At 70.4% G+C, this 55837-nt stretch carries 52 protein-coding genes and 3 pseudogenes (1 of these 55 running past the window's edge); 18 read left to right on the forward strand and 37 right to left on the reverse strand.

Annotation, left to right across the window (positions count from 1 at the left end; translation table 11 throughout):
• Nucleotides 1–9: 9 nt before the first annotated feature.
• Nucleotides 10–822 carry a glycoside hydrolase family 25 protein gene (locus tag ACIOMQ_RS23120; RefSeq protein WP_401987601.1) on the reverse strand — a complete coding sequence of 271 codons (813 nt, stop codon included), beginning with the start codon at nt 820–822 and terminating at the stop codon, nt 10–12.
• Nucleotides 823–1080: 258 nt separating this feature from the next.
• On the opposite strand from ACIOMQ_RS23120, the gene ACIOMQ_RS23125 reads away from it, so the two are divergent.
• The gene (locus ACIOMQ_RS23125; RefSeq protein WP_402128116.1) at nt 1081–2079 is read left to right on the forward strand and encodes a peptidoglycan-binding protein; all 999 of its coding nucleotides are present in this window, start codon (nt 1081–1083) and stop codon (nt 2077–2079) included.
• Between the two features lie 48 nt (nt 2080–2127).
• On the opposite strand, the gene mmpA is transcribed toward ACIOMQ_RS23125, so the two are convergent.
• The gene (gene mmpA / locus ACIOMQ_RS23130) at nt 2128–2271 is read right to left on the reverse strand and encodes a morphogenic membrane protein MmpA (protein WP_362196219.1); all 144 of its coding nucleotides are present in this window, start codon (nt 2269–2271) and stop codon (nt 2128–2130) included.
• 49 nt (nt 2272–2320) lie between these two features.
• Nucleotides 2321–2998, reverse strand: a complete 678-nt coding sequence (locus tag ACIOMQ_RS23135; RefSeq protein WP_401265548.1) for an endonuclease V — start codon at nt 2996–2998, stop codon at nt 2321–2323.
• A gap of 292 nt (nt 2999–3290) precedes the next feature.
• Between ACIOMQ_RS23135 and ACIOMQ_RS23140 the strand changes: the two genes are divergently transcribed.
• Nucleotides 3291–3590, forward strand: coding sequence for a YciI family protein (locus ACIOMQ_RS23140; protein WP_362196225.1), 300 nt, complete (start codon nt 3291–3293; stop codon nt 3588–3590).
• On the opposite strand, the gene ACIOMQ_RS23145 is transcribed toward ACIOMQ_RS23140, so the two are convergent.
• Nucleotides 3532–4737 (reverse strand): WD40/YVTN/BNR-like repeat-containing protein, encoded by a 1206-nt coding sequence (locus tag ACIOMQ_RS23145; RefSeq protein WP_402190132.1) that lies wholly within the window; start codon nt 4735–4737, stop codon nt 3532–3534. The two genes, ACIOMQ_RS23140 and ACIOMQ_RS23145, sit on opposite strands and share 59 nt — an antisense overlap.
• Before the next feature lie 184 nt (nt 4738–4921).
• On the opposite strand from ACIOMQ_RS23145, the gene ACIOMQ_RS23150 reads away from it, so the two are divergent.
• Complete coding sequence (locus ACIOMQ_RS23150) at nt 4922–5338, forward strand: SsgA family sporulation/cell division regulator (RefSeq protein WP_362196231.1); 417 nt, start codon at nt 4922–4924, stop codon at nt 5336–5338.
• 93 nt (nt 5339–5431) lie between these two features.
• Here the strand turns inward: ACIOMQ_RS23150 and ACIOMQ_RS23155 are convergent, their stop codons facing one another.
• Nucleotides 5432–5836, reverse strand: a complete 405-nt coding sequence (locus ACIOMQ_RS23155) for an ATP-binding protein (protein WP_362196234.1) — start codon at nt 5834–5836, stop codon at nt 5432–5434.
• Nucleotides 5837–6057: 221 nt separating this feature from the next.
• Here ACIOMQ_RS23155 and ACIOMQ_RS23160 point away from each other — a divergent pair, with 221 nt between their 5' ends.
• The 4 genes from ACIOMQ_RS23160 to ACIOMQ_RS23175 all read left to right on the forward strand — a co-directional run bounded on the left by ACIOMQ_RS23160 (nt 6058) and on the right by ACIOMQ_RS23175 (nt 10778).
• The gene (locus ACIOMQ_RS23160; protein ID WP_362196237.1) at nt 6058–6909 is read left to right on the forward strand and encodes a Scr1 family TA system antitoxin-like transcriptional regulator; all 852 of its coding nucleotides are present in this window, start codon (nt 6058–6060) and stop codon (nt 6907–6909) included.
• A gap of 11 nt (nt 6910–6920) precedes the next feature.
• Entirely contained in the window at nt 6921–7112 is a 192-nt protein-coding gene (locus tag ACIOMQ_RS23165; protein ID WP_362196240.1) for a hypothetical protein, read from the forward strand.
• A 182-nt stretch (nt 7113–7294) separates the two neighbouring features.
• Complete coding sequence (locus ACIOMQ_RS23170) at nt 7295–9589, forward strand: ATP-binding cassette domain-containing protein (RefSeq protein ID WP_402190136.1); 2295 nt, start codon at nt 7295–7297, stop codon at nt 9587–9589.
• 214 nt (nt 9590–9803) lie between these two features.
• The gene (locus tag ACIOMQ_RS23175; RefSeq protein WP_362196246.1) at nt 9804–10778 is read left to right on the forward strand and encodes an acyl-ACP desaturase; all 975 of its coding nucleotides are present in this window, start codon (nt 9804–9806) and stop codon (nt 10776–10778) included.
• A 141-nt stretch (nt 10779–10919) separates the two neighbouring features.
• On the opposite strand, the gene ACIOMQ_RS23180 is transcribed toward ACIOMQ_RS23175, so the two are convergent.
• From ACIOMQ_RS23180 to ACIOMQ_RS23225, 10 genes are all read right to left on the reverse strand, one after another.
• Entirely contained in the window at nt 10920–11420 is a 501-nt protein-coding gene (locus tag ACIOMQ_RS23180; RefSeq protein WP_362196249.1) for a tetratricopeptide repeat protein, read from the reverse strand.
• A gap of 114 nt (nt 11421–11534) precedes the next feature.
• Complete coding sequence (locus ACIOMQ_RS23185) at nt 11535–11789, reverse strand: WhiB family transcriptional regulator (protein ID WP_362196252.1); 255 nt, start codon at nt 11787–11789, stop codon at nt 11535–11537.
• A 73-nt stretch (nt 11790–11862) separates the two neighbouring features.
• Complete coding sequence (locus ACIOMQ_RS23190; protein WP_401942520.1) at nt 11863–12708, reverse strand: VOC family protein; 846 nt, start codon at nt 12706–12708, stop codon at nt 11863–11865.
• A 148-nt stretch (nt 12709–12856) separates the two neighbouring features.
• Complete coding sequence (locus tag ACIOMQ_RS23195) at nt 12857–13930, reverse strand: LLM class flavin-dependent oxidoreductase (RefSeq protein WP_402190138.1); 1074 nt, start codon at nt 13928–13930, stop codon at nt 12857–12859.
• A 4-nt stretch (nt 13931–13934) separates the two neighbouring features.
• A complete protein-coding gene (locus tag ACIOMQ_RS23200; protein WP_401756336.1) occupies nt 13935–14822 on the reverse strand; it encodes an ABC transporter substrate-binding protein in 888 nt (295 codons plus the stop codon).
• Nucleotides 14823–15587, reverse strand: coding sequence for an ABC transporter ATP-binding protein (locus ACIOMQ_RS23205; RefSeq protein ID WP_362196264.1), 765 nt, complete (start codon nt 15585–15587; stop codon nt 14823–14825). It abuts the gene before it with no gap.
• Nucleotides 15584–16414 carry an ABC transporter permease gene (locus ACIOMQ_RS23210; RefSeq protein WP_362196267.1) on the reverse strand — a complete coding sequence of 277 codons (831 nt, stop codon included), beginning with the start codon at nt 16412–16414 and terminating at the stop codon, nt 15584–15586. Before ACIOMQ_RS23210 ends, ACIOMQ_RS23205 begins: the two co-directional genes overlap by 4 nt.
• Complete coding sequence (locus tag ACIOMQ_RS23215) at nt 16411–17427, reverse strand: NrtA/SsuA/CpmA family ABC transporter substrate-binding protein (protein ID WP_402190141.1); 1017 nt, start codon at nt 17425–17427, stop codon at nt 16411–16413. The genes ACIOMQ_RS23210 and ACIOMQ_RS23215 overlap by 4 nt, the downstream gene beginning before the upstream one ends.
• Nucleotides 17424–18470, reverse strand: a complete 1047-nt coding sequence (locus ACIOMQ_RS23220) for an ABC transporter substrate-binding protein (protein WP_362196273.1) — start codon at nt 18468–18470, stop codon at nt 17424–17426. The genes ACIOMQ_RS23215 and ACIOMQ_RS23220 overlap by 4 nt, the downstream gene beginning before the upstream one ends.
• Nucleotides 18471–18621: 151 nt before the next feature.
• Nucleotides 18622–18732, reverse strand: a complete 111-nt coding sequence (locus tag ACIOMQ_RS23225; RefSeq protein WP_362196276.1) for a putative leader peptide — start codon at nt 18730–18732, stop codon at nt 18622–18624.
• Between the two features lie 197 nt (nt 18733–18929).
• Here ACIOMQ_RS23225 and ACIOMQ_RS23230 point away from each other — a divergent pair, with 197 nt between their 5' ends.
• The 3 genes from ACIOMQ_RS23230 to ACIOMQ_RS23240 all read left to right on the forward strand — a co-directional run bounded on the left by ACIOMQ_RS23230 (nt 18930) and on the right by ACIOMQ_RS23240 (nt 22370).
• Entirely contained in the window at nt 18930–19712 is a 783-nt protein-coding gene (locus tag ACIOMQ_RS23230) for an IclR family transcriptional regulator (protein ID WP_401265570.1), read from the forward strand.
• Nucleotides 19713–19809: 97 nt separating this feature from the next.
• Nucleotides 19810–22104 carry a DEAD/DEAH box helicase gene (locus tag ACIOMQ_RS23235; RefSeq protein WP_402190143.1) on the forward strand — a complete coding sequence of 765 codons (2295 nt, stop codon included), beginning with the start codon at nt 19810–19812 and terminating at the stop codon, nt 22102–22104.
• A 188-nt stretch (nt 22105–22292) separates the two neighbouring features.
• Nucleotides 22293–22370 carry a hypothetical protein gene (locus ACIOMQ_RS23240; protein ID WP_362197108.1) on the forward strand — a complete coding sequence of 26 codons (78 nt, stop codon included), beginning with the start codon at nt 22293–22295 and terminating at the stop codon, nt 22368–22370.
• Here ACIOMQ_RS23240 and ACIOMQ_RS23245 read toward each other — a convergent pair.
• A pseudogene (locus tag ACIOMQ_RS23245) lies at nt 22360–23308 on the reverse strand (multicopper oxidase domain-containing protein); the annotation flags it as partial. The gene ACIOMQ_RS23240 and the pseudogene ACIOMQ_RS23245 overlap by 11 nt on opposite strands.
• A gap of 329 nt (nt 23309–23637) precedes the next feature.
• Between ACIOMQ_RS23245 and ACIOMQ_RS23250 the strand changes: the two are divergent.
• Nucleotides 23638–26133, forward strand: a complete 2496-nt coding sequence (locus ACIOMQ_RS23250) for a ThuA domain-containing protein (RefSeq protein WP_402190145.1) — start codon at nt 23638–23640, stop codon at nt 26131–26133.
• A 74-nt stretch (nt 26134–26207) separates the two neighbouring features.
• Complete coding sequence (locus tag ACIOMQ_RS23255; RefSeq protein ID WP_401756416.1) at nt 26208–28361, forward strand: OmpL47-type beta-barrel domain-containing protein; 2154 nt, start codon at nt 26208–26210, stop codon at nt 28359–28361.
• 12 nt (nt 28362–28373) lie between these two features.
• On the opposite strand, the gene ACIOMQ_RS23260 is transcribed toward ACIOMQ_RS23255, so the two are convergent.
• Complete coding sequence (locus tag ACIOMQ_RS23260; protein WP_362196291.1) at nt 28374–29453, reverse strand: ABC transporter permease; 1080 nt, start codon at nt 29451–29453, stop codon at nt 28374–28376.
• Nucleotides 29450–30460, reverse strand: coding sequence for a non-homologous end-joining DNA ligase (gene ligD, locus ACIOMQ_RS23265; protein WP_362197111.1), 1011 nt, complete (start codon nt 30458–30460; stop codon nt 29450–29452). The genes ACIOMQ_RS23260 and ligD overlap by 4 nt, the downstream gene beginning before the upstream one ends.
• A 98-nt stretch (nt 30461–30558) precedes the next feature.
• On the opposite strand from ligD, the gene ACIOMQ_RS23270 reads away from it, so the two are divergent.
• Nucleotides 30559–31626 (forward strand): ATP-dependent DNA ligase, encoded by a 1068-nt coding sequence (locus ACIOMQ_RS23270; protein WP_401987614.1) that lies wholly within the window; start codon nt 30559–30561, stop codon nt 31624–31626.
• Here ACIOMQ_RS23270 and ACIOMQ_RS23275 read toward each other — a convergent pair.
• The 17 genes from ACIOMQ_RS23275 to ACIOMQ_RS23355 all read right to left on the reverse strand — a co-directional run bounded on the left by ACIOMQ_RS23275 (nt 31609) and on the right by ACIOMQ_RS23355 (nt 48792).
• Nucleotides 31609–32823 (reverse strand): lytic murein transglycosylase, encoded by a 1215-nt coding sequence (locus ACIOMQ_RS23275; protein WP_401265585.1) that lies wholly within the window; start codon nt 32821–32823, stop codon nt 31609–31611. The two genes, ACIOMQ_RS23270 and ACIOMQ_RS23275, sit on opposite strands and share 18 nt — an antisense overlap.
• Before the next feature lie 23 nt (nt 32824–32846).
• Nucleotides 32847–33602, reverse strand: a complete 756-nt coding sequence (locus ACIOMQ_RS23280) for a hypothetical protein (protein ID WP_401265588.1) — start codon at nt 33600–33602, stop codon at nt 32847–32849.
• A 41-nt stretch (nt 33603–33643) separates the two neighbouring features.
• Entirely contained in the window at nt 33644–34141 is a 498-nt protein-coding gene (locus ACIOMQ_RS23285) for a nuclear transport factor 2 family protein (protein ID WP_401266039.1), read from the reverse strand.
• Between the two features lie 88 nt (nt 34142–34229).
• Entirely contained in the window at nt 34230–34847 is a 618-nt protein-coding gene (locus tag ACIOMQ_RS23290; RefSeq protein ID WP_401756319.1) for a hypothetical protein, read from the reverse strand.
• The gene (locus ACIOMQ_RS23295; RefSeq protein ID WP_402190149.1) at nt 34844–35365 is read right to left on the reverse strand and encodes a hypothetical protein; all 522 of its coding nucleotides are present in this window, start codon (nt 35363–35365) and stop codon (nt 34844–34846) included. The genes ACIOMQ_RS23290 and ACIOMQ_RS23295 overlap by 4 nt, the downstream gene beginning before the upstream one ends.
• Entirely contained in the window at nt 35362–36624 is a 1263-nt protein-coding gene (locus ACIOMQ_RS23300) for an MCE family protein (RefSeq protein ID WP_402190153.1), read from the reverse strand. Before ACIOMQ_RS23300 ends, ACIOMQ_RS23295 begins: the two co-directional genes overlap by 4 nt.
• Nucleotides 36621–37775 carry an MCE family protein gene (locus ACIOMQ_RS23305; RefSeq protein WP_402190156.1) on the reverse strand — a complete coding sequence of 385 codons (1155 nt, stop codon included), beginning with the start codon at nt 37773–37775 and terminating at the stop codon, nt 36621–36623. The genes ACIOMQ_RS23300 and ACIOMQ_RS23305 overlap by 4 nt, the downstream gene beginning before the upstream one ends.
• The gene (locus ACIOMQ_RS23310) at nt 37772–38890 is read right to left on the reverse strand and encodes an MCE family protein (protein ID WP_362196314.1); all 1119 of its coding nucleotides are present in this window, start codon (nt 38888–38890) and stop codon (nt 37772–37774) included. The genes ACIOMQ_RS23305 and ACIOMQ_RS23310 overlap by 4 nt, the downstream gene beginning before the upstream one ends.
• Nucleotide 38891: 1 nt before the next feature.
• Nucleotides 38892–39911, reverse strand: coding sequence for an MCE family protein (locus tag ACIOMQ_RS23315; RefSeq protein ID WP_401265603.1), 1020 nt, complete (start codon nt 39909–39911; stop codon nt 38892–38894).
• Complete coding sequence (locus tag ACIOMQ_RS23320; protein WP_362196320.1) at nt 39908–40939, reverse strand: MCE family protein; 1032 nt, start codon at nt 40937–40939, stop codon at nt 39908–39910. Before ACIOMQ_RS23320 ends, ACIOMQ_RS23315 begins: the two co-directional genes overlap by 4 nt.
• Nucleotides 40936–42249: an MCE family protein gene (locus tag ACIOMQ_RS23325; RefSeq protein WP_402190158.1), complete on the reverse strand. Its 1314-nt coding sequence runs from the start codon at nt 42247–42249 to the stop codon at nt 40936–40938. Before ACIOMQ_RS23325 ends, ACIOMQ_RS23320 begins: the two co-directional genes overlap by 4 nt.
• Nucleotides 42249–43052: an ABC transporter permease gene (locus ACIOMQ_RS23330; RefSeq protein WP_362196326.1), complete on the reverse strand. Its 804-nt coding sequence runs from the start codon at nt 43050–43052 to the stop codon at nt 42249–42251. Before ACIOMQ_RS23330 ends, ACIOMQ_RS23325 begins: the two co-directional genes overlap by 1 nt.
• A 3-nt stretch (nt 43053–43055) precedes the next feature.
• Nucleotides 43056–43916, reverse strand: a complete 861-nt coding sequence (locus ACIOMQ_RS23335; RefSeq protein WP_362196329.1) for an ABC transporter permease — start codon at nt 43914–43916, stop codon at nt 43056–43058.
• A complete protein-coding gene (locus tag ACIOMQ_RS23340) occupies nt 43913–44908 on the reverse strand; it encodes an ATP-binding cassette domain-containing protein (RefSeq protein WP_362196332.1) in 996 nt (331 codons plus the stop codon). Before ACIOMQ_RS23340 ends, ACIOMQ_RS23335 begins: the two co-directional genes overlap by 4 nt.
• 572 nt (nt 44909–45480) lie before the next feature.
• Entirely contained in the window at nt 45481–46440 is a 960-nt protein-coding gene (locus tag ACIOMQ_RS23345; protein WP_402190160.1) for a hypothetical protein, read from the reverse strand.
• A gap of 99 nt (nt 46441–46539) precedes the next feature.
• Entirely contained in the window at nt 46540–47952 is a 1413-nt protein-coding gene (locus ACIOMQ_RS23350; protein WP_401756305.1) for a DUF6801 domain-containing protein, read from the reverse strand.
• Nucleotides 47953–48144: 192 nt separating this feature from the next.
• Complete coding sequence (locus ACIOMQ_RS23355; protein ID WP_362196341.1) at nt 48145–48792, reverse strand: hypothetical protein; 648 nt, start codon at nt 48790–48792, stop codon at nt 48145–48147.
• A gap of 1011 nt (nt 48793–49803) precedes the next feature.
• Between ACIOMQ_RS23355 and ACIOMQ_RS23360 the strand changes: the two genes are divergently transcribed.
• The 5 genes and pseudogenes from ACIOMQ_RS23360 to ACIOMQ_RS23380 all read left to right on the forward strand — a co-directional run bounded on the left by ACIOMQ_RS23360 (nt 49804) and on the right by ACIOMQ_RS23380 (nt 55050).
• Nucleotides 49804–51018 (forward strand): helix-turn-helix domain-containing protein, encoded by a 1215-nt coding sequence (locus ACIOMQ_RS23360; RefSeq protein ID WP_362196344.1) that lies wholly within the window; start codon nt 49804–49806, stop codon nt 51016–51018.
• 211 nt (nt 51019–51229) lie between these two features.
• The gene (locus tag ACIOMQ_RS23365) at nt 51230–51493 is read left to right on the forward strand and encodes a hypothetical protein (protein ID WP_362196347.1); all 264 of its coding nucleotides are present in this window, start codon (nt 51230–51232) and stop codon (nt 51491–51493) included.
• 43 nt (nt 51494–51536) lie between these two features.
• Nucleotides 51537–51794 (forward strand): annotated as a pseudogene (locus ACIOMQ_RS23370) (acyl-CoA dehydrogenase); the annotation flags it as partial.
• 294 nt (nt 51795–52088) lie between these two features.
• Nucleotides 52089–52916 (forward strand): hypothetical protein, encoded by an 828-nt coding sequence (locus tag ACIOMQ_RS23375; protein WP_401265623.1) that lies wholly within the window; start codon nt 52089–52091, stop codon nt 52914–52916.
• Between the two features lie 58 nt (nt 52917–52974).
• A complete protein-coding gene (locus tag ACIOMQ_RS23380; RefSeq protein ID WP_362196353.1) occupies nt 52975–55050 on the forward strand; it encodes an MDR family MFS transporter in 2076 nt (691 codons plus the stop codon).
• A gap of 23 nt (nt 55051–55073) precedes the next feature.
• Here the strand turns inward: ACIOMQ_RS23380 and ACIOMQ_RS23385 are convergent, their stop codons facing one another.
• Nucleotides 55074–55523 (reverse strand): YchJ family protein, encoded by a 450-nt coding sequence (locus ACIOMQ_RS23385; protein ID WP_402190347.1) that lies wholly within the window; start codon nt 55521–55523, stop codon nt 55074–55076.
• A gap of 33 nt (nt 55524–55556) precedes the next feature.
• Nucleotides 55557–55837, reverse strand: a pseudogene (locus tag ACIOMQ_RS23390) (GlxA family transcriptional regulator) (its annotated part continues 489 nt past the right edge of the window); the annotation flags it as partial.

Here is a 55837-nt window from a genome sequence, read left to right on the forward strand (position 1 = left end):
GGGCTGCCCTCACGGCCGGGCCCCGCCCCTCACCATGGCCCGCAGCTCGGCCTGGCTGCCGCGGAAGACGTTGCGGTCCACCGGTCCCGTGATCCCGGGGTCGGTCCCCGTCCTCGTGTACTGCCAGAAGGTCCAGGAACGCCCGGCGCCGGGCACCTGCTGGGGTTCGTTCGCGTGGCTGCCGTATCGGGCGAGCCACAGCGGATATCCGGCGAACACTCCGCCCTTGCCGCCCAGGCACTCCTTCACGAAGGACGCCCGGGTGTAGACGATCGGGGTGACATCGAAGGCCTTCCGCACCTCACGAAGGAAGATCCGCAGCTGGTCGGAGCGCAGTTCCTTCGGGCAGACCTCCGTGCCTCCCGCGGGAAGCTTCTCCACATCGAGCACCGGTGGCAGCTCGCCCGCCAGATTCCCCTGGTAGCCGGCCGCTCGGGCCGTCGCGACGAAATGCCGTGCCTGCGCCGCCCCGTCGTCCGCGGTCCGGGGGCGGAAGAAGTGGTACGGGGCGCGGAGCAAGGAGGTCTCGGCAGCGGCGGCGTAGTCACGGGCGAACCAGCCGTCCTTGCGGGAGACCCCTTCCGTGGCCTTGAGGAAGGCGAAGCTGTTCGAGGCGGCCACACGGCTCCAGTCGATCGCCGTCCCCTGCTGCTCCCCCTTCGCCTCGTGGTTGTAATGGCTGGTGTCCACACCGCTGACCCCGTACGACGAGGGCGGCGCGGCCTCGACGGTCGGAGCGATCAGCCCCAGCGCGACCAGGGCTGCTCCCACAACGGTGCCGGTCAGGGCCACGCGCACTCGTACGGGTGATGTCTGAGGCATATTCAGGTCCCCTTGTTCCATGGGCGAGAAAGCCGCGGGCGTCCCCGTCCGCCGCGAATACGCAGGCAGGAGCACCCCCCTGGAAGGGGTGGGAGCGGGGTGGGTTCGCGGGGCCCGACGGGCCGGCCGCTCTTCAACTGTGCGGCACGGAACGGGGCTTTCACTACGATCTGCGTCCCGCAGGTCGATGCGCCTATGCACCACCACGATGCACGGTTCTGACCTGCGGCTATGCACACAGCAAGGCAGGGAGGAACAATGACGGACAGCAATGTGGCCGACCACGGGGAGCATCCGGGGCGAGCTCTCGCCGAATTACTGAGGAACTGGTGGGAATCGTCCGCGCGCGACGGCCGCGAGAAACCCACCCAGCAGTCCCTCGCCAAGCGGCTGGGGGTCGACCAGACCACCCTGTCGCGCTATCTGAATCCCGCTCACGCGTCCAACGCTCCACGCAGGATCGTCGAGCAGCTGCATTCGGTACTGCGGGCACCCACCGACGACCTGGTCCGGGCGCGCGCCCTGGCCGACGCCGCGGCCGCGGCCCCACCGGCCAGGAAACGCCCCGCGCCCACGCCATCGCCCGGCCCTACGCCCGCCGCGCCCGGACCGGTGGAGACGGTCACCGGCACGCCCGTGTCCGCCGGCCCGGCCGCGGAGCGCAAACCGGCGACCCGTCTGTGGGACCGTTCCCCCGTCGCGTTCCCCACCCTGGCCGTGTCGGCCTTCCTCCTCCTCGTCCTCGGCGGCCTCGCGTGGTGGATGGTTCCGACCATGGGGCAGAGCGATGCCAAGACCACCGCGCAGGTGTCGGACCGTCCGCCGGAGGGCACCGAGTGGCCGCTGGCGCGCAGGGGCAATGTGCTCTGGAAGGCCCGTACCGTGCAGTATCTGCTCCGGGCGAACGGCTTCGACGTGAAGGTCGACGCCGACTACGGACCGGCCACGGCGGAGGCGGTGAAGAAGTTCCAGGCCGCTCACGGCCTCACGGCCGACGGCAAGGTCGGGAAGGACACCTGGCCCCTGCTGATCGTGGCGGTCGACTCGCGTACGTCGGGGCCCGAGGCCGTCACGGCCGTGCAGTACCTGCTTCACCACGCCGGAGTGCCGACCGACAGCACCGGCGCGTACACCCTTTCGACCATGCGGTCGCTGAAGGAGTTCCAGGCGTCCCGGCATCTGCCCGTGACGGGCGTCGGGGACGAGGCCACCTGGCGCGCCCTGCTCAACGCGCAAGGCCCGGACCAGCACAAGTAGCCGCGGCGGCGGAGCCGCGCGCTCTACCGGGCCGGAGCACCCAGGGGGTCAGAGTGCCCAGGCCACCAGCGTGCAGATCATCGAGACGACCCAGGCCGCTCCCGCCAGAATGCCGAGCGTCATCCCCACCGCAACCCGGCGCTGGGCGAGATAGACGGTTCCTGGTCGCGTGGGCGTTCGATGTTTGGTCATGTGTACCAGTCTGCCCGTCGTGATCGGCGGGCGTCATCCGTACAGGTACTCAGACGGTCGCTTCCCGCAGGGCTCGACGGCAGAGCGCGTCGGCCCTGCGCGTGGTCTCCGGCTGGCGGAAATCGCGGGCCAGCAGCAGGGTGTGGGCGCAGGCGTTGTCCAGGCCGGTCCGGTGTCCGACAGAGACGAAGACCGGCTTGACGCCGTCCTGGGTACGCAGCGCCCGGCCCACCTCCTCCTCGCCGTCGAGCAGCGGAGACCAGTCGCCCCGGTGGGGGCCCGGCTGCTCGTAGGAGAAGGTGAACGGGTTCTTGGCGACACCGATCACCGGGAGCCCGGTGAGCACCCCGAGGTGGCTGGCGAGGCCGAAACGACGCGGGTGGGCCAGGCCGTATCCGTCGCAGATCACCAGTCCGGGATCGACCGGCAGGGACTCCAGCGCGGACAGCACCGTCGGGATCTCCCGGAAGGCGAGGAGACCGGGGACGTACGGGAAGGTGATCCGGCCGGCGGCGGTGGCCTCGGCGACCACGTCGAGCGTCGTCCCGTCCAGGACGACCGCTGCCGCCACGACGACGTCGCGCTCGTCGTCGTAGGCGACGTCGACCCCCGTGACCCGGCCGGTGCCGGGCGTCGGCCCGGGTTCGTCGAGCACCACCCGGGAGCGCAGGGTGTCCTGAACGGCTCGGGCTTCGGCCTCGTCGGCGGGCATCGGGAGTGTTGTCATAGTGCCGTCAAGCCTAAGGGCTGTCCCGTAATCCCTGGTGGATCGGCGTGCGGCGTCGGATGCGGTGCATCGCACGGCGGAGGGACGCCCGAATACTGGATGTATTCGGGCGTTCCGGCAACGCGGCAAGGTGCCGTAGCCGTCGTCGCACGCCCGCCAGGGATTACGGGACAGCCCTTGAGGGCTTTCCCGTAAGCAACGGGTACGACGGCCGGCTCGGCGGCGGGGACGGCCGCGGGACCGTGCGGGCACGGCCCGGGTCCGCTCGGCCCCGTCCCGTAGCCTGGCGATCATGTTCGTACTCGAGTTGACCTACACCGCACCCGTCGAGCGTGTCGACGCGCTGCTGCGGGACCATGTCGCCTGGCTGGACACGCAGTACGCGGCCGGAGTGTTCATCGCCTCGGGCCGCAAGAATCCGCGCGACGGCGGGGTGATCCTCGCCGTCGGGGACGACCGCGCGCAGATCGAGCGGATCGTGGCGGAGGATCCGTTCACGGAACACGGCGTGTGCACCTACCGGGTCACGGAGTTCATCGCGACGAAGACCTCGGACGAACTCGCCCCGTACCGCGAGCAGTTGCCCGGGTAGCGGTCACGCGTACCCGGGCCCACCACCTCGATCGACCGCCCGGCCCGCTCAGAAGCCCGCGCGCCACGCGTCCGTTCTCGCCCGCCGCCCAGCAGCCGCCGTCCGGTGTGCAGTCGACGGTGTCGTACGACCCCGTGTCCACCGTGCGCCAGGTGCGGCCGCCGTCCGTGGTGAGGTCCGTGCCGGTCGGGCCGACCGCGAGCGCGCCCGACCTGCTGTGCGGCAGCCAGGCAACGCCCGAACGATAGGCGGTCGGCGGGTTGGCGGACCGCTGCCAGTTGCGGCCCGCGTCGTCCGTCACCGCCGCGGCGTTCGGCGACGGCAGGCCGGCCCGGTAGTCGCCGCCGACGGCGATGCCGTGGTGCCGGTCGCGGAAGGCCAGACCGAAGACGCCGCGCGCCGGGTCGCCGGCCGGGATCGTCGTAGCGGTCGCGGTCCAGGTCAGCCCGCGGTCGGCGGAGTGCAGCACCCGTGCGGTGGCAGCGCCTCCGGTCGCCAGCCAGACGTCCTTGGGACCCGATGCGACCAGGCACTGGCCGCTGGCGGCGAACCCCGCCTCACCGGCCTGGGCATCCGGCATGCCCGCGGCGGGCAGCACCCGCCAGCTGCGGCCGCCGTCCGCGGTCGACAGGATGCGGTACTTCCCGTCGACGGGATCGCTCATCGCGAGTCCGTGCCGGCTGTCGAAGAAGGTGAGGCAGTCGTAGAAGGCGCGGGCGTCGGTGTTGCGGAACGACTCCGTCCAGGTGCCGCCTCCGTCGTCCGTGCGGAAGACTCTGGACGCCTCGCCCTCCCCGACGGCCAGGGCCACCGCGCGCCGGCCGTCGAATGCCTCGATGTCGCGGAACTCCAGCCCCTCCTGAGCCGCACCGGGAGGTGACACATCGCGCCAGTGGCGGCCGCCGTCAGAGGTGCGCAGCACGGTCCCCTCGGAGCCCGCGACCCAGGCGGTGCGACGGCTGACGGCGGCAAGGCCGCGGAAACGGGCGTCGGTTCCTGTCCCGGTGAGCGTCCAGGCCGGCCGTTCGCCGGGCCGGTGCCGCTCCCCCGGTGCCGCCGCGGCTGCCGGTGTGGCCAGTGTCGCGGTCAGCGCCGCCACACAGAGCCCCCATGACATCAGTCGTCTCATCTTTCCCATGGCTCTCATGGCGCTGGAAGCTAGCCCACCCGTCGCGCTCCGTCCAGGGTGTACCGGCTTGCAGCGGGCACACGATCGGTGCGGCGGCGTGCGGTGATGCACCTCACGCCCCTCCCCGGTGCACGGATGAGGGAGTTCCGTCGTCTCCTTCAGTGCCGGGAACCGTTCGTCTGGCCGAGAAAGGGAGCAGGTCTTGTCCACCGATATCGAGCAGTCCGTGCAGGCCCGCATGGTCGCCTCCGCGCCGCGGATGGAGACCCTTCCTGCCACCCTGCAGTACGACCGGAGGGATCCGTTCGCCGTGCGCATGGCGTTCCCCGCGACGGCGACCCTGGAAGGCACCGATGTGTCCTGGGAGTTCTCCCGCGAACTGCTCGCGGCGGGAGTGGAGGGAGCCGCCGGTGTCGGCGACGTACGTATCAGGCCGTTCGGTTACAACCGTACGGTCCTGGAGTTCCATGCCACCGAGGGAATCGCGATGGTGCATGTCCGCACCGCGGAATTGCGCCGCTTCCTGGAGCGTGCGCAGGAACTGGTGCCGGCCGGCGACGAGCACCGGTTCCTGGATCTCGACCGGAGCCTGACCGATCTGCTCGGCGGGGCCTGCTGACCGGGCGTGGGGCGGGGGCGTTTGTTCGTGGTCGCATCAGGGCCGCGGAGAGACGCGCGGGAGTGTGAGCGTCGCGGGACGGTCCGTGGTGGGTCACCGATGGAGTAAGGCCCAGGTCTTGCAGCCGCCGGACGGGGTGAGCGCGGGGGTCAGCCCCCAGTCCCCGCCGTACGAATCGACCGTGGCCGCCAGCAGCCACATGCTCTCGCTGCGGCGCTCACGGCATTCCTCGGACTTCGCGGCCGAACCGTGCGACGGGTGCTGGTCGTAGAGGATGATGCGCAGCGCGTCGAACTGCCAGTGGACCCGCAGCAGCATTTCCCGGTCCGGGGTGAACCGGTAGGCGGAGGCGACGAGTTCGGAGGCGGCGAGGACGGCCGGTTCACGGAGTTCCGCGAGACCGTGCCGGGTGAGGAGTTCCCCCACGGCACTGCGTGCGAGGCCGGCGCAGAAGGCGCCGCCCGGCAGCGCGAACGAGTAGCTGAGGTTGTCCGCCACCGGCGGGTGGGGTCCGGCTGGTGCGAGAGCCGGGAGACAACGCAGTGCGCCCTTCATCAAGATGCCCACATTTCCGGTATTTGTGTTAACGATCACACATAGGCATGGTCGCCCCGTGTGAGACTTGCGCTACCGACCGTAGCGCACACTGGAGCACAGTGCTACTACTTGTGTGGTTCCGGTCATTTCGCTCAACCTCCACCCTCGGAAGGACATTTGCCGTGCCGCCCAGAAGCACCCCGACCGCCCGGCAGCAGCGTCTCGGGTACGAACTGCGCAAGCTGCGCGAGCAGTCGGGAATGTCGGCACAGCAGGCCGCCGCACTGCTGGGCGTCGACCGCACCCGCATCCCGAACATCGAGTCGGGCCGGTTCGGCATCAGCGCCGAGCGGGTCCGCACCCTTGCCTTCAACTACGGCTGCCCGGACACCGGTCTGGTCGATCTGCTCGCCGAGATGGCTCAGGAGCGGGCCAGGGGCTGGTGGGAGGAGCATCGCGGGCTACTGCTTCCCGGACTCCTCGACATCGCTGAACTGGAGTACCACGCAGCGGAGTTGATAACCTCTACCACCACGCACATCCCCGGTCTGCTGCAGACCGAGGAGCATGCACGCGCGGTTTTCGACACGGCCGATCCGCAGCTGCCCGGGCCCGATCTGCTGGCCCGGCTCTCCCTGCGGCTGCGCCGCCGGGAGGTGCTGAAGCGGGACCGGCCACCGCTGTACGAGTCGTTGATCCACGAGGCGGCCCTGCGCATGCAGTTCGGCGGCCCCAAGGTGGCCAGGGCCCAACTGGACCACATCGTCGACCAGTCCGAGCGGGACCGGATCACGGTCCGGGTGATCCCGTTCACCGCCGGCGGTTTCCCGGGCGCCGGGCAGTCGTTCACCTATGTGGGCGCCGCGGTGCCGCAGCTCGACACCGTGCAGCTCGATTCCTCGCACGGTTCGATGCTGCTGGACTCCGACATGCAACTGCGCCGGTACCGGGGCCTGCTGGATCGGCTGCGCACGCTCGCGCTGCCGGTCGAGGAATCGCGCGGCCTCATCCGATCCATAGCCCAGGACCTCTGAGGAGAGAGACCATGACCGACATCTGCTGGGACGAGGCCTTCTGCAGCGAGGGCGCCAACTGCTTCCGCTTCGGACTCGACGACCAGGGCAAGGCGTACATCGGCTCCACCACGGACACCGGCGCCTACGTCAGCGACTCCATGGAAGCGCTGCGGGCACTGATCTCCGCCGTGAAAGCGGGCGCGGCGGACCATCTGCTCTGACCGTCCGGCCCGGCCGTGCACCGCGCCCCCGTACGCGTCTGCTCCGAGCACGCCGACAGCTCTGAGCGCTCTGCCGACGGGGGCCGGCTCCGGACCGGCCCCGTTCCTCCGCCCGCAGAGGACCCCGGTCTCCCGGAAAATCCAGACAGGGGCTGTCCGGTATCGCGGTTAGCTTCGGGCGCATGGATCGGAAAGCGAACCGGAGCATCGTCATCACCGGGGCACGCGCGAACAATCTGCGCGAGGTCTCCCTCAGCGTCCCCAAGGGGCGGATCACCGTCTTCACCGGAGTCTCCGGGTCGGGCAAGTCGTCGATCGTCTTCGGCACCATCGCCGTGGAATCGCAGCGGCAGCTGAACGAGACCTTCACCTGGTTCATCCGGAACCGGCTGCCGAAGTACGAACGGCCCCCCGTCGACTCCATCGACGACCTCTCGGTGGCGATCGTCGTGGATCAGAAGCCGCTCGGCGGCAACGTCCGTTCCACCGTCGGCACGATGACCGACATCTGGTCGGTGATCCGGGTGCTGTTCTCGCGGTACGGGACGCCGAGCGCGGGCCCGGCGACGGCGTACTCCTTCAACGACCCCGGCGGGATGTGCCCGGAGTGCGACGGTGTGGGGCGCACGGTCCGCCTCGACATCGACCGGGCGATCGACGTCACGAAGTCGCTCAACGAGGGCGCGCTGCTGCTGCCGGGCCTGTCGGTGGGCAGCTGGGAGTGGCAGCTGTACGCCGGATCGGGGCGCTTCGACAACGACAGGCCGCTCGCGGAGTTCACCGAGGAGGAGCTCCACCTCCTCTTGTACGGAGGGGGCTTCACGGTACGGCTGCAGCTGAAGTCGGCCTCGGCCGACATGCGGTTCGAGGGGATCGCCGAACGGTTCACCCGGCTCTACCTGAAACGGGACACCGAGGCGCTCTCCGAGCGGCGGCGCGAGGCCGCCCGGCGGTTCACGACCGAGTCGGTGTGCGCGACCTGCGACGGTGCCCGGCTGAACGCGGCCGCGCTCGCCACCCGGATCGGCGGCCTCTCCGTGGCCGACTACGGGCGGATGGAGGCCGCCGACCTGGTGGACGTCCTGGCCGGGATCGACGATCCGGTGGCCGGTCCGATCGCCTCGGCCGCCCGCGAGCGACTGGAGCGGCTGGTGGGCATCGGCCTCGGCTACCTCAGCCTGGACCGGGAGACCACCACGCTGTCGGGCGGCGAGGGGCAGCGGCTGAAGATGGTCCGGCATCTGGGCAGTTCACTGACCGGCCTGACGTTCGTCTTCGACGAGCCGAGCGTGGGGCTGCATCCGCGCGACGTCAGCAGGCTGAACGATCTCCTGGTACGGCTGCGCGACCGGGGCAACACCGTCATCGTCGTCGAGCACGACCCGGACGTGATCGCCGTCGCGGACCACGTCGTCGACATGGGTCCGAGGGCGGGCGCGGACGGCGGACACGTCGTGTTCGAGGGCCCGGTGGACCGGTTGCGCCGGGCGGACACCCTCACCGGCCGGTGTCTGCGCCGCCGGACACCGCTCAAGGAGGCCGTCCGCTCCCCCACCGGGCGCATGCCGGTGACCGGCGCTGCACTGCACAACCTCAAGGACGTGGACGTGGCGTTTCCCGAGGGTGTGCTGACGGTGGTGACCGGGGTGGCCGGATCCGGCAAGTCCACACTCGTCTCCCGGGTGTTCACCGCGGCGTACCCGGAGGCGGTGGTCATCGACCAGGGGGCGATCACCGCGTCGTCCCGCTCCACCCCCGCCTCGTACATCGGCGCGCTGGACTCCATCCGCAAGACCTTCGCCCGGGAGAACAACGTCGAGCCGGGTCTGTTCAGCTTCAACTCGTCAGGGGCGTGCGGGCATTGCCAGGGGCGTGGGGTCATCCACACGGATCTCGCGTTCATGGACCCGGTGACCACCACCTGCCAGGCGTGCGAGGGGCGGCGCTTCCACGACGACGTGCTGAAGCACCGGGTCGGCGGTGCGTCCATCGTCGACGTCCTGGAGACGACGGCCGCTCGGGCGGCCGGGCTCTTCCACGACCGGGCACTGCTGCGGAAGCTGCACACGCTCGACGAGGTCGGTCTGACCTATCTGACGCTCGGGCAACCGCTCAGCACGCTCTCCGGCGGTGAGCGCCAGCGCATCAAGCTCGCCACACAGCTGCATCGGACGGGGAGTGTGTACGTGCTGGACGAGCCGACGACCGGTCTGCACATGGCGGACACCGGCACGCTCGTCGATCTGCTGGACCGGCTGGTCGACGCGGGCAACAGCGTGATCTGCGTGGAGCACAACCTCGATGTGCTCAAGCGCGCCGACTGGGTGATCGACCTGGGCCCCGAGGGTGGCAGAAACGGCGGCGCGCTGGTCTTCGAGGGGACACCGGCGGCACTGCTCGGTCACCGCACCTCGTTCACGGCCGAGTACCTGCGCCGCGATCTGGGTCCGGGGAGCCGCCCCGACGACGGGTCATGACAGCGTTCTCGGCTCCGTACCGGTGGATCCAAGAAGTGACGAACACCCGGCAGCGGGCCGGACCGGTGCCACCACACCTCCTTCACCTGCGCACATAACGTTACGTAATCGGGCATCCCGGCGGCGGGCTTGGCGGTGGGCTTACCGCCGCTTTAACCTACGGTCTCGTAACCTACGTATCCGTAGGTAATTCTCCCGTCCCCAGGAGTCCCCCGTGACGATCACCGCTCCCCACCTCGGCAGTCCGAAGGCGTGGACCGACGCCCAGCTGCTGTACGCCCTGGAAGAGGTGGTGGAGAAGGAGCTCAACCGCCATCTCAAGGTCGCGAAGGACTGGATGCCCCACGAGTACGTGCCGTTCTCCGACGGGCGGAACTTCCCGGGCGTCTTCGAGGACGGTGAGGCCTGGCAGGCCGACCAGTCCAAGGTCACCGACATCGGCAAGGTCGCGCTGGTCGTGAATCTGCTGACGGAGGACAACCTCCCCAGCTACCACCACGAGATCGCCTCCCTCTTCGGCCGTGACGGCGCCTGGGGCACCTGGGTACACCGCTGGACCGCCGAGGAGGGCCGGCACGGCATCGTGATGCGCGACTACCTGCTCACCTCGCGCGCCGTCGACCCGGACAAGCTGGAGCAGTTCCGGATGGCGCACATGGCGGAGGGCTTCGAGTCCGACAACCGTCACTCGATGCTGCACTCCGTGGCGTATGTCGCCTTCCAGGAGCTGGCCACCCGCGTCTCGCACCGCAACACCGGCCACCAGTCGGGCGACCCGGTCTGCGACCGCATGCTGGCGCGCATCGCGACCGACGAGAACCTGCACATGGTCTTCTACCGCAATCTCCTCGGCGCGGCCTTCGAGCTGGCCCCGGACCTGACGATGCAGGCCGTGCGCGATGTCGTCGTCAACTTCCGGATGCCCGGTCACGGCATGCCGGGCTTCGAGCGGGCCGCCGCGCAGATGGCGATCGGCGAGATCTACAACATGCGCATCCACCACGACGACGTGATCCAGCCCGTGCTGCGCTACCTGAAGGTCCTCGACATCGACGGCCTGGGCCCCGACGGGCTGAAGGCTCAGGAGGAACTGGGCCTGTACATGGGCGGTCTGGACAGCGAGGCGTCGAAGTTCGACGAGAAGCTCGCTGCCCGCAAGGCACGGATGGCGGCGCGCGCCCGCGCCTGAAGCCCGGCCGTCGCCGGCCGCCGGACGGGACACTGCTCCGCAGGCCTGCCCGGCGGCCGGGAGTCCGTCCGGGCCACGGGACGACGGCGCCCCGGGGCCCGTCCGGCGGCCCGCCGCCGGGGCCGGGCGCCCCGCGCCGGGTCACATCGTCGCGTGCAGGTCCTGTGCGTAGTGGTCGATCGCCTTTCGGTACTGCCGCACATGGGGGTCCTCGCTGGTGGCGGCGAGCAGTCTCAGCAACAGCTGCGTGGACTCATGGTGCTCGCCGGTGTTGAAGAGGGCCATGGCGAGAAACGCCCGCAGCGCGCCGTCGTCGGGAAACCGCTCGACGCCGTCGCGCAGGACCTCGACGGCCTTCTCGTACTGCCCGAGCACCCGATGGGTGCTCCCGAGGCCGAGCAGGGCACCCCGGCGGTCCTCCTGAGACAGCCCGGTCCCGCCGAGGCAGCGTTCGTAGAACGGCACGGCCTCGGCCTCCAGACCGAGCACATCATGGGCCCAGGCGGTCTGGTAGGCCACTTCCGCGTCCGCGGGGAAGGCCGCGGAGAGGGCGAGCAGTTGCTGCCGGGCCTCCTCCGGGCGGCCATCGGTGCGCAGCCGCACGGCTGTCGCGAGCAGGGTGTCTCTGTCGTGATCGGTCATGCGGGCATTGTCCCAGGCCGGCGCAGGCCCGTCCGGCTGCGGGGGCGCCGCCCGGCGCCTCGGCGTGCGCCCCGCGCCGGACGGGCCGAAGCGCGTCGCACGGGCAGGAGGTGTTCAGGCCCGCGCGCGACCGGTTCTGCGCAGCCGCTCCCGCTCCTTCTCCGAGAGTCCGCCCCACACGCCGAACCGCTCGTCGTTGGCGAGGGCGTACTCCAGGCAGGCTTCGCGCCCCTCGCAGGCGTTGCAGAGCTGTTTGGCCTCACGGGTGGAGCTGCCGGGGGCGGGAAAGAAGAACTCGGGCCCCGCCTGTGCGCACAGCGCCGTCTCCTGCCAGGCGAGCGCGGGGTCGGCCGCGGTGTTGATCAGCATGGCACCCACAGTGCCCGGTCGCGATAAACGACTGATCAACGCTCCATCAATGCGGCGCGCCGATGACTTCCGGTCAGCTCTGCGGCGGCTGCGTCCCTGTCGGCCGCTCCCTCGACGGCCGCGCTCCCAACGGCCGCGCACTCTTGATCAGGACGAATTCCACGCCGTCCGGATCGGTGACATCGGCGAACCCGCCGACGCCTTGCCTCTCCACCGGCCGCCGCGTCAGCCTGCCGCCCAGCCGCTCCACGTCCGCGACGGCCGCGTCGCAGTCGTCGACCTCGAAGCAGGGCAGCCAGTGCGGTTCGGCAACCGCCCCGGCCGCACGGGCGCTGAGCGGAACCAGACCGCCGAAGCTCACTTCCTCACCGCCGTCCCGGGTCCGGATCACCGTGTACGAACCGCCGCCTCCCGGAAGCGGTGTCAGCCCGGTCTCCCAGCCGAACACGGCGCCGTAGAACGCGGCGGCCGCGGGGACGTCAAGGGTGTGCAGCTCGGCCCAGCACAGGGAGCCCGCGACACCCGCGGCGCCGGGGCCCGGACTCCGCTTCGGCTGCCGGACCCCGAAGAACGCCCCTGCCCGGTCCTTGAAACCGGCCACCGTGCCGAAGTCCAGGACGTCCGTCGGGGCGCACGGGACACTGCCGCCGGCCTGCTCCACGGCCCTCGCCGCGGCGTGGGCGTCCGGCGACCGGAAGTACACCGACCAGGACGGCTTCGCCTGTTCCCCGGTGACCGCCCGCACTCCCCCGGCCGTCTTCCCGTCCAGCGTGAACACCCCGTACCCGCCGGTCTCCGGGCCGCCGGCCCGGTACTCCCAGCCGAGGAGACCGGTGTAGAACGCGATGGCCCCGTCGAGGTCGGGCGTGCCCAGACCGATCCAGTCGGGCGCTCCGGCGACACCACGGGTGGTGAGCATGGCGTGCTCCTTCGGCGAGGCCCGTTCTCCCGGTGCAGGCGTGTCATTCCTGACGCTCCGAGTCTTGCACCGGGCACCGGCGACCGCAGCCCGCACGGTGGGCGGGTGGCGCCGCTGTACGCCGTACGGGGAGGACGTCCGCCGCTTCTCAGCCCTTCGCCCCCAGCGCCGGGAGCACCGTCTCCGCCACCCGGTAGGCCTCTTCCAGCAGTGGATTCCCGGAGAGGATGAAGGTGTCGACGCCCAGGTCCTCGAACTCCTTGAGGCGCTCGACGACCTGGGCCGTCGAGCCGACGACCGCGGTGCCGGGGCCGGGGCGGAAGAGGCTCATGCCCGGCCACATGTTGGGGTACACCTCCAGTTCCCGTGCGCGGGCGGGGACCTTGCCGCCGTGCTGGCGGAACTGCCGCTGCCAGCCCACGCCGTCCGCTCCCGCCCGGTCGCCCAGCTGTCGGGCGTACGTCGCGTCGCTCGTGACGTCGAGGAGCCGGTCGGCTGCCGCCCATGCCTCGTCCTGCGTGTCGCGGACGATGAGGTGGAGGCGCAGCCCGATCCTCAGCGTGCGGCCGTGGGCGGCGGCGCGTGCCCTGACCCTCGCCAGCTTCTCCTTGAGCAGGTGTGGAGGTTCGCCCCAGGTCAGGAAGACGTCGACGTGCTCGGCCGCCATCTCGATACCTGGGTCGGAGGAGCCGCCGAACCAGAGCGGGATGTGCGGTTCCTGGACCGGTTTCAGCTCCCCGAAGGACGCGCCCGCGTTCTTCAGGTCGTAGAAGCGGCCCTTGTGGTCGAAGACTTCGCCCGCGGTCAGCCGCTTGACGATCGACCAGTACTCGGCGCTCAGCTCGTACCGTTCGTCGTGCTCCACGTGGAGTCCGTACTCCTGGAGGGACTTGGTGGAGCCGTTGACGACATTGAAGCGGAGCCGGCCGCCGAAGAGGGTGTCGAAGCTGAGGGCCATCTTGGCGAGCAGGGTGGGCGGGATCAGACCGGGGTGGACGGCCAGCAGGGGCTTGAACGCGGTGCTGGTGGAGGCGGCCAGCGCGCTGCCGAGCGGCCAGACGTCGTACAGGTCGGTGGCCAGCAGCGCACCGCTGTAGCCGAGGCGTTCGACCGCACCGGCGAGCTGGGCGAGGTAGCCGAGATCCACCGGGCGCCGCCCTTCGGGCTCCCAGGGGTAGGCGCCCTCACGCGGGATGATGTACCAGAGGACTTCGGTCGCCATGTCGTCACGCCGCCTTGTCCGCGGCGGCGCCGGCCAGGGCGTGGGCGACGGTGACCGGCCGGTCGATGAAGCCGGTGCGGTGGAAGATGTCGGCCGCTTCCTGCTGCTCGGCGACGAAGGCGTCGGTGACGGGTTCGATCTTCCAGGGCAGGGCGCGCAGCGCGGTCTCCCAGTCGTCGGCGGACCCGCCGAGGTCGGCGGCGGCGATCTCGGCGGCCCGGCGGGGGTGGGCGGCCGCCCAGTCGTCGGCGCGCCGCAGAGCGCGGGTGAGCGCCTCGATGATCTCGGGGCGGCTCTCGGCCAGGTCGCGGCGGGCGAAGAAGACGGATCGGTCGGTGATGACGTCGCCGGTACGGACCAGGGTGCGCAGCCCTCCGGTGCGGCGGGCCGCGGCCAGCTGGGCGCCCTGGGCGACCCAGGCGGCGATGGCGCCGGTGCGGAGCAGTTCCTCGCTGTCGTCGCCGCTGCGGGCGGCGGTGATGTCGTCGGCGTAGGAGAGCCCGGCGTCGTCGAGCGCCTTGGCGATCAGATGGGTCTGCCAGGAGCCGATCGCGAGGTGGACGGTGGTGCCCTTGAGGCCGGCGACGGTACGCACGGGGCTGTCCTCGGGGACGAGGAGCGCGCCGTGTTCGGGGCGCGGGGCGGAGACCGCGGTGTACACGATGTCGTGGCCGGCTGCCTGGGCGGTGACCGGCGGGGTGGAGCCGGTGCCGCCGAAGTCGATGACGCCCCGGCTGAGGAGTTCGCCGGTGCGGACGCCGTTGGTGTACGGGTGGAAGACGACGCTCTCGCCGAGTGGGGCCAGCTCTTCCTGAGCGAGGCCGAGCCGGGAGAGGTGGTACAGGTGGTAGAGGGACGGGTTGCTGCTGTGCACACCGATGGTGATGGTCATTCAGATCACTCCGACTTCGGTACGTTCGGGGGCCGTTGGGGGATGCGAGGGATGCGGGGCCGTCTCGACCCCGAGGTCGTCGAGGAGGCGTCGGCGCAGGGCCGCGAACGCGGGGTCGCCCGGGTCGCGCGGGCGGCCGACGGTGACGGGCTGGTCCGTGATGAGCCGGCCGTCGCGCAGGACGGCGACCCGGTCGGCGAGGCGTATCGCCTCGTCCACGTCATGGGTGACGAGGAGGACGGCGGGCCGGTGGTTGCGGCACAGCTCCCCCACCAGGTCCTGCATCTTCAGTCGGGTCAGGGCGTCGAGTGCGGCGAACGGCTCGTCCAGCAGCAGCAGTTCGGGCTCCCGGACCAGGGCGCGGGCGAGCGCGACCCGTTGGGCCTCGCCGCCGGAGAGGGTGGTGGGCCAGGCGTCGGCGTGCCGCTCCAGACCGACTTCGGCCAGGGCCCGCAGCCCGTGCTCGGAGCGGCTGCGGGGCAGGGCCACCGTCACGTTGGCGAGCACCTTCTTCGACGGTACGAGCCGGGGCTCCTGGAAGACGACGGTGCGGGCGCGGGGGACGAGGACCTCGCCCTCGTCGGCGCCGTCGAGCGCGCCCAGGATGCGCAGCAGGGTCGTCTTGCCGCTTCCGCTGGCGCCGAGCAGGGCGACGAACTCGCCTTGTGCGATGTCGAGTCGGAGGCCGTCGAGCACGGCACGGTCGCCGAAGACGCGGCGCAGTCCCCGTACCCGAACGGCTGTCTGTGTCGTCTCCTGGGTCATCGGGTGGCTCCCTGCGGGGTGCGCCAGGGCATCAGCACGCGTTCCAGCAGCCGTACGACGATGTCGGCGGTGAGTCCGAGCAGTCCGTAGACGAGGATGCAGACGGCGAGGACGTCGGTGCGGGCGTAACTCTGCGCCTGGGACATCAGATAGCCGATCCCTGCCGTGGCGTTGATCTCCTCGGCGGCGATCAGGGCGATCACGCTGAGTGTCATGGAGAGCCGCAGCCCGGCGAGCAGCGACGGCAGGGCTCCGGGCAGCACGACTTCGCGCACGAGGGCGAGCCGGCCCATGCCGAAGCTGCGCATGGCTTCGATGAGTCCGGGGTCGGTGTTGCGCACCCCGCTCGACGTCGAGACGTACATCGGGAAGGTGGTGGCGACGGCGATGAGCAGGATCTTCGCGGTCTCGTTGATCCCGAACCAGACCATGAACAGGGGCACGAGGGAGAGGAACGGGATGGTGCGCAGGGTCTGGAGGGAGGAGTCGAGGAGTTCGTCGCCGAGGCGGGTGAATCCGGTGGTGATGCCGAGGGTCAGCCCGGCGGCGAGCCCGATGAGGAGGCCGAGTCCGGAGCGGGTGAGGGAGGTGGTGAGCGCGTCGGGCAGTTGCCCGTTGCCCCACAACTCCCCGACCGCGCGGAGCACTTCGGTGGGCGAGGCCAGTACGTCTGGGGTGAGGAGTCCGGTGGCGGATGCCGCCCACCACAGGACGAGGAGGGCGACGGGGCCGAGCGCCCGGACGGTGAGGGAGCAGGCCCGGCTGCGTGCCCTGCGCCGCGGGGGGCGTGGCCGGACGAGGCCCGGACGGAGGGTGGCGTCGCTCATTTCAGCTTCTCGATGTCGAGAAGGTGGGCGGCGACGTCGACCTCGGCCGTGGTGACCCGCTGCTCGGCGTAGAAGGCGGCGACGGCCTTGAAACGCTTGATGTCCTCGGGTCCGATGGGGCCGACCGTGCCGCCCTTGCGGGTGAAGTCGATCTGGACCTGCTCGGCTTTCCCGGTGACGGCGGTCGGCCCGGCGTCCGTGAAGACGTTCAGGTAGGCGGCCGGGTTCTGTTTCTCCTTGGCGCTGGCGTCGCGGAGGTACTGGTACAGCGCCTTCACCACCTTCGGGTGCTGCTCGGCGAAGCCGGTGCGTACGGCGTTGAGGCTGTAGTTCTCGGAGCCGATCGCGGCACCGTCGGCGACGAAGTGCGCTGTCCCCGTGCCGATTTCGGCGACGGCGTAGGTGGCCCAGACGGCCCAGGCGTCGACCTTGCCCGCGTTGAAGACGGCGGCCGTCTGGTCGGGCCGCAGATACACCCGCTCGACCTTGTCGGCGGGGATGTTAGCCCGGGCGAGAGCCTTGAGCAGCAGGTACTCGCCGGTGCCGCCCTGGTTGACGGCGACTTTCCTGCCGACCAGATCGGCGACCGATGCGATACCGGAGCCGTTCTTGACGAGGATGCCCTCGCCCGCCGCGTCGGGGTCGACCGCGGTGAAGAACTTGAAGCCGGGGCGCTGGGCGAGCGAGGTGATGCCGGAGGTGAGGGAGCCGGTGGCGATGTCGAGCTGGTCGGCGTTCATCGCCTGGGCGGCGGGGGCGAACGGCCCGGCGCTGCCGGTCCACCGCACCTTGGCGCCGGCCTTCGCGAGCGCCTTGTCGAGGCTGCCGTCCTTCTTGCCGACGGCGAGCACACCGGAGTTGCCGGGGTCGGGGATGCGGATGACCACCGGGGCACCGGAACCGCCGCCGGCGCCGTCGGCCTCGGAGGTGCCGCAGCCGGTCAGGGCGAGGAGTGCGGTGGCCGTGAGGAGCGCGGGGGCGAGGGCCGTGCGCGGGGGCTGGGGAAGGGTCATGGTGTCGGGGTCCTCGTGGCTCGGGAGGCGGGAAGCGGGGAGACGGCGGGGCGGGCGCCGGCGAGTGCGGCGGCGCGGCGCAGCGGCTCGGGGTCGGCCCAGGCCGTGACGTCGACGGGGTCGGGGAGGAAGCCGTGGGCGCGCAGCCCGGCCTCCTGCTCGGCGAGGAGGGCGAGGCGTTCCGCGGAGAGGTCGGGGTGGAGGGTGAGATGGGTGCCCGGCCGGTAGGCCCCGGCGACCCCTTCGGCGCCCGCGCCGGTCTCGGCGCCGAGGATGCGGGCGACCTCGCCGGGCTGTCCGGCGGCCCAGTCGGCGGCCCTGAGCAGGACGGCGAGGAAGCGGTCGACGAGGCCGGGATGGTCGTCGAGGAGGTGCTGGTGGACGGTGATGGGGCGCGGGGTGCCGTTGTTGATGCGGAACCGGCGGCCGGGCAGGTCGTCGATTTCCACGGCGACCTCGGCGCCCGCCCGCCGTGCGGCCTCGACGGCGAGTGCGCCCTTCACATACACGGCGTCGACGTCACCGCGCCGCAGCGCCGCCAGTTCGGCGGCCCACTGGCCCCGGTGTTCCGCGGCGGGTACGTCGACGAGCGTGGCGTCGTCCAGTGCGAGTCCGGCACTGGCGAGGACGCCCTCGAAGCCGCGCAGTGCCATGGCCCGCCAGAAGTCGATGGCGATGTCGTGTGCGGGAACGGCGAGCCGCAGCCCGCGCAGGGCGTCGGCGCCCCGGACGCCGGAGCCGGGCCGGACCAGTACGGTCTGCCGTTCCTCGATCCAGGTGAGACCGATCAGCCGGGTCCGCTCGCCGCGCGAACGGGCCCACAGCGCGGGGACGTTGCCGCCTTCGCGGAAGAGTCCTGGCAGGGCGTGGGTGAAGTGGGCGGCCCGGTCCGCGTCGGGCGCGGCGTCCTGGAGGGAACGCACCGTGATGCCGTCGGGGGCGAACTCTTCGGTGAGCCACTGCCGGTCGGCGGCGATGCCGGTCGCGGTGGGTACGGGACAGCGGGTGAACCAGAGGGTCCGGGGCAGGACGGCAGGCGTCATGGAGTCTTCCCGAGGGGTCGGCGAAGCAGGTGGAGTGGTGGCCCGTGACACGTGTGTCAGAGGTGGGCGCACCGTGTACGGCCCAGAGCTCCCCGGGCCGCGGCGGAAACACGGCGGCAGGCGGGAGGAAGGAGCCGGGAAGGGGAGGGGGTCAGCGACAGGCGGCGCTGGAGACCCGCGCCAGGTCGATGTGACGGCGCAGCGTCAGAGCGAGCAGGACCGGAGCGGTGCGGGCGGGGGTCACGGTTCGGCAGCCGGCCACGGCACTGCTCCCTTCTGCTCGTCGGTGCTGACGTGCAGAGCCTGCCACGGACGCACAGCGACTCACAACTCGCTTCCCATGATGTGGGATTGAGTGTGAATGGAGTGTTTCAGGGCCGTGTTTCCCTGCTTCTCGACTCCCGTAATGTGGCAATCGCCTGGACCGCCATCCCCCTCACGAGCGGAGAGTGACCCGATATGACCGAGGCCGCGACGGTGCGTGCTCCCGGCGGAGCGCAGGCGGTACGGCGCGCCCTGGACGTCCTGCACTGCTTCCATGACAACGGCCCCGATCTCAGCGCCTCCGACCTCGCCCGCCGCCTCGGACTGTCGGTCTCCACGGCACACCGGCTGGCCCGCACCCTGCTCGGCGCGGGCTTCCTGGAGCAGGACGCCCGTACGTCCCGCTACCGGCTCGGCCCCGCCGTGACCGAGCTGGGCCGGCTCTCGTACCACCAGCGCGGTCTGCATCTGGCCGCCCCGGAGCTGACCGACCTGGCCGAGCGCACGGGCGCCACCGCCGACCTGGCGCTGCGCAGCGGCCCCCACGCGGTGATCGTCGCCGGTGGTTCGGTCACTCCGAAGGTGGGGCTGCGCAGGCCGCTGCACTCCACCGCGCTCGGCAAGGTGCTGCTGGCCTGGGCCCGGCCCGGCGAGGGCGGGCCCTCCTCGCTCCCTCCGCTCCCCGCGTTCACCGACCGCACGATCGTCGAACCGGCCGCGCTGGAGGCCGAATTGGCGAAGGTGCGGTCCGACGCGTACGCGCTCAACGACGGCGAGTCGGCGCACGGGGTGCGCACCCTGGCGGTCCCGGTGCTGGACGGCGGCGGGTACGCGCGCTTCGCTCTCGCGGTCCGGGCCACGCCGTCCGTGATCACGGACGCGCGCATCGAGTGGTTCCTCTCGCAGGCCCGCTCCTGCGCGCGGGCGCTGGAGGTCCTGCTGCTCTCCCCGGCGGAACGCCGACCCCCCACGGGCTGAGCCGGAGGCACTGTCCGCGCCGCGTGGCACGATATGAATCGCCCGGGGCAGGCGCCGGGCGGGAGTGCAGCCCGGCTGCACGGACAGAGGGACGTACATGACAGAGGCCGGACCGACGGAGGTCCGGGCGCCCACGGGAAGGGCGGCCCGGGAACTGCTGGCGCAGGCCGAGCGGCTGCTGGAGACGGCGCGCACGGTGCTGACCGATCACGCCCGCGCCGTCGACGCGGTGCACGCCGCGCTGTCGCCGCTGCTCGACTCCCTCATCCGTCGTGAACTGTCGGCCATCCCGGTCTCCAGGCTCAAGGACGTCACCGAGGGCAGACTGCGGCTGGGCGCGGTCGAGCAGGCCGGCTTCACGACCGTGGGTCAGGTCCACGAGGCGAACCGCTACGAGCTCCGCCAGATCCCCGGCGTCGGCGCGCAGACGGCCGACCAGGCACTGGCCGCGGCCGGGCAGATCGCCCACGCGGTACGGGACACGGTCGCGGTCCGGATAGACGTGGACACCCCGGACGAATCCACGACCGCGCTGCTCACCGCCTTGCACCGGCTGGTCGAGGCCGGCCCCGACGTCCGCCGGGCCGTGGACGCGGCGGGCCGGCTCGTCGGTCGCCTCGATCCCCTCGTGGCCGCCGCGGGACCCGCGCGGGGACGGCTGCGCATGCTGTTCGCCCGGCACCGGAGCCGCGCCCAGGCGCTGGAGGCCGTCGCCTCGGTTCAGGCCGCCGTCGCCGAGGCGGCCGCACGCGAGCTTCCCCTGCTGTTCGGGCAGGTGTCGGTCGATCTGCTGCGGGCCCCGGAGTCGGACCTCGCGGCGTGGGTCGACTTCGAGGTGCGGTCCGCCGAGTACTACAGCCTGCTGGCCGAGATGTCGGGCACCGGCCCCGACCGGGACGCGGCGGAGGGGTTCCTGCCCTCCGGGATCGCGGACCGGGTGCGCGGTCTGCGGCTGGACGACGCCCATCTGCGGGTCTCCCTGCGCGGCTACCAGTCGTTCGGCGCACGGTTCGCGCTCGCGCAGAAGCGGGTGATCCTCGGCGACGAGATGGGGCTCGGCAAGACCGTCCAGGCCATCGCCGCGCTCGCGCACCTCTCGGCACGGGGCGAGACGCACTTCCTGGTGGTCTGCCCGGCGAGCGTACTGATCAACTGGGCGCGCGAGGTCCGGGCCCGCTCGACCCTGCGCGCGCTTCCGGTGCACGGGCCGGAGCGGCAGGGCGCCTTCGCAGAGTGGCGCGAGAGCGGCGGGGTCGCGCTCACCACGTTCGACGCCCTGCACACCCTGCCGGCCCCCCGGGACTGCGGCATGAGGCCCGGCATGCTGGTGGTCGACGAGGCCCACTACGTCAAGAACCCCGAGACCCGCCGCTCCCGGGCGGTGTCCGGCTGGACGCAACGCACCGAGCGCGTGCTGTTCCTGACCGGTACGCCGATGGAGAACCGGGTCGAGGAGTTCCGCAGCCTCGTCCGCCATCTCCAGCCCGAACTGGCCCCGTCGATCCACACCACCCACGGGGCGGCCGGATCGCACGCGTTCCGCAGGGCCGTCGCCCCGGCCTACCTGCGACGCAACCAGGCGGATGTGCTGACCGAACTCCCGGCGCTGGTGCAGGTCGACGAGTGGGAGGCGTTCAGCGCGGACGATCTCGACGCCTACCGCGAGGCGGTGGGCGCCGGGCAGTTCATGCGGATGCGCCGGGCCGCGTACGACCGGCCCGCGACGTCCGCGAAGCTCAACCGGCTGCGCGAGCTGGTCTCCGAGGCCGCGGACACCGGTCTCAAGGTCGTCGTGTTCTCGTACTTCCGCGAGGTGCTCCGCACGGTCGAACAGGCCCTGGGGGCGGGCGTGTTCGGCCCGCTCTCCGGAAGCCTCCCGGCCGCCCGCCGCCAGGAGATGATCGACGGGTTCGGTGCCGTCGACGGCCATGCCGTCCTGCTGAGCCAGATCCAGGCGGGCGGTGTCGGGCTGAACATGCAGGCCGCTTCGGTGGTCATCATCTGCGAGCCGCAGATCAAGCCGACGATGGAGCATCAGGCGGTGGCCCGCGCCCATCGGATGGGGCAGATACGGACGGTCCGGGTGCACCGGCTCCTCGCGGCCGACAGCGTCGACGAGCGGATGCTGAACATCCTGGCCCGCAAGGAGCGGCTCTTCGACCTGTACGCACGGCGCAGCGACGTCGCCGAGACGACGCCGGACGCGGTGGATGTGTCGGACGGGGCTCTCGCCCGGCGCATCGTCGAGGAGGAACAGCTGCGCCTCGCGACCGGGGCGGCCGGAGCCGCCGGGGCGGTCGGAGCGGCCGGGGCGGTCGGAGCCGCCGGGGCGGTCGGAGCCGCCGGGGCGGTCGGAGCCGCCGGGGCGGTCGGAGCGGCGCCGGAGACCTGACGGGTCAGGACTTGTGCGCCGCCGGATCGTGGGCTGCCGGGTCCTTCGCCGTACCGCCGGGAGCGCTGTTCCCCGACGCCGTCTTGTCGGGAGCCGCCCCACCCGGAGCCGTCCCACCCGAGGGCGTCTCCCCCGGAGCCGTCTTGCCGGGCGCGGTCTTGTCCGGAGCCGTCTTGCCGGGCGCGGTCTTGTCCGGCGCGGTCTTGTCCGGAGCCGTCTTGTCCGGCGCGGTCTTGTCGTGCGTCATCTTGGCGTTCGGGTCGTAGCCCGGTACGGTGCCGTCGGCCTTGGCGACCAGCAGCAGCCCGGCCATGCCCATGTCGGAATGGCTCTGCACATGGCAGTGGTACATCCAGGCGCCCGCCCCCACGTGTTCACCCGCGATGACCTGGAAGCCGAAGGAGTCCGCGGGACCGACGGTCTTCGTGTCGACGACGCGGCTCGGATCGTCCGGGCCGGTCAGCAGGCCGGTCCGGTTGTCCGCCCAGCGATGACCGTGGATGTGGAACGTGTGGAAGTAGTCGCCGTGCGTGATCATGACCACTTCGAGCCGGTCCCCCACCGTGGCGTGGAAGTCGGGGGCCTGGTGGGCCGCCTTGTTGTTGATCGTCATGTCGTTGAAGACGATCGTGATCGTCTTGTCCGGCAGGATGTCGCCCTTGCGACGGACGATCAACGGGCCGTAGAGGCCCTTCCGGATTCCGCCGGTGCCGTGGTCCGTACCGACGACGTGGTCGTGGTAGTGCCAGTAGCCCGCGCTGCCCTGCTGCCAGGTGCCGTCCGTGCGACGGCCCGCCGGGTGGGTGCGCCAGGTGTAGGTGCGGGTGCCGCCCGGCTCGACGATGCTCTTGTTCAGCCGGGTGCCGTCGCTCGCGATGTCGTAGTCGACGCCGTGGGGGTGCAGGCTGACCGGCACATCCATCGTGTTCTCGAACTCGATGTGCAGGGTGTCGCCCTCATTGATCTCGATGACGGGACCGGGGATCGATGCCTTGCCCTTCTCCAGGCCGTATCCCATCTGACCGTCGGCCAGCTTCTCCGCGTACAGCTTGAGATGGCGGACGATGCCTCCTGCCGGGGCGGTCCTGGGTGGGGGTTCCGCCGAGCTGGCCTCGATCGTACCGAGAGACAACGATGTCACGCCGGTCGCGGCCGCCACCCCGCCGCCCACCAGGAACCGCCGGTTGAAGCTCCTTCTGTCCATGATGAACTCCCCACTGCACTAAGGAATTTACGGAGTTTTGCGAACATGCCCGGATCGCGGGGACTGCCCGGATCACGGGAACTGCCAGGTCGCGGAGACTGCGGGACTGCGGAGATACGGAGGTTACGGCGATCGCGGCGGCTTCAGAGGTTGCCGGGGTTGGCGAGGCGCGGGTGCCCCCCGGACGGCCCACACCGTAGCCGGGGGATCTTCGTTTATCCACACCCAGGACAAAGTTCGTGCCATTGCTGCCATAGCTATTGGCGAGCCGCGAAAAGAGGTCTAGCTTCATCCGCTGTTGCAGTGACCAAAGAGGGGTGGGTGACCACATGCAGCGCACACCACATCACAGGTCCAGATCGCGACGCGGACTCGCGGCGGCCCTGGCGGCCGGCGCACTGACCGCTTCCCTGCTCGGCGGCAACGCCGCCAGCGCCAGGCCCTATCCGGAACCGGGGCCGCGCAGTGTGGCGACAACGTTGTCCCTGCCGTCGCCGCCCGGCGGCGCCGATGTCAAGGTGCTGGTGTTCCACGCCTCCGCCACCGAGGAGTCCCCGACCGTCGACGCCGGGATCGCGGCCATCGAGAAAATCGGGCTCACCGGGCCGGAGGCCGGTCGGTTCAGGACCGTCGCCACCGACGACCCGGCCGTCTTCACCAACGGCAAGCAGCTCGGCAGGTACAACGCCGTCGTCTTCCTGACCGGTGGCGGCGATGTGCTCGACCCCGAGCAGGAGGCCGGCCTGGAGGCGTACATGGAGGCGGGCGGCGGCTTCCTCGGCATCCACGACGCGGCGCGCACCGAGCCGTACTCGGACTGGTTCACCGGTCTGGTCGGGGCCCGTCCGGCGGCCGGCAGCCCGACCGGCGTACAGCGTGCGACGGTCGAGGTCGGGGACCGGCAGCATCCGGCGACCAGGAACCTCCCGCTGGAGTGGAAGCGTCCCGACACCTGGCTGAACTGGACGGAGAATCCGTCCGGTGATGTGCACACCGTGGCCCGCGTCCGGGAGACCACGTACAAGCCCGGCGCGAGTGCCAACGGCTGGGACCATCCGGTCTCCTGGTGCCGCGACTACGACGGCGGCAGGTCCTTCTACACGGCGATGGGCGGTACGGTCGACAGCTTCGCGGAGACCGACTTCCGCGACCATCTGCGCGGCGCGCTGGACTGGACGACGCGGATCTCGCAGGCCGACTGCAAGGCCACGATCGACGCCAACTACCGGGCCGAACGCGTCACCCAGCCCAATCAGCCGGGCCTGAACGACCAGATCGGCGAGCCGCACGGGCTGGTCGTCGCCCCGGACGGACGGGTGCTGTACATCGGGCGCGGCGGCGCCGACAGCAGCAGGCCGGTCGTCACCGACTGGAACGACCCGGACGTCGGCAAGGGTCTGGGACAGATCCACGTCTACGACCCGAAGACGAAGAAGGTGACCCTCGCCGGGGAGCTGACGATCTTCGGCAACAAGGGCGGCGGCGACGAGCTGATCAAGGTCGAGGAGGGGCTGCTCGGCATCGAGCTGGACCCGGACTTCGAGAAGAACGGCTGGGTGTATCTGCACTACACCCCGCACTCGAAGCTGGACCGCGACAAGCAGATGGCGGTACGTCAGGTCTCCCGCTTCACCCTGGACCTGTCCACGAACAAGCTGGATCTGTCCTCGGAGAAGGTGCTGCTGCACTGGCCCGTCCAGGTCCACAGCTGCTGCCACGCGGGCGGCGGAATGGCCTGGGACTCCCAGGGCAATCTGTACATCGCGACCGGTGACAACAACTCCTCCGGTTTCAGCGACGGCTACTCCGGCAACAACCCGGCGCCGAACTACAGGGGCGTCTCGTTCGCCGATGCCCGGCGCACCGCGGGCAACACGAACAACCTCAACGGGAAGATCCTGCGGATCCACCCCGAGGACGACGGCACGTACACACTGCCCGAGGGCAATCTCTTCACCGGCAAGGAGCCGGACGAGGGCGGCGGCAGGACCCGCGGCGAGATCTATGTGATGGGGGTCCGCAATCCGGCCCGCATCTCCATCGACAAGTCGACCGACACCCTGTACGCGGGCTGGGTCGGCCCCGACGCGGGCTCGCCCTCCACCACCTGGGGTCCGGCGAAGTACGACACCTTCGCCGCGATCACCAAGGCGGGCAACCACGGCTGGCCGTACTGCATGGGCAACAAGCAGCCCTACCGGGACCGCAATCTGCCCGACCCGGGCAAGCCGCTCGGCTGGTACGACTGCGACCACCCCAGGAACGAGTCGCCGAACAACGACGGCCTGGTGAACCTGCCGCCCATCACCTCCAACACCATCTGGTACTCCCCGCAGGGCGGTGGCGTGGACTACCCGCGCGACGCCAACGGCATCCCGAGCTACAAGGTGGAGGAGCAGAAGCAGCTGCTGCCGTGGCTCAAGGGCGGCGGTCAGGCCACGATGAACGGCCCGGTCTACCGGTACGACGCGGCGAGCACCAGTGCCGACAAGTGGCCCTCCTACTGGGACGGCAAGTGGTTCGTCGGTGACTTCTACGACGACACCCAGCCGCGGCACGCCGTGCTCACCGACCCGAAGACGGTCGGCAAGGGCGGTCTGCCCACGCACGCCGAGTCCCTGAGGAAGATCATCCCGGTCGGCGCGGACGGCATCCGCAACCTGATGGACTGGAAGTTCGCCCCGGACGGCTCGCTGTACGTCCTGGACTACGGGCGCGGCTTCTTCACCTCCGACTCCAAGTCCGCGCTGTGGCGTGTGACGTACAAGGGCGGCGGTCCGACCCCGGCCGCCGAGGACCTGGCCAGGAAGGCGGCAGTGCGGTGAGACACCGTTCGATCTTCTCGCGGCAGCGGTACCGGCCCGTCCGGTTGTGGCTCGCGCTGCTGGGTTCGTTCCTGATGGTGCTGGGGCTGACCTCGACGGCGGCGTACGGCCGTACGGCGGCTCCGGCCGCCGCGGCGGCCGGCCAGGTCCTCACCTGGACGGCGGGCGACCCCATCGACCACTATCTCTCCGCTCCGAAGACCGCGGTGGCGGGGAAGGCGACCATCGTCTTCGAGAACAGCGCGGCGACCGGCAACACCACGGGGATGCCGCACACCCTGACCTTCAGCGTCTCCGACCCGGAGTTCAACAACGACGTCACGCTGAACATCCTGGCCAACCCGGCCGACGACCAGGGCGGCAGGCACACCGCCGAGGTCACGCTCTCCCCCGGCCGGTACTTCTACCACTGCACCATGCCGGGGCACGAGGCGATGCAGGGCATCCTGACCGTGACGGACGGCGGCGGTACGGACACCACCGCGCCCGAGACCTCGGCGAAGGTCGACGGCGACAAGAACGCCGACGGCGCGTACATCGGCCAGGCGGTGGTCACCGTCTCGGCGACCGACGACGCCTCGGGTGTCGACACCGTCGAGTACGCGGTCGGGGCGGACGGCGCCTGGCAGCCGTACACCACCCCGATCGTGGTGAACGAGGTCGGCGCGCACACGATCCGCTACCGCGCCACCGACAAGGCGGGCAACACGGCGGCCGAGAAATCCGTCGGCTTCGCGGTCGCCGCACCGCCGACGGACGACACGACACCGCCGGAGACCTCGGCGACGGTGTCCGGTGAGAAGGACGGCCAGGGGCGGTACCTGGGGATGGCGACGGTCACCGTGACCGCCTCCGACACCGGGTCCGGCGTCAACACCATCGAGTACGCGGTCGGGGCGGACGGCGCCTGGCAGCCGTACACCGGGCCCGTGATGGTGCACGAGACCGGCACCCACACGGTCCGCTACCGGGCCACCGACAGGGCGGGCAACGCGGCAGCCGAGAAGTCGGTCGGCTTCACCGTCGTCGCACCGCCGACGCAGGACAGGACGCCGCCGGAGACCTCGGCGAGGGTCGAGGGCGACAAGAACTCCGACAACGCCTACCTCACCAGCGCCAAGGTGACCATCACGGCGACCGACACCGAGTCCGGCGTGGACAGGATCGAGTACTCGCTCGACGGCGGCCCGTACCTCGCGTACACCACCACCGTCGTCGTCGACCGCGTCGGCTATCACACCGTCGCCCACCGGGCGACGGACAAGGCCGGCAACACCTCCCTGGCGAAGCAGGTGTCGTTCACCGTCGCCGCGAGCGGCGGCGTACCGGCGCCGAACTGCCCGGAGTTCGACGAGCGGCTCACCGTCATCGTCGGCACGGTCGACACCGGGGTTCCCAACCGCATCACCGGCAACCGCTGCACCATCAATGAGCTCATCGAGGACGAGAAGGACTGGTCGTCGCACGCCCTGTTCCTCAAGCACGTGGACGGCGTCCTCGACAAGCTGCTCACCGCCGGTGTGATCGACGCCCGCGAGCACAAGCAGATCTACCGGGCGGCCAAGCAGTCGGGGATCGGCGGGCCGGGCCAGGACGAGGGCTACAAGAAGCTCTTCGACGGCACGGCGGCGTCCTTCGCCAAGTGGCAGCAGGTGGGCGGCGGCAGGTTCGGGCTCAACGCCGACGGCACCATCACCAGCTCCACCGCGGTGGACGGCATGGGCATGCTCTGGTTCCCGGGCCGGCAGTACGGCGACTTCTCGCTGAAGCTCCAGTGGCGCGACGACGCCCCCGGCACGGGCAACGCCAACAGCGGGGTGTTCGTGCGCTTCCCGAACGTCCACGACAACCCCGAGGAGTCACGACCGGAGTGGGTCGCCATCAAGTACGGGCACGAGGTGCAGATCCTCGACCGCCCGGACGGCGACATGTACAAGACCGGCTCCGTCTACGGCTTCGACCGGATCGGTCTGGCCGGCGCCGGAGTCACTCCCAAGGGCACCTGGAACGACTACGAGATCCGGGTGGTGGACCAGCACTACTCGGTCTACCGCAACGGCGTCCTGCTGAACGAGTTCGACAACAACGGCGGCCAGGTCTTCGAGCCGCCGCGGGGCGACGACCCGGGCACCGACGGCCGGCGGTACGCCTCCGGTTACATCGGGCTCCAGGTCCACAGCACCGCCGACGTGGTCTCGTACCGCGACATCCGGATCAAGGAGCTGTAGCCCGGACCTGCGTCAGGTGGCCGTGGCCGCATGCAGGGGCATGTGGTCACGGCCACCGGGGTGCCGGTGGCGCCACACCCAGAACACCGCGCAGGAGACCAGCGCCCAGCCGGCGAGGACGAGGTACGGGAAGACCCGCTGGTGCCCCGGGTAGTAGACGGCGGCGTGCTGGGCGTTGACCGAGGCGCCCGGCGGGAGCCAGCGGCCGATGAAGCCGAGCACCGACGGCAGCAGCGGCCAGGACACCGCCCCACCGGAGGACGGGTTTCCGAGCATCACCATCAGCCCCCAGGTGGGGATCATCGCCCAGCGCCCGATCAGGGTGTTGAACATGGTGAAGACCATGCCCGTGGTGAACATGGTGAAGGCGAGGATCAACCACGACTGGACGAACGGCAGGTCGACGGAGCCGAGCAGCCAGTCCACCACGGCGGCGATCGCGAACCCGCCGAGCAGGGAGTAGGCGACGGTGAACCCGACCCGCTCCAGGGGTTCCAGCGCCTTGGCGTGCACGCTCAGCTGGATCGCGCCGATGAACCCGACGATCACCGCGGCGAGCGAGATGTAGAAGAGGGCGAGGCCGCGCGGGTCGCCCCGCTGCAGGGGCTTCACGTCCGTGACCTTCACCGGCACGTGGGCCGCCTCCCCCACCTTCAGCGTGGACTCGGCGAGCAACTGGGCGACCGTGGCCCCCGACGCGCTCGCGACGTCCAGGCCGACTCCGCCGTTCTCGGGCCGCAGGACGGCGAAGACCTTCTGCTCCTCCAGCGCGATGCGGGCCCCGGCTTCGGTGGCGTACTCGTGCAGCACCAGCGAGGTGTCGAGCGCACCCTCCAGCCGGTCGAGGAAGACCTTGTCGCCCGCCGTGCCGAGGTGGCCGACCACGGCGGCCGGGATGTTGCGCGGGGTCGGGTTGGCCATCGCGTACGTGTAGGAGCCCGCGAAGAGCCCGGCCGCGGCCGCGATGATGAACAGGAGTACGACGGCTGGCAGATACGGGGAGGCCTTGAACGCCGCCCATCGGTCACCGCGGGCCGGGGGCCGGCCATGTTTCCCGCGGGGGGTGACGGGCTCCAGGTCCGGTGCGCTCATGCATCGCCGTCCTCGGCGTGCCGGGCCCGGCTGGGCTGGACCCGCTTGGGCTCGCCCGGCATCTTCGGGTACTCCGGCGGGTACGGCAGGTCGCCGAGCCCGTGCTCCCGCTCGTCCCGGTCGGCCAGTTCCAGCAGCCCGTCGAGCCGGAAGGCGTGCTCGTCCATGTCCGCGTGGACGTCGCCGGCCTCGGCACAGCGCTTCGGCATCGTCCTGATGTCGAAGTCGCGCGGTTCGGCGTCGTCGATCTCCTCCCAGCGCAGCGGGGCCGAGACCGGGGCGTGCGGGAAGGGGCGTACGGAGTAGGCGGAGGCGATCGTGCGGTCCCGGGCGGTCTGGTTGTAGTCGACGAAGATCCGCTCGCCGCGCTCCTCCTTCCACCAGGCGGTGGTCACCCGGTCCGGCATCCGGCGTTCCAGTTCGCGCCCGGCGGCGATGGCGGCGCGGCGGACCCCGGTGAAGGTCCACCGCGGCTCGATGGGGACGAAGACGTGGATGCCCCGGCCGCCGGAGGTCTTGGGCCAGCCGCGCAGGCCGTGGTCGTCGAGGACGGACCGCAGCTCATGGGCGGCCCGCACCGCGTCGGCGTAGTCCGTTCCCGGCTGCGGGTCGAGGTCGATGCGCAGTTCGTCCGGGTGGTCGGTGTCGCCGGCGCGGACCGGCCAGGGGTGGAAGGTGAGCGTGCCGAGGTTGGCCGCCCAGATGACGGCGGCGAGCTCGGTGGGGCAGATCTCGTCGGCGGAACGGCCGCTGGGGAAGTCGATCCGGGCGGTGGGGATCCAGTCGGGAAGGTTCTTCGGGGCCCGCTTCTGGTAGAAGGACTCTCCGTCGACACCGTCCACGAAGCGCTGGAGGGTGGTCGGCCGGTCGCGCAGGGCGCGTGTGATGCCGGGGCCCACGGCCAGGAAGTACTCGGCCACGTCCCTCTTCGTGTAGCCCTTCTCCGGAAAATAGACCTTGTCCGGACTGGACAGCCGTACGGGCCGTCCGTCGGCTTCCAGCTCCACCGCTGTTCCCGCTGCACCCATGACGGTCACGGTAGGCCGGGTTCACATATGCCGCATATCGGGAGACTTATGTTCACCCATGGGCGACAATCATGGCCATGGATCTGCCGGTGATGCCGCCTGTGAAGCCGATGCTCGCCAAGTCCGTCTCCAAGATCCCGCCCGGTATGCAGTACGAGGCCAAGTGGGACGGCTTCCGCGCGATCGTGCACCGCGACGGCGACGAGGTGGTGATCGGCAGCCGCACCGGGAAGCCGCTCACCCGCTACTTCCCCGAGCTGGTCACCGCCGTCCGCGGCAATCTGCCGCCGCGCTGTGTGATCGACGGTGAGGTCGTCGTCGCCCACGACGGCAGGCTCGACTTCGACCGGCTCAGCGAGCGCATCCACCCCGCCGATTCCCGGGTGCGGCTGCTCGCCGAGCGGACCCCGGCCAGTCTGGTCGCCTTCGACATCCTGGCGGTGGGCGACGATTCGCTGCTCTCCCTCCGGCAGTCCGACCGGCGTGCGGTACTGGAGGCGGCTCTGTCCGGCGCCTCGCCCCCCGTCCACCTCGCACCGGCGACCACCGACCCGGCGCTCGCCCAGCAGTGGTTCGACCACTACGAGGGCGCGGGGCTCGACGGGGTGGTCGCCAAGCCGCTCGATCTGCCGTACCGCCCCGACACCCGGGTGATGTACAAGATCAAGCACGAGCGGACCGCCGACTGCGTGGTGGCGGGGTATCGCCCCCACAAGAGCGGCCCGGTCGTCGGCTCGCTGCTGCTCGGCCTGTACGACTCCGCGGGCGTCCTGCAGCACGTGGGGGTCTGTGCGGCCTTCCCGATGAGACGGCGCCAGGAGCTGGCCGCGGAGCTGGAGCCGCTGCGCATCGGCTTCGCCGGCCATCCGTGGGCGGCGTGGGCGGACGCCGAGGCGCACGAACACGCCCGGCTGCCCGGGACGCCGAGCCGCTGGTCCGGGAAGAAGGACCAGTCGTGGGTGGCGCTGCGTCCGGAACGGGTCTGCGAGGTGGCGTACGACCACATGGAGGGCGACCGGTTCCGGCACACCGCCCAGTTCCGCCGGTGGCGGCCGGACCGCACCCCGGACAGCTGCACGTACGCGCAGCTGGAAGAGGTGGTGCGGTACGACCTGGCCGAGGTGCTGTCAGCCGGCGGGCGCTGAGTCCGAGGGCGTGGGGCACGGCTCCTCGGTCGTGCCCGGTTCGGGCGACGGGGGCTCGGTGGTCCCGGTCGATTCGGTCGGATCCGGTGACGGCGTGTCCGTCGGACAGCCCGGGGCGGGCTCCGAGGTGCCGGGATCGGGGCTCGTGCCGGGGTCCGGGGTGGCCGGGCCGCTGCCGGTCGGATCGGGGGAGCCGGTGCCCGGATCGGTGGGGTCCGGAGAGCCGGTCGGATCCGGGGAGCCGGTCGGTGAGCCGGACGGATCCGGGGAGGCGGAGGGCGAGGGGCTGTGCGAACCGCCGGGCTGCGGGCCCACGATGATGCCGCCGCCCGGAGCGCCGGGACCGCCCACCGGGTGCGTCGGCTTGTTCGGCCCGCCCGCCCCCGGGCTCTTCGGGACGGTGCCCTTGCCGTCGGCCACCGGGTGACTGCCCTTGCGGTAGAACTCCAGCCAGGACAGCACCGTGCGCAGATAGGTGTCCGAGTGGTTGTAGCTGAGGATCGCGCGGTCCAGATCGGCCTTCACCGACAGATCGCGCGGTCCGGCACAGAGGTAGTACCCGGCGGCCAGGGCGGCGTCGTAGATGTTGCCGGGATCGCGGCGGCCGTCGCCGTTGCCGTCCTTGCCCCAGTGGGCCCAGGTGGACGGGATGAACTGCATCGGGCCGACCGCCCGGTCGTATGTCCGGTCACCGTCGTACACGCCCCCGTCGGTGTCGCGGACGGTGGCGAAACCGTCACCGTTGAGCACCGGTCCGAGGATCGGGCTGAGCGTGGTGCCGTGGGCGTCGACCCGTCCCCCGCCGGCCTGGCCGGACTCGACCTTGCCGATCGCGGCGAGCAGTTGCCACGGCAGCCGGCAGCCGGGGTCGGTGCGTCCCAGTGCTGTCTCCGCCTTGCGGTAGGCGGCGAGCACCGTGGCCGGAATGCCCGCCTCGGCCCAGGAGCGGGCGACGGCCGGGCTCTGCTTCACGCCGGCCCTCGGCGGCTCCGGCGACTGCAGCGGCGGCAGTTCGGTGTGGTAGGAGTCGTCGTTGGCCACGTGGGTCCACCTGACCTCGTCGGCCTCGTGGCGCTCCTTCGCGGTCTGTTCCCGGTGGACGAGTCCCGGTGCCTGGGACGCGGTGAGCGCGGCCATCGCGGCGACCGCGGCTGCCGTGCCGCCGAGCCCACGGCGCATGGTGCCGTTGAACCTCATGCGTGCTCCCCTCTCTCCCCGGGTCACCGGGCGAACGTATCGATGCCGGAGATCCGCCAGGTGTCACCGCGGCGAACGGCGTCCACGGCGAACATGGCCGCCGCGTAGGTCGTCTCGTCGGACGTGCCGGTACGGGTGTTGCTCTGGTCGGCGAAGATCAGCAGCCGGGCCCGGTCGCCGTCGAGGAGTTCCACACCGCTGTCCGTGACGGTCGTGGTCAGCACGAGCTTCTGCTTCTGCCCCTGGGCGCGTACCTGGGCGAGCATGTCCTCGTGCTGCTGGACGGCCTTGCCGACCAGGTAACTCTTCGCCGCCCGCTCGGACTTGGCCGGTGAGGCGTAGGTGTAGGAGAACACCGCGCCCACCGCCTCGGAGATCTGCCCCTTCACCTCGCTGGTACGGCTGATGTCGGTCAGGGCCGTGTTCTGCCGGGCCGGGTCGTCGCGCAGGCTCGCGGCCGAACCGAACGCCCAGGCGGCGAAGGCGCCGAGGAGCACGGTGAGGGCGCAGAGGACGGCGGGCAGCCGGACACCCAGGCGGCGCCACGGCTCGCGTCGCCCTTCCGCCTCCTCCTGCTCCCCCTCCCGGTCCTCCCCCGGGCCGGTGTCGTCGGTGACCGCGTCGGCGGTGGTGTCCCGAGCGGCCGCGGTCCCCCCGGGCCCGTCGTGCGAGGGGCCCGGGGGCTCGGGCTTGCGCGGCGGCGCGGTCGTGGTGGCGCGTTCCGCGGCGGCGGTGGCCAGACGGCGCTGACGGTTGACGAGGTGGCGGGTCGTCGACATGTCCGGGGTCCTCTCGGGTGGCGGGGTGGCAGTCGGAGGCGTCAGCCGGCCGTGTTGCCGACGGGTGCCTGGCCGAGGGCGTTGAGCTTCCACCCCTCGGAGGTACGGGTGAGCTGCCCGAGCATCCGGCTCTCCTTCACCGCGGGCTTCCCCTTCGGCGCGGTCACGGTGACCCGCAGCGCCACCATGACGCCGGCCTTGCCGGCCCGGTCGTCGAGTTCGGTCACCGCCCCGGACAGGACCTGGGCCGTGCTGACGGTCTTCGCCTGCTGGATCTGCTTCACGAACGCGTCGCGCCCGTCGACGAGTTGCTTGTGCAGATCACCGGTGGTGGAGTCCTCCCAGCTGTCGAGGCCCTTCTCCAGCTTTCGGTGGTCCAGGGTGTTCATGTTCTGCACGGCCTGCTCGCCGGCGGCCAGCGCGTCGTCGCGGGCCTGCGCGTACGCCGCCGACGCGTCGTGCCCGGCGTCGTACCGGGACACTCCGCCCCAGCCGGCCGCGACGGCTGCCGCGAGCGTCAGCACGACCGCCACCGCCATCAGCGGATTCCTCGTCATCCGTACCCGTGCCATTGCTGTCTCTCTCCCTGCGGCCGATCCGTACTGAACTGGACGAGTGTGGGCTCTGCTATCTGGAGGTGATCTCGACGACGGTCCAGTGGCCGTCCCGCAGTTCGGCCGTGACGGAGAGCTGCGCCGCCGCCGTGGTGGCCGGCCTGCCTTCGCGTTCGTAGACCTGGTCGAGGAAGACGAGAAGGTGGGCGCTGTCTTCCGTCAGCCGGGTCACTCCGGCGCGTACGACATGGGTGGTGAGTGTCAGCTTCTGGTCGGCGGCCTGCTTCTCGACCTGGCCGAACAGAGCCGCGTACTGCTGGAGCGCCCGACCGGCCAGGAGTTGCTTCGCCGCCTCCTTGGTGACACCGGTGGCCTGCGGACTGTAGGAGAAGACCTTGCCGAGCGCGTTGCTGACGTCGCCGGCGACCCGGGTGGTCGCCGCGCTGTCGGTCAGCGCCCGGTTCGAGGCGGCGGGGGTGTCGCGCACCTGCCTGCCCGCGGCGAAGAGTCCGCCGCCGGCCGCGAGAAGCGCCACGGCCAAGGCCGCCGCCACGACGCGGGGCCACCGGCGACCGGACTCGGGCAGGTCCGCGCCGTCCTCGCCCGCGGCGGCGCCGAGCTCCGCCGTGTCCTCGGCGGCCTCCGTGTCCACGTCCGTACTCACGACCGCCGTTCCTCCCCGCTCCTTCATGCGCCGCCCCCGACCCCGATCGCCGTGAGCGCCTTGATCTTCCAGCCGTCCGCGGTCCGGGCGAGCGTGGCCTCGAAGCGTTTGCGTTCGGTGCCGCCCTTTCCGGTGCGCGGGGTGACGTCGACGTCGACGGTCGCGATGAGCTCCGCCGTACCGGTGCGCTCGTCGAGTGCGGTGAGCGCCGCGTCGGTGACCTTGCCGCGTGCGGTGGAACCGGATTTCGCCAGTTCGCCCGCGTCCTTGCGCCGGGTGCGCCGCAACTGGTCGTGCAGCGGCCCGGTCGAGGAATCGAGCCAGGCCCCGAGGCCCGCGTCGACGCTCCGGGCGTCCTTGCCGTCGAGGCTGTTCAGCCGGGCGAGGTGGCGCTTTCCGTCGGCCAGCGCGGCATCCCGGTTCTTCGCGTACGCCAGGTCCTCGTCGCCGCGCGCGTCGGCGTACGACCAGCCGCCGAGTGCGCAGATCACCGCGGCGGCGAGCAGCGCCGCCCAGCCGCTCAGGGTCTTCGTACGGGACGTCATGCGCCGCCTCCCTGTCCGAGTCCCAGCAGGCCGGCCATGCCGCCGGCCGCCGGAGCGGTGTCCCCGGTGACGCCGAGCGCGCCCGGGAGCCGGTCCGCCGAGCCGTGTCCGAGGAGCATCGATCCGGGCTTGGCGGGCTCGGGCACGGCGCCGCCCTTCGGCGCGTTGGCGCTGCCCCGGACGTTGATGCCGGTGCCGGGCGAGGAGGTGCAGCGGGCCTTGGTGTTGGCGGGCGACCCGGCCGAGGTGTCGAGACCGTTGCGGTACACCGTGGAGCCGTATCCGGCGGTGCAGGGCAGGGGTTCGAAGAAGGTGACCGACATGCCGAACCGGGCGCCGTTCTCGTCCACCGCGCTCGATCCCGCGGCCGCCACGGCGGGCAGTCTCACCAGGAGTTCCTCCAGTCCGCGCTGGCGGGTGACGGCGACCTCGGAGGTGGTGAGGAGGTTGGCGACGACGACGCCGAAGCTCGGGTCGAGGTCCCGCAGCAGTCCGCTGATCTGGCCGGTGGCGTCGGGTGTGACCGCGATCAGCCTGCGCAGGTCGGCGTCGGATCCCTTGAGTTCGGCGGCCAGTTGCTCGGCCCCGGAGGCGAAGCCCTTGAGCGCCTCGCCCTGTTCGGCCTGGGTGCGCAGCACGGTCTCGCCGTCGGCCATCAGCCGGGTGTTGACGGGCAGCGCGTCGTCGGCCGCCTGTACGAAGTCGCTCCCGGTGTCCAGGAGGACCTGGAGATCGTCGCCGCGCCCTTCGAAAGCGGTGCCGAACTCGTCGACGACCGTGCGCAGGGATTCCAGATCGACGGAGCTCGCCAGGTCGTTGACGCTGGTGAGGACGTTGGTGACGGGGGCGGGAACGGTGGTGTCGGACTGGTCGATCACGGAGCCGTTCGCCAGGTACGGGCCGTCGGTACGGGTGGGCCGCAGGTCGACGTACTGCTCGCCGACCGCCGAGAGGTTGGCGACGACGGCCTTGAGGCTGTCCGGGATCCTCGGGGCGTCCTTCTCGATGCGCAGTTCGGCCTCGACCCCGTCGTCGGTGAGCTCGATCGGCCCGACCCGGCCCACGGAGACCCCTCGGTAGGTGACGTCGGAGTGGGTGTACAGCCCCCCGGTCCGCGGGAGCTGGACCGTGACGGTGTAGTAGCCGCGCATGCCGAGGTAGTGGCCGAGGTCGGCGTACCGCACTCCGAGATAGCCGAGGACGAGCACCGCGATGATCAGGAAGGTGATGTTCTTCAGCCGGATGGCGAGGGTGATCACCGGCTGCCCCCCTTCGTGTCCGCCGTCGGTACCGAGGGAAGCGGCAGCGGCAGCTCCGGGGCGGAGTTCTTGCTCGTAGCGCTCGCGGGGGGCGGAGTGGCGTCCGGGTCGAGCGCCGGAATGATCTGTGTGCCGGGCATGGCCGTCACATCCAGGTAGACGTTGAGGTAGTCGCCCTTGACCCCGCGCAGCACCTCGTCCGTGAACGGGTAGGTGAGCAGCACCTGGAGGGAGTCCGGCAGGTCGCTGCCGGAGTCGGCGAGCGCCTTGAGGCTGGGGGCGATGGCCTTGAGGTCGGCGACCATGTCGGCCTTGCTCCTGTTGATCGTGTCGACGGCGACGGTGGAGAGGGTGTCGAGCGAGCGGAGCATGGTGAGGAGCGAACCGCGCTGCTTCTCCAGGACCTTCAGGCCGGGGCTGAGCCCGGTGAGGACCGTTCCGACGTCCTGTTTGCGGGTGGCGAGGGTGGCGGAGAGCCGGTTGACGCCGTCGAGCGCGTCGGTGATGTCTCCCTTGTGGCCGTCCAGGTTCGTGACCAGGGTGTCGACCCGGTTCAGCATGGAGCGGACCTGGGGTTCCTGTCCGGCGAGCGCCTTGTTGAGCTCGGTGGTGATGGTCTTGAGCTGGTTGACGCCACCGCCGTTGAGGAGCATCGACAGGGCACCGAAGACCTCTTCGACCTCGGGGTTGCGGTTGGTCCGGTTCAGCGGGATCCGGTCCCCGTCGGCGAGCCTGCCCCTGGCCGTGCCGGTCGCCGGCGGTGAGAGCTGGATGTACTTCTCGCCGAGGAGGCTGGACTGTTCGAGGTGGGCGTAGGCGTTCTCGGGCAGTTCGACCTTGCCGTTGACCTGCATGGTGACCTTGGCGTTCCAGCCGCCCGGACTCAGCGAGATCCTGGTGACGCGGCCGACGGCGACGTCGTTGACCTTCACCGAGGACTGCGGGGCCAGGCTGAGCACGTCCGTGAATTCCGCGGTGATCTCGTACGGGTGGTCGCCGAGGTCGGCGCCACCGGGCAGTGGTATCTGGTCGATGCCGGTGAACGACGGCAGGCCGGAACCGGTGGCGACCAGGGCCAGGCCGACACCCACCGCGAGCACCGCGACGACGCCGGTGGTGCGGGCTCCGGGTCTGCGCAGGGCCGGGCTCATCGATGCGCCCCCTTCTTGTCCGTGGCGGTCTTCGCCGGGGTGCCGTAGACGGTGCCGACGGGCGGGAGCGGCAGGGCCGGCAGCGCCTTCTGCCGCGTGCCGTCCACCGGTGCCAGGCCCGCGAGCCCGGGGGCCGGCCCCTCGGTGAGCGGTCCGCCCATGGAGAGCTCATTGAGGTTCGTACGGCCGTTGAGTGTGCGGTTCACCGGGTCGTAGGCGTTGACCACGTTGTCCGCGGCGAGCGGCAGCGTGTCCATCGACTCGGCGAGCGAGGCGCGCTGGTCGACCAGGGTCTGGGTGAGCGGCACCAGGGCGTCCACGTTCGCCTTCAGGGCGCCGCGGTTCTTCTGGATGAAGCTCTTGACCTGGGCCAGGGCGGTGCCCAGTTCCTTCAGCGCCGCGCTGAGGTTCTCCTTGTCGTCGGCGAGGAACCCGGTGACGGAGTTGAGCTGCTGTTCCGCGGCGCGCACATTGCCGTCGTTGTCCTTCAGCATGGTGGTGAAGGTCTGGAGGTAGGACAGCGTGTCGAAGAGGTTTCCGCTGCTCCTGTCGAGGGTCTTGGTCGCCTTGCCGAACTGTTCGATGGAGTTTCCGATGGCTTTTCCGTTGCCGTCGAGGTTCTTGGCACCGGTGTCGAGGAGACCGGAAAGCGCACCGTCCGCGTTGGCCCCGTCGGGGCCGAGGGCCGTGGAGAGCTTGGTGATGGACTCGTACAGCTGGTCGACCTCCACGGGTGTGGCGTTGTTCGCGGCCGGCAGTACGGCGTTGTCCGCGATCTGCGGTCCGCCGTTGTACGCGGGGGCGAGCTGGACGTAGCGGTCGGCGACGAGGCTGGGGGCGACGACCACGGCGTGCGCCTCCTTGGGGACCTTGACGCCCTTGTCGACCCGCAGGGTGACCCTGACCTCGTCGCCGCGCGGCGTGACCGATTCGACCCGGCCGACCCTGACGCCGAGGATCCGCAGGTCCGAACCGGCGTACACACCGGTGGCCTGGTCGAAGTAGGCGGTGATGGTCGTGGTTCCCTCGTCGTCCATGGCCATCACACCGGTGGTGGCCGCGACGGCCACGACGGCGAGTCCGGCGCCGATGCCGACGATGCGCGTGAGTCTCATGTCAGCGGCCGCCTTGCTGCTGGGGTGGCATGCATCCGGTCGCCGGAGGTGTGCCGGCGGGCAGGTAGTTCTTCGGGACGACGCCGCAGACGTAGTTGTCGAACCACCGGCCGCTGCCGAGGGTGTTGCCGACGAGCCGGTTGTACGAACCGGCGAGGGACAGCACCTTGTCGAGGCTCTTGCGGTTCTTCACCAGGACCGCGGTGACCCGGCCGAGCGAGTCCAGGGTCGGCTTCAGCTGCTTGTCGTTGTCCTCGACGAGGCCGGTGAGCTGGGTTCCCAGGTTCCGGGTTCCGGTGAGCAGCAGGTGGATGGAGTCGCGGCGCGCCTGGATCTCGCCGAGGAGCAGATTGCCGTCCTCCAGCAGGGTTTCGAAGCTGCTCTTCTTGTCGGCGAGCGTCTTGGTGAGCTGCTTGCTGCCCTTGAGGAGGGTGGCGAGCTGGGCGTCGCGTTCGGAGACCGTCCTCGAAAGGGCGGAGAGGCCGTCGGCGGCGCTCTTCACGTCCGGCGGGGAGTCCTTGAAGGTGGCGGAGATCGTCTCGAAGCTCTTGGCGAGCTGTTGGGTGTCGATCTCCCCGATGGTCTCGCCGAGTCCGTTGAACGCCTGGGTGACGTCGTACGGGGAGGTGGTGCGGCTCACCGTGATGCGTTCGTCCGGATCCTGCGGCGCGTCGCCCAGCGGGTCGACGGCGAGGTACTTCTCGCCCAGCAGGGTCTTGATGGCGATCCCCACGGTGGAGGAGTTGCCGATCCAGACGTCCTTCACCTCGAAGCTGACCTTCACCTTGGAGCCGTCCAGCGAGACGCCGGTGACTTTGCCGACCTTCACTCCGGCGACCCGTACCTCGTCGCCCTCGTCGAGCCCGGCGGATTCGGTGAAGTCGGCGCGGTAGGTCGTGCCGCCGCCGATGAAGGGCAGCGAGTCGGCGCGGTAGGCGGCCAGGCCGACGAGGGCCAGGACGAGCAGTCCGACGACGGCCACGGCGACGGGATTGCGTTCCCGCAGTGGTGTGATTCTCATGCCTGGCACCTCGGCTGGGTGATCGCGACGCCGGTGGGCGGGGCGCTGCCGTCCTCGGTCGTCACGCCGCTGACCTTGGCCTCGCAGAGGTAGAGGTTGAGCCACGAGCCGTACGAGGCGAGGCGGCCGATCGCTTCCATCTTGGCGGGGGTCTTCCGCAGGAAGTTCTCGATCTGCGGTTTCCCCTTGTCCAACTGGTCGGAGAGCCGGCCGAGTTGCCTGATGTCGTCCTTGAGCGGCTTCCGTCCGTCGTCGAGGAGGTCCGCGGTGACGGTGGTGAGCGCGCCCATCGCGGTGACGGCCTGGCCGAGCGGTTTGCGGTCGCCGGCGAAGCCGGTGACGAGTTTCTGGAGTGTGACGACGAGGTCGTCGAAGCCGGCCTCGCGGTCGTTGACGGTCTTCAGGACCGTGTTGAGGTTCTTGATCACCTCACCGATCACCTTGTCCTTGGCGGCGACCGTGCCGGTCAGCGAGCCGACGTGCTGGAGGATGCTGTCGACGGTGCCGCCCTCGCCCTGGAGCACCTGGACGATGGAGCCCGCGAGCTGGTTGACGTCCGGTGGGGAGAGCCCTTCGAAGAGCGGCTGGAAGCCGTTGAAGAGCTGGGTGAGATCGAGCGCCGGGGTGGTGCGGGAGAGCGGAATGGTCGCTCCGGCGGCGAAGCTGCGGCCGACCGGCCCGGCGCCCTGGTCGAGGTCGATGTACCGCTGGCCGACCATGTTGAGGTACTTGATCGAGGCGGTCACGGAGGCGGGGAGCCTGCGTCCCTTGCGAACGGCGAAGCCGACCTCGGCGAGCCGCTTGTCGGCCACCTCGATGGACTCGACCTGCCCGACCTTCACCCCGGCGATCCGGACGCTGTCGCCGACGACGAGTCCGGTGACGTCGGTGAACCTCGCCCTGTACGTGGTGGTGTCACCGACCCCCGTATTGGCGATGGACAGGGCGAGGACCGTGGTGGCCAGAACGGTCACCAGGATGAAGACGATCGATTTCGCGAGCGGCCCGGCGAGAGAGCGGCGCTTCACTTGAGCTTCACCTCCGCACCGCGGAAGGCCGGACCGATGAGCACGCTGCTCCAGTCGGGCAGGGTCTGCGGCTGGACTTTCAGTGAGGGAGCGACCAGCTCGTTGACGAGTCGGCTCTCCTGCGGGGAATTGGGCATGCCGAGGGCGGAGTCCCGGTCCGAGGGCGCGGTGCCGGCCGGTTCGCCGGCGTGCGGGGTGCCCGCCGGGGTGGCGGCCTCGGCCGTACGGGCGTCCGCGGTCGGTACGGTCCGGCCGACGTAGGGCACGGAGTAGCAGTGCGGTCCACCGGTCGCGTCGTACACCGGGGTGTCCTTGCCGGGTACGTACTTGCCCTTGGACTTCACGCTCTTGACGGTGACGTGGAGTCCCGGCCGGTCGGTGCCCTTGCCGAGCGCCTTGTCCATGGCCGGGACGAATCCGGCCATGGTCCGCAGGCTGCAGGGGAATTCGTCCGCGTACCGTGCCAGCAGTTCCAGGGTGGGCCGGCCCGTGGCCGAGAGCCGGATCAGGTTGTCCTTGTTCTCCTGGAGGAACGAGGTGATGTCCTGCGCGGAGGCGGTCGTGGACCCGTACAGGTCGGCGAGTTCCGCCTGCTGTTCGGCGATGGTGCCGCTGGTGGTGGTGAAGTCGGTGAGCGCGTCGAGGACATCGGGGGCCGCGTCCCCGTACACCTTGCTCACCTTGACGAGTTCCTTGATGTCGGCGTTGAGCGTGGGCAGTTGGGGGTTGAACTTCTTCAGGTGGGCGTCGAGCGTGAGGAGGGTGTCGCCGAGTTTCTCGCCGCGCCCTTCGAGCGCCTGGGAGACCGCGCCGAGGGTCGCGGCGAGCTTCTCCGGCTTGACGGCGGTCAGCAGCGGCAGGACGTTGTCGAGGACCTCCTCCAGCTCGATGGCGTTGCTGGAGCGGTCCTGCGGGATGACGGCCCCGGCCCGCAGGGGCTGCGTGGACGGCGCCTCGGGCGGTACGAGTGCCACGAACCGTTCCCCGAAGAGTGTGGTGGGCAGCATCTGGGCGGTCACATCGGCCGGGATGCGGTCGAGCTTGCCGGGCTCGATGGCGAGGGTGAGCCGGGCCCCGGCCCCGTCGGCCGAGATCGAGCGGACCTGCCCGACGACGACGCCGCGCAGCTTCACATCCGCGTTGTCGTGCATCTCGTTGCCGACACTGCCGGTGCGTACGGTCACGGTGGCGTCGTCGGTGAAGTCCTTGTTGTACACCGAGACCGAGACCCAGACGAGGACGGCGGGCACGAGGAGAAAGGTGACTCCGGCGAGTCTGCGGCGGACGGTCTGCGTCCGGTGTGCGTGCATCAGCCGGCCACCTTCACCGTCGTCGTGGCGCCCCAGATGGCGAGCGAGAGGAAGAAGTCGGTGACGCTGATGAGCACGATGGCGTTGCGCACCGACCGGCCGACGGCCACCCCCACCCCGGCGGGCCCGCCCGTGGCGTGGAAGCCGTAGTAGCAGTGGGCGAGGATCACCATCACGCTGAAGATCAGCACCTTGAGCACCGACAGCAGCACGTCGTCCGGGGAGAGGAAGAGATTGAAGTAGTGGTCGTAGGTGCCCGCGGACTGTCCGTTGAACAGGACCGTGATGGCGCGGGACGCGAGGTACGAGGAGAGCAGCCCGATCGCGTAGAGCGGGATGATCGCGACGACTCCGGCGATGATCCGGGTGGTGACGAGGTACGGCATGGACCGCACGCCCATCGCCTCCAGGGCGTCGACCTCCTCGTTGATCCGCATCGCGCCGAGCTGGGCGGTGAAGCCCGCGCCGACGGTCGCGGAGAGCGCGAGTCCGGCGACGAGCGGGGCGATCTCACGGGTGTTGAAGTAGGCGGAGATGAAGCCGGTGAAGGCGGAGGTGCCGATCTGGTTGAGGGCGGCGTAGCCCTGGAGGCCGACGACCGTGCCGGTGAAGAGGGTCATCGCGATCATCACGCCGATGGTGCCGCCGACGACGCCGAGACCGCCGCTGCCGAACGCCACTTCGGCCAGCAGCCGCTGGACCTCGCGCAGATAGCGGCGCAGCGTCCGGGGAATCCAGATCAACGCGCGTACGTAGAAGGTGAGTTGTTCGCCCGATCGATCGAGCCAGCTGAGCATCGACATGGGTCAGCTCCCCTTCGCGGGGACGATCTGGAGGTAGATCGCCGTGAGGACCATGTTCACGAAGAACAGCAGCATGAAGGTGATGACGACGGACTGGTTGACCGCGTCGCCGACGCCCTTGGGGCCGCCGCGCGGGTTGAGTCCGCGGTAGGCGGCGACGATGCCCGCGATGAAGCCGAAGATCAGCGCCTTGACCTCGCTGATGTACAGGTCGGGGAGCTGGGCGAGGGCGGAGAAGCTGGCGAGGTAGGCGCCGGGGGTGCCGTGCTGCAGGATCACGTTGAAGAAGTAGCCGCCGAGTGTGCCGACCACGGACACCAGGCCGTTGAGCAGAACGGCCACGAGCATGGTGGCGAGGACACGCGGGACGACGAGGCGCTGGATGGGCGAGACGCCCATCACCTCCATCGCGTCGAGTTCCTCGCGGATCTTCCGCGAGCCGAGGTCCGCGCAGATGGCAGAGCCCGCCGCACCGGAGATCAGCAGCGCCACGATGATGGGGCTGGCCTGCTGGATGACGGCGAGGACACTGGCGCCGCCGGTGAAGGACTGGGCGCCTAGCTGCTGGGTCAGCGAGCCGACCTGGAGGGCGATGACCGCGCCGAACGGAATGGAGACGAGCGCCGCGGGCAGGATGGTGACGCTGGCGACGAACCAGAACTGCTCGATGAACTCCCGTACCTGGAAGGGCCTGCGGAAGATCTCGCGGCTCACGGTCCCGGCGAGGGAGAACAGCTTCCCGGTCTCGCGCAGCGGGGCCAGCAGCCGCGTCGCAGGCCGCTGCTCCGGGGTCTTCCGCGGGCTCGCGCCGGCCCCGTCGGCCGCGGGCTGCTCGGGGGGCCGCACCGGCATGGGGGCGGTCACGGTCGCCCACCGCCCGCGGCCGGGGCATAGCTCTTCATGATGGCCGTGCGGGCGGCCTCCGGCAGCTGGCCCATCATCGACAGGACCCGTTCCCGGCGGCGCAGGGCGGCCTGCCGTACGGGCATGCCGGGCGACGGCTCCAGCTGCGGCACGACGGTGCGCGGGGCGTTGGCGGAACTGATGCCGGCCCCGTAGCCGTTCACCTCCTCGGCGGCGAGAGTGGCGGCGTCCTTCTCCTCGGCCATCCCGATGGGGCCCTCGCGGCGCCCCGCGAGGAACTGGGAGACGACCGGCACGTCGCTGGTGAGCAGCACCTCGCGCGGCCCGAAAGTGACGAGGTTGCGGCAGAAGAGCATGCCCATGTTGTCCGGGACGGTGGCCGCGATGTCGAGGTTGTGGGTGACGATGAGCATCGTCGCGTCGATCTGCGCGTTGAGATCGATGAGGAGCTGGGAGATGTAGGCGGTACGGACCGGGTCGAGTCCGGAGTCCGGTTCGTCGCAGAGGATGATCTGCGGATCCAGGACCAGGGCACGGGCCAGTCCGGCACGCTTGCGCATACCACCGGATATTTCGCCGGGCAATTTGTCCTCGGCGCCGAGGAGACCGACGATGTCGATCCTCTCCATGACGATCCGGCGGATTTCCGATTCCTTCTTGCGGGTGTGCTCACGCAGCGGGAAGGCGATGTTGTCGAAGAGCGACATCGAGCCGAAGAGAGCGCCGTCCTGGAACATGAGCCCGAAGAGCTTGCGGGTCTCCATGATCTCGCGCTCGGGACTGTTCACCATGTCTACGCCGTTGATGAGAACGCGCCCCTGCTCGGGCTTGAGCAGACCGATGATGGATTTCAGGAAGACGGTCTTTCCGGTGCCGGAAGGCCCGAGCATCACACTCACCTCGCCGGCGGGCAGTGTGAGGGTGACGTCCTGCCAGATGTTCTGTTTGCCGAAGGACTTCGTGAGGCCTTCGACGACTACTTCGATTCCCATCGGCCCTCCTTCGAAGTTGTTGTGAACGAAGTCATCTGTCAGCGCTCCGGCTCTGATGAATCCATGGGCGGCTCGTCACACGTGCACCAGGAGGCGCACGCTATGTCCGGCGAAACCGCCAGGACAAGCCGTTGAACAGCGGAAATCGACGAACCATGTGCTCGGCGTGGATCACTTGTCACCGAGTGACAAAGTCATGCACGAGCTTTGTCGAAATCTGCGCAAGGTCTCCGGCGTGCAGTCTGGGTCCCGCGGCCGACGGAGGCCGGCGCCGCGACGGCTCCAGGTGCACCGAACGAGCAGCCACGGATACGTTTCCGCGCTGCTCAACTGGGACGCTACGGCTCGGTAACCAGCCTTCGCAATACTGGTTCCTGAACTTTTTGCAAGGCGCTCGACGGCCACTTGCTTTTTGTACGCGAGTGAGTAATGAACGTCGCACACTTGTCGATAAGTGAGTCTTCCGGCGTGCGACGAACATGCCTCCGCCCCACTCGGAAAAGAGCTCCGAGCGGGGCGGGCGGCAGCGGAATTCCCCGTGTCTACGGAAAGGGGCCGGACCGGAGGATCACCTACCGCACCACTCCGGCGTGCCAGTTCTCCGCGAGCAGCCGCCCGGCGTCGGGCACCGCCGCGCCCGGCGAGGTCAGGCCCGCCGTGTACGTGGCGGTGTCGTTGAGCACCAGGTTGTTGTTCCCGGACGCCGACGGCAGCCCCGTCTTCAGGTTGACCGCCCAGTTGAGCTCACCGAGGGTCAGGGGGCCGCAGCCGCTCACCCCGGGAACGGCGAAGGAGCTGTCCCCCTGGGCGTTCCCGGTCAGCGCGACCCGGTTCAGCACCCCCCTGGTGTTCGGCGTGCCGTTGGCGTCGAAACGCTGGCTGGCCAGGGCCGGCGTCGTGAGGTTCTGCGGGCGCAGCACCACCGGGTTGGAGGTCGTTCCGATGTAGCACTTCGACCCGAGGAACGGATTCTCCAGGTGGATCCGGACCGGAATGTCGACGATCGGCTTGCCGCCGGTCATCCCGGCGGTCAGGTCGAAGTTGCTGGGTGTGCCCGCCGACTGCACGGTGGCGACGACCCGGTTGAGGCTGTTGTCCGTCAGCTGCCGGCAGATGTCCGAGATCACCGGGATCCCGTTGGGGCACATGAGGCCGAGCAGACCGCCGGGAATCTCGGTCGGAGCTCCGACGATCGCTCCTCCCGCGGGCGCCACGATCCTTGACGCGCCCGTTGCCGCGTTGCGGACGACACCGAACTGGAGGTCGTTCGCGCCGGTCGTCGCCAGGGTGTTGCCGAGCTTGATGGACCCGCTCGCGGAGTGCGAGGCCACGCATATCGCGATCTCCGCCTGGCCGTCCGCGGCCAGCATGGCGGGGTCGTCGACCGGACACCGGGTGAACGGTGCCCAGTTGCCGCCCATTTCCTGGGCGGAGGCGGCGCTCGCCGGTGACGTGCTCAGGGGAATACCGACGGCCACCGCCACCAGGGCGCCGAAAAGAGCGGGCCTGACGCGTCTCGGGGCAGCACTCATTGATGGTCCAGCCTTTCTGGAGAGGGGTGGGGCAGGCGGGGGCCCGTCCGGCGGATCAGCGTCGGACAGGCCCCGGGGTTCCGGGAGTTCCGGGTGAAATCAGCGTTCCGGGCGCGGCCTGGGCGGCTCCGGGCAGTTCGCCGGGACCCCGTCCACACACAGGGCTCCCTGCATCATCTTGGTGTAGTTGCCCTTTCCGGAGACCGCCGCGGTGAATACGTTGTCGAGGTCCTCCGTCGCCCCGCATCCCGTGAATTCCGGAATGTCCGCGGACCCGATGAGCGGTCCCCCGGTCATGACCGTGTAGCCTTCCGCAGCCGGGTTCCTGCCGGTGGACCCCTTCCCGGTCAGCACCAGCTTCATGGGCCGGGCCGTGCGGCAGTCGGGGCCGACGTCCAGCGGCGTGCCGTTCACCTTCACGTCGTAGAGGCGCACGCTCATGTTCGAGATCGCCGTCGTCGTTTCGGGACGGCGCCTGGTGACGGGGTCCGGGCCTTCGGAAAGGGTGTCGATGGTGGTGGGGCCCACGAGTTCGAGTTCCACCGTGGCCGTCGTCGGCATGAAGCCGAAGGTCAGAAATGTGGACCGGGCCGGCGGCATCTGCGCCTTCCCGTTGTAGTCCAGCGTCGCCGCCGACTTGAGCCAGGTCAGACTGCCCTTGGAGCAGGTGTACGCGGCAGTCGCCGAGTTCAGCTGCAGCCTGAGGTGGCCCGGCTCCCTGAAGGCCATCGCGGCGTTCTGCTTCTTCACGTTCGAGTAGCCGGCCATGTAGCCGTGCGCCGCCCTCGGCGGATTCTCCACCGGTCCGTAGACGAGGGTGCAGTCCGGGGGTATCGGTACACGGGGCCCGTCGGCATCGGCCCCGGTCTCCGGCTCCGCGCCCCGGGGGTCCGCCGACACCTCCCGTTCCCACGGCAGTCGGGGAGTCGACGGGGTGGCCGGGACGCCCCCCTCCGGAGCGGGCACGCGGACGTCGGCGAATTCCGGCTCCTGGTCCGGATCCACCGTGCAGGAGACGGACAGGGCCACGGGCTCGGCCGCGGTTTCGCCGGCCGATCGCAGAGTCAGGTCCATTTCCAGCCGGTCCGCCGCGAACACCAGGTCACCGCTGGAGCGCGGCGTCACGGTCGGGACCTCACCCGCGGCTCTGATCACCACGTCCTTGTCCGGGGCGACGGGTGATTGCGCGATGTCCAGGCCCTGCCACATCACGGTGGTCGGCACGCCGTGCTGCGTCACGGTGGTCGCCAGCCGGGCGGAGCCCGAGAGCTGAGGGGTGCCGTCCGACGGTGGTTCCCCCAGCACCGCCCGCGGCACGGTCAGTTCGAGATGCACGTTCTCCGGCTGGACCTCGACTCCGACGCCGGAGGTCGACGGCAGTTCGGCGGAGACGGTGACATCGACCTGTTCCTCCCCGGAGGGAAACGCACAGGTGTAGCCGATGTCCTTCTCGGCCACACGGGTGTCGCTCGCCACACCCGTACCCGGCATGAGTCCGGCCAGAAGTGCCATGGCACCGACGGCGCCGGCCTGCACCACTCGCGGCGGGCGACTCGTCCTTGATCTCATCTCGGCAACCTGCCGTCGTCTCGGAGCTGACTGGTCATCTGGTGGGACGGCGTGTCGTCGGCCGGCTCCGGACGGGAGCTGCGTGCCGGAGACGTCTCCGGCACGCAGCTCGCGGCCGTCGCACCGACTACCGGCTCACGGGGAGGTGACGGTGAGGGGCTGGGCCAGCTTGTAGACCGCCGAGAACTGAGCGCTGTCGCCGTTGTTCATCAGCGAGGCGCAGTTGCTCACGTTCGAGATGCTGAGGCCCGTGCCGTTGGTGATCGTCAGCTCACCCGTGGCGTTGTTGTACTTGGCGTTGCTGGCGGAGCCGGAGATCGTGGCCTTGCAGACACCGAACAGTGTGTCGCCGGTGATCGTCACGCTCACGTTCGACAGGTTGCCCGAGGTGACGCCGCCGCTGTAGCTGGTGGCGTTGAGGCTGATCGGGCCGTTCGCCACGGCACTGAACGCGGATCCGAGCGGGCCGTCGCAGGGGTCGCTGACGGCGTCGCCCCACTTGGCCGAGGCGATCTGCACGAGGTTGTTCCCGTCCGGGTGCACACCGTTGGTGGCGGTACCGCTCGCGGTGGCCGAGTAGCAGGTCACGGACTGGTTGGTGGTCACGTCGAGCAGGTCGGCCGTCGCCCCGGTCTTCAGGACCGCCGAGAACGAGTTGTTCGCGTTCGGATTGGTGACGGTCCACTGGGCCTGCGCGGTGGCCGAGGCCGAGGTGGCGGCCAGGCCGAACGCGGCAGTGGCGACGGCGGTGGCGAACAGGGAACGCTTGATGATGCTTCTCACGGAAAAGCCTCCGAGGGGAGTGGAGTTGGACGTACCCGATTACCTCGTGCCGCACCCGGTAATGGGCTCGGTACGAGGGCGGCTCACATCGTGGATCGCAGAAGTCCATGGACTCGACTGCGTGATCGAACTCCGTGCGGATCGAACGTTACGAGCCAGTAGCCCGACGCTGCAATACCCGGCGCAGAAATTCCCTCACCCTCTCGGCGACGGCATTCCGGCTTAGCGAGAACTCAGCAGATCGCCACGGTTTTCTATACGAAAGTGAGTAGTTGTGCCGGGGTCACGTGCCCGGCGGGCCGCCGGACACTCACCTCGGGCGCAGTCGTCGCCGACGGAGCGCACCGCCGCCGCCCGCTTACTCGCCGGTAAGATCGTCTGCCCAGCGGCCGAATGCGGTCCGGGCGCACCCCGTCGCGCCACCGCCGAACCGCGCGGAGCCTCGGCACGGAGGACCGCGCGGCCGGCTCCGGCGGACCGGACCGGATTACTCCGCACCGCGGGCGGCTGACGGGTTTTCCGTTTTTCGCGAAACGGATCCATCGGTTTGTCCGCGAATCGCGGAGATTCCGTCACCCGATGAAAAATGACTTCTTCGCCATGACCCGAAATGTATTCCTCCTTCTCGGATTCGACACGCGGGGCGACGGAGAAAGCAGGGCCGCGGCACCGGCGCGCGGCAGCACGGGCACCGCCCCGAAAGACCCGCCCCCTCGGGAACAGGCCCTCACAACCCGGCGTCCGCACGGCCCGGGGCCGCTTCCTTGTCGCCGGAGGAGTAGATGTCCGAAAAACATTGTCCTGAAGTGAGCACTCCCGTCCCACCTGCACGGAAGCCCCACAACGCGGCCGAGGTGTGTGCCCCCTGCACTTCGATCTTGTCCAAGTGGTGGGCACAACCGCTCACTTGGTCTATCTTCATCGCGGACTTGATACGCACCTGTCGGTTCGTGGGAGCGCTTTCCCCACCGCCTGACCCCCCACCGGGCGCCGGAGAGCAAGGGGACAGTCATGCCGAAACTCATTCAGCCGTCGGACACGGGGGATCCGCTGGGACCGCTCCCCCAGGAATTCGCCGCGATCATGCGGCCCGAACTGCCGAGCCTCATCAAGGAGATCGGCGTCGAGGTCACCCGGGCCTATCCGGAATACGCCCGCCTGCTCAGCGGCCCCAACGGGCAGGCCATCCGCGTCGGCGTCGAGCAGAGCCTCTCCTCCTTCGTGGACCTGGTCGCCGAGCCGTTGACGTCGACTTCGCTGCGCGACGACATGTGCCGCCGGTTCGGGCGGTTCGAGGCCTACGAGGGCCGCACCATGGAGACGCTGCAGGGCGCCTATCGTCTCGGCGCCCGGGTGGCCCTGCGCCGGGCCAAGAAGGTCGGCCGGAGTTACAACTTCTCGCCGACGCTCATGCTCAGCTTCGCCGACGCGCTCTTCGCCTACGTCGACGAGCTCGAATCCCTGTCCCGGGAAGGCTTCCTGGAGGCGCAGTCGCAGACCGGCGAGCAGATCGAGGCCATGCGCCGACGCCTGCTGCATCTGATCCTCGCCGGGCGCCCCGCGCCCCGTACCGCCATCGCCGAACTGTGCGAGCAGACCGGATGGGCGCTGCCCGAACAGGTCACCCTGGTCGCCGCCCGCTCCCCCGTCGGCCTGGACCGGGCGGTGGCGGACCGGGACGTCCTGGCCGATCTCAGCGACCCGCAACCCCACTTATTGATCCCCGGCGCATTCGACGACGCGCGAAGACACATGCTGGACGAGGCCCTCCTCGGCACCCACGCCGCGATCGGCCTGACCGTTCCCACCGCCCTGGCCTCGGACTCGATCCGCTGGGCCCGGCGCGTCCTCGAACTCGTCGACACGGGCGTCATCGACGACGCGCCCGTGATCCTCTGCGAGGACCATCTCATCACCCTGTGGCTGCTCTCCGACCCGGTACTGGTCGACCAGCTCGCCCAGCGCGAACTCGCACCGATCTCCAAAATCAGCGCCACCCGCAGGGAGCGGCTGGTCGAGACCCTGCGGATCTGGCTGGACACCCGTGGTACCGCGGCCCACATGGGCGAGCTGTTGGATGTCCATCCGCAGACGGTTCGCTACCGGATGCGCAATCTGGAGTCCATCTTCGGCAAGCAATTGACCGATCCCGAGAGCCGGTTCTCCACCGAGGCCGTGCTGCGCGCCCTCCGGTTACGGGCCCGGAGCGACGAATCGACCCCATGAGACGGATTTCGACCGGATCACGGCCCCCACCACGAGTCAACTTACTTGTGGGTAAGGCAAAATAGCCGGTCACTCTCAAAACGGTTGCCACACGGAGACGTCCTCAACGAGAAACCCGGAACTGCGTCCCGTACACATGGAGGAGTCGGCCGCCCACCCGGCGGCCGCACCACGGCACCACCTCCTGGCCAACCATCCGAGAGGGGCCCCCATGACCGCCTCCCACCTCCTCGTCCCCGTACCGATCCCGGACCGGGTCGCCGCGCTGATCGGGTCCTGCATCCCGCCGCACATCCTGCAGGCGGAGTTCGACGCCGAGTGCGCCGCGCGCGAGGTGCGCAGTTTCCGCGGCCCGCGGCTCTGCGTCGAGGACCAGGCCGACCGCGAGCAGGCACTCTCCGAGCTGGCACGTGCCAACAAGCTCCTCGCCGCGCACCACCCCAGGCTGCCGGTGCGCCCCGGCGCCTGCTGGTGACCCGCCCGCACCTTCTCCGCTCCACACGCGTCCTGCGGACGGGATCGTGCCGCCCGGCACGAAAGGGCTCGCCGCGAGCCGCACCATCAGGAAGCTCGGGCTGCGTGCCTCGCGCACGGCGGACGTCTTCCTGGACGGCGTACGCGTTCCCGGGCACTGCCTCCTCGGCGGGAAGGCGAAGCCGGACGCCCGGCCGGTCCGTGCCCGGGAGGGTACGAACGCCAAGGGGCAGGCGGCGATGGCGACCTTCGAGGTCAGCCGCCCGACCGTCGGCGCGCAGGCGCTGGGCATCGCACGGGCGGGATCCTGCGGCTGGTCGTCGCGCGGGCGATCTCCGGGCGCCACATCCGCTGATCACTCCGGCGAGGACGGCAGGCGCGCCCGTCCGCGTGCCCGGCGCCGCCGGCCACCCGCATCCGGTACGCCCCGTAGGGATCGGCCGCGAGCGCGGACGAGAGAATGTCGGGCAGTGGCGACGATTGCGATGCGGTCGACTCGTACGGGGCAGACGTCATGACGCTCCGGGGTCGTGAACGGGCAACGCCGTCAAGGTCATTGATCAGCCGTCCACCGACACGTCCCTTGGGGGAACGCCATGCCCGCCGCCCCGCGCCCGTCCGTCCTCTATGTCACCGACCTCGCCTACGAGGCGCGCGGCCGCCGCTACTGCGACGAGGACATTCATCTGACGTCGCGGCTGCGCGAGGAGTTCGATGTCGCGCTCTGTCACCCCCGGGACGCCGCCGCGCTGCTGGACGGCTTCGACGCGGTCGTCGTACGCAACAGCGGTCCGGTACTGCACCACCAGGAGGCGTACGACGCGTTCCGCGCGCGGGCGCGGGAGCGGGGCGCACGGGTCTACAACCCGCTGCACGGCCGGGGAGACATGGCGGGCAAGCAGTACCTGGTCGATCTGAGCCGGGCCGGATATCCGGTGATCCCCACGGTGGACCGGGCCGCGGACCTGGGGCTGCTTCCCGGGGCCTCGGAGTACGTGGTCAAACCGAAGCTGGGCGCGGACTCGGTCGGTCTGCGGTTCATACGGGAGGCCGGACTGCCCGAGGGCGAGGACGGCAGCGTGCTCGTCCAGCCGCGGATCGGCTTCCGCTACGAGGTGTCGTTCTACTTCATCGACCGGGACTTCCAGTACGCGCTGTACGCACCGCACCCGGACGAGCGGTGGGTGCTTCAGCCGTACACGCCGGACGCGGCCGATCTGGAGTTCGCCCGCACGTTCGTGGAGTGGAACGGTCTCGACCACGGCATCCAGCGGGTCGACGCCTGCCGGACCGTGGCGGGCGAGCTGCTGCTCGTGGAGTTGGAGGACCTCAATCCGTATCTCTCGCTGGACCGGGTGGCGCAGCCGGTCCGGGAAGCGTTCGTCACCCGTATGAAGGCTTCCGTGCGGGATCTGCTGGCCTGACGACACGTCTGGCCGTCCCCCACATGCGGGAGCGGCGGGCCGGTGTGAGGGTGCAAGCGTGACCACTGCCAGCGAGACCGCCCCCGCCGCGCAGAGTGCCGCCGCGCCGCCCGTACTCGATCCGCGCCGCCGCAACATCGTCTTCGCGACGATCGTGCTGGGGATTCTGCTGGCGGCCCTGGACCAGACGATCGTCGGCACGGCACTGCCGACGATCGTCTCGGACCTCGGCGGCGCCGCCCACATGTCGTGGGTGGTCACCGCCTATCTGCTCGCCGAGACGGTGGCGACGGTCCTGGTCGGCAAGTTCGGCGACCTGTTCGGCCGCAAGATCATCTTCCAGCTGTCGGCGATCATCTTCATCACCGGCTCGTTCCTGTGCGGCTTCGCGACCAATATGACGCTGCTGATCGTCTGGCGCGGACTGCAGGGCATCGGCGCGGGCGGGCTGATGGTGACCTCGATGGCGTTGATCGCCGATGTGATCCCGTTGCGCGAGCGCGGCAAGTACCAAGGTGCGATCGGTGCGGTCTTCGGGGTGTCGACGGTGATCGGGCCGTTGCTCGGCGGGCTCTTCACCGACCATCTGAGCTGGCGCTGGGCGTTCTATGTGAATGTGCCGATCGCGATCGCGGTGGTCATCGCCGCGGCCCGGACGATCCCCTCGGTGAAGGCCGCCGGACGGCCGGTGATCGACTACCTGGGCATCGCGATGGTCACGGTGGGCGCGAGCGCGCTGATCCTGGCGACCAGCTGGGGCGGCAATGAGTACGCGTGGGGGTCGCCCGTCATCATCGGTCTCTTCGCCGGTGGTGTCGTGGCGCTGGCCCTCTTCTGCCTGGTGGAGTTCCGGGCCGAGGAACCCATGCTGCCGATGCGGCTGTTCCGGAATCCGGTGTTCACCGTCTGCTCGATCCTGAGCTTCGTCGTGGGCTTCGCGATGCTCGGCGCGATGATCTTCCTGCCGACGTATCTGCAGTACGTGGACGGGGACTCGGCGACCCTGTCGGGGGTCCGGACGCTGCCCATGGTCGTCGGGCTGCTGGTCGCCTCGGTCTTCAGCGGCAATGTGGTGTCCAAGACGGGCCGGTACCGGATGTTCCCCATCGTGGGCTCGCTGATCATGGCGGTGGGGCTGTTCCTGCTCTCCCGGATGGGTCCGGACAGCAGTGTGTGGCTGGAGTCCCTCTACATGCTGGTGCTCGGCGTCGGCATCGGCCTGGCCATGCAGGTGCTGACGATCGCCGTGCAGAACACGGTCGACTACGCGGATCTGGGTACGGCGACGTCGGGCGTGACGTTCTTCCGTACCCTCGGCAGTTCCTTCGGCACCGCGGTCTTCGGCACGATCTACGCCAATGCGCTGAAGCCGAATCTGTCCGACGGCGTCGCCGCCGCGGCGCGGGCGGGCGGCGACCCCGCGGTGCTGGCGAAGGCCGCGCTGAGCCCGGAGGGGCTGCACGGTCTGCCCGCCGCGCAGTCCGCGCCGCTGGCCCGGGCGTACGCCGACACCCTGCACACCGTGTTCCTGTGGACGGTGCCGGTCGCGATCCTGGGGTTCGTCGTGGCGCTCTTCCTGAAGCAGGTGAAGCTGCGCGACACGGCCCGGGTCGGGTCGACGGACATGGGCGAGGGATTCGCCCAGCCCGGCGCCGGCGACTCGGCCAAGGTCCTGGAATTCACCGTGGCCAAGATCCTGCACGGAGCGGGGCCGGACACGGCCCGGCGGATCATCGCGGACTCGGACACCCGGCTGGACATGGCGGGAGCCTGGGCGGTGATGCAGGTCGAGCTGTTCACCCGCATGGTGGGCCATGCGGGACTGGGCCTGATCGCGGCCCGGCACCGGATCCCGCCGGAGGTGCTGGTGCCGGTCTTCGACCGGATGATCGAGGAGGGATACCTCACCGGCGACGGCCGTCTGTTCACGCATACGGACGCCGGGAGCCGGGAGGCTGCGGCGATCAATGACGCGTGGGCGTGTTGGCTCAACGAGCGGCTGGACGAGAACGGAGCCCGCCCGGACGACCGGCAGCTGCGGGCGGCGGTGGACGTGATCGCCAAGCGGTTGCTGGCGGAGGACCTGGCGCAGGAGCTCTCGCCCGAGAAGCCGCGGGTGGGGGCCGCCGGCTGACCGCGCTCCACGGCGCGGCCCGGTCAGTCCGCGAAGACCGCGGTCGCGTACACCCAGGCGCCCTCGTGCCGGACGAAGCAGCTCTTCTCGTGGAGCGAATCGGGCCGCCCGTCGTCCGTGAAGTGCGCGCGGAAGGTGACCGTGCCCGTGGTGTGGAACGCGCTGCCGTCCGTCGTCTCCAGGATCTCCAGGCGCACCCATCGCATCCCGGCATCGAAGTCGACGGCGGGCGGCCGGGTGTCGGGGTGCCAGGTGCGGAGCAGGTACGCCTCGTTCCGGACGGCGAACGCGGCGTACCGGGAGCGCATCAGCGCCTCGCAGGTCGGCGCGGCAAGGGTCCCGGCGTGGAGCCGACCGCAGCAGTCCGCGTAGGAGGCGGGCAGGCCGCACGGGCACGGCGAGTCCGCGGTGACCGCGGAAGGCCGCGCTCCGGTGGTGGCGGACCGCCTCGGTCGTGTGGTGCGTCGTGACATGCCTCCATTGTCACCCGCGGTCCCGGCGGCTCGGCCGGGCGGGGTGGAGCGGCGACGGTACTGGCTGGGGGGCAGGCCGGTGCGGCGTCGGAGCTGGGTCCGCAGATTCGTCGCCGTACCCAGCCCGCCGGCGCGGGCGACCACGTCGAGACGCTCCTCGCCGCGTTCCCTCAGCCGGCAGGCGAGGGTGATCCGGCGTTCGGTCAGCCGGCCGGGCGGGGTCGTACCGAGCCGGGCCCGGAAGCGGCGGTGCAGGGTGGCCGGGCTGACAGCGGCGGGGCCGGTCACGGTGAGATCCGTGCCGAGGCGGTCCT

This window comes from Streptomyces sp. NPDC087845 (assembly GCF_044742755.1).
In the GTDB taxonomy this organism is placed as follows: domain Bacteria; phylum Actinomycetota; class Actinomycetes; order Streptomycetales; family Streptomycetaceae; genus Streptomyces.

Bases quoted from the DNA above. Each gene is read 5' to 3' on its own strand.
- ACIOMQ_RS23350 (WP_401756305.1), bottom strand. From the start codon at position 47,952: ATGGCACTTCTGGCCGGACTCATGCCGGGTACGGGTGTGGCGAGCGAC.
- ACIOMQ_RS23165 (WP_362196240.1), top strand. From the start codon at position 6,921: ATGACCGACATCTGCTGGGACGAGGCCTTCTGCAGCGAGGGCGCCAAC.
- ACIOMQ_RS23125 (WP_402128116.1), top strand. From the start codon at position 1,081: ATGACGGACAGCAATGTGGCCGACCACGGGGAGCATCCGGGGCGAGCT.
- ACIOMQ_RS23305 (WP_402190156.1), bottom strand. From the start codon at position 37,775: ATGAGCCCGGCCCTGCGCAGACCCGGAGCCCGCACCACCGGCGTCGTC.
- ACIOMQ_RS23385 (WP_402190347.1), bottom strand. From the start codon at position 55,523: ATGTCACGACGCACCACACGACCGAGGCGGTCCGCCACCACCGGAGCG.
- ACIOMQ_RS23280 (WP_401265588.1), bottom strand. From the start codon at position 33,602: ATGTCGACGACCCGCCACCTCGTCAACCGTCAGCGCCGTCTGGCCACC.
- ACIOMQ_RS23375 (WP_401265623.1), top strand. From the start codon at position 52,089: ATGCCCGCCGCCCCGCGCCCGTCCGTCCTCTATGTCACCGACCTCGCC.
- ACIOMQ_RS23190 (WP_401942520.1), bottom strand. From the start codon at position 12,708: ATGCTCACCACCCGTGGTGTCGCCGGAGCGCCCGACTGGATCGGTCTG.
- ACIOMQ_RS23170 (WP_402190136.1), top strand. From the start codon at position 7,295: ATGGATCGGAAAGCGAACCGGAGCATCGTCATCACCGGGGCACGCGCG.
- ACIOMQ_RS23275 (WP_401265585.1), bottom strand. From the start codon at position 32,823: ATGAGGTTCAACGGCACCATGCGCCGTGGGCTCGGCGGCACGGCAGCC.
- ACIOMQ_RS23120 (WP_401987601.1), bottom strand. From the start codon at position 822: ATGCCTCAGACATCACCCGTACGAGTGCGCGTGGCCCTGACCGGCACC.
- ACIOMQ_RS23250 (WP_402190145.1), top strand. From the start codon at position 23,638: ATGCAGCGCACACCACATCACAGGTCCAGATCGCGACGCGGACTCGCG.
- ACIOMQ_RS23325 (WP_402190158.1), bottom strand. From the start codon at position 42,249: ATGCACGCACACCGGACGCAGACCGTCCGCCGCAGACTCGCCGGAGTC.
- ACIOMQ_RS23220 (WP_362196273.1), bottom strand. From the start codon at position 18,470: ATGACGCCTGCCGTCCTGCCCCGGACCCTCTGGTTCACCCGCTGTCCC.
- ACIOMQ_RS23295 (WP_402190149.1), bottom strand. From the start codon at position 35,365: ATGACGTCCCGTACGAAGACCCTGAGCGGCTGGGCGGCGCTGCTCGCC.
- ACIOMQ_RS23360 (WP_362196344.1), top strand. From the start codon at position 49,804: ATGCCGAAACTCATTCAGCCGTCGGACACGGGGGATCCGCTGGGACCG.
- ACIOMQ_RS23145 (WP_402190132.1), bottom strand. From the start codon at position 4,737: ATGAGAGCCATGGGAAAGATGAGACGACTGATGTCATGGGGGCTCTGT.
- ACIOMQ_RS23210 (WP_362196267.1), bottom strand. From the start codon at position 16,414: ATGAGCGACGCCACCCTCCGTCCGGGCCTCGTCCGGCCACGCCCCCCG.
- ACIOMQ_RS23310 (WP_362196314.1), bottom strand. From the start codon at position 38,890: ATGAGACTCACGCGCATCGTCGGCATCGGCGCCGGACTCGCCGTCGTG.
- ACIOMQ_RS23255 (WP_401756416.1), top strand. From the start codon at position 26,208: ATGGTGCTGGGGCTGACCTCGACGGCGGCGTACGGCCGTACGGCGGCT.
- ACIOMQ_RS23290 (WP_401756319.1), bottom strand. From the start codon at position 34,847: ATGAAGGAGCGGGGAGGAACGGCGGTCGTGAGTACGGACGTGGACACG.
- ACIOMQ_RS23235 (WP_402190143.1), top strand. From the start codon at position 19,810: ATGACAGAGGCCGGACCGACGGAGGTCCGGGCGCCCACGGGAAGGGCG.
- ACIOMQ_RS23315 (WP_401265603.1), bottom strand. From the start codon at position 39,911: ATGAGAATCACACCACTGCGGGAACGCAATCCCGTCGCCGTGGCCGTC.
- ACIOMQ_RS23260 (WP_362196291.1), bottom strand. From the start codon at position 29,453: ATGAGCGCACCGGACCTGGAGCCCGTCACCCCCCGCGGGAAACATGGC.
- ACIOMQ_RS23215 (WP_402190141.1), bottom strand. From the start codon at position 17,427: ATGACCCTTCCCCAGCCCCCGCGCACGGCCCTCGCCCCCGCGCTCCTC.
- ACIOMQ_RS23365 (WP_362196347.1), top strand. From the start codon at position 51,230: ATGACCGCCTCCCACCTCCTCGTCCCCGTACCGATCCCGGACCGGGTC.
- ACIOMQ_RS23135 (WP_401265548.1), bottom strand. From the start codon at position 2,998: ATGACAACACTCCCGATGCCCGCCGACGAGGCCGAAGCCCGAGCCGTT.
- ACIOMQ_RS23200 (WP_401756336.1), bottom strand. From the start codon at position 14,822: ATGACCATCACCATCGGTGTGCACAGCAGCAACCCGTCCCTCTACCAC.
- ACIOMQ_RS23330 (WP_362196326.1), bottom strand. From the start codon at position 43,052: ATGTCGATGCTCAGCTGGCTCGATCGATCGGGCGAACAACTCACCTTC.
- ACIOMQ_RS23195 (WP_402190138.1), bottom strand. From the start codon at position 13,930: ATGGCGACCGAAGTCCTCTGGTACATCATCCCGCGTGAGGGCGCCTAC.
- ACIOMQ_RS23205 (WP_362196264.1), bottom strand. From the start codon at position 15,587: ATGACCCAGGAGACGACACAGACAGCCGTTCGGGTACGGGGACTGCGC.
- ACIOMQ_RS23230 (WP_401265570.1), top strand. From the start codon at position 18,930: ATGACCGAGGCCGCGACGGTGCGTGCTCCCGGCGGAGCGCAGGCGGTA.
- ACIOMQ_RS23140 (WP_362196225.1), top strand. From the start codon at position 3,291: ATGTTCGTACTCGAGTTGACCTACACCGCACCCGTCGAGCGTGTCGAC.
- ACIOMQ_RS23270 (WP_401987614.1), top strand. From the start codon at position 30,559: ATGGATCTGCCGGTGATGCCGCCTGTGAAGCCGATGCTCGCCAAGTCC.
- ACIOMQ_RS23285 (WP_401266039.1), bottom strand. From the start codon at position 34,141: ATGGCGGTGGCGGTCGTGCTGACGCTCGCGGCAGCCGTCGCGGCCGGC.
- ACIOMQ_RS23185 (WP_362196252.1), bottom strand. From the start codon at position 11,789: ATGCTGATCAACACCGCGGCCGACCCCGCGCTCGCCTGGCAGGAGACG.
- ACIOMQ_RS23345 (WP_402190160.1), bottom strand. From the start codon at position 46,440: ATGAGTGCTGCCCCGAGACGCGTCAGGCCCGCTCTTTTCGGCGCCCTG.
- ACIOMQ_RS23180 (WP_362196249.1), bottom strand. From the start codon at position 11,420: ATGACCGATCACGACAGAGACACCCTGCTCGCGACAGCCGTGCGGCTG.
- ACIOMQ_RS23340 (WP_362196332.1), bottom strand. From the start codon at position 44,908: ATGGGAATCGAAGTAGTCGTCGAAGGCCTCACGAAGTCCTTCGGCAAA.
- mmpA (WP_362196219.1), bottom strand. From the start codon at position 2,271: ATGACCAAACATCGAACGCCCACGCGACCAGGAACCGTCTATCTCGCC.